General features: G+C 72.2%; 51 protein-coding genes and 7 pseudogenes. 30 read left to right on the forward strand and 28 right to left on the reverse strand.

Features of this window, described 5'->3' with window-relative positions; genetic code table 11:
- Positions 1-134 precede the first annotated feature (134 nt).
- From ACZ7JZ_RS32370 to ACZ7JZ_RS32400, 7 genes and pseudogenes are all read left to right on the forward strand, one after another.
- Positions 135-218 (forward strand): annotated as a pseudogene (locus tag ACZ7JZ_RS32370) (peroxiredoxin); the annotation flags it as partial.
- A gap of 163 nt (positions 219-381) precedes the next feature.
- The gene (locus ACZ7JZ_RS32375) at positions 382-1,641 is read left to right on the forward strand and encodes an NAD(P)/FAD-dependent oxidoreductase (protein ID WP_470945760.1); all 1,260 of its coding nucleotides are present in this window, start codon (positions 382-384) and stop codon (positions 1,639-1,641) included.
- 59 nt (positions 1,642-1,700) lie between these two features.
- Positions 1,701-2,444 (forward strand): DUF1365 domain-containing protein, encoded by a 744-nt coding sequence (locus tag ACZ7JZ_RS32380; RefSeq protein WP_470945908.1) that lies wholly within the window; start codon positions 1,701-1,703, stop codon positions 2,442-2,444.
- On the forward strand, positions 2,441-3,769 hold the full coding sequence (locus ACZ7JZ_RS32385) for a class I SAM-dependent methyltransferase (RefSeq protein ID WP_470945763.1): 1,329 nt from the start codon (positions 2,441-2,443) through the stop codon (positions 3,767-3,769). The genes ACZ7JZ_RS32380 and ACZ7JZ_RS32385 overlap by 4 nt, the downstream gene beginning before the upstream one ends.
- On the forward strand, positions 3,766-5,052 hold the full coding sequence (locus ACZ7JZ_RS32390) for a class I SAM-dependent methyltransferase (protein ID WP_470945766.1): 1,287 nt from the start codon (positions 3,766-3,768) through the stop codon (positions 5,050-5,052). The genes ACZ7JZ_RS32385 and ACZ7JZ_RS32390 overlap by 4 nt, the downstream gene beginning before the upstream one ends.
- Positions 5,049-5,879 carry a DUF1295 domain-containing protein gene (locus ACZ7JZ_RS32395; RefSeq protein WP_470945769.1) on the forward strand — a complete coding sequence of 277 codons (831 nt, stop codon included), beginning with the start codon at positions 5,049-5,051 and terminating at the stop codon, positions 5,877-5,879. The genes ACZ7JZ_RS32390 and ACZ7JZ_RS32395 overlap by 4 nt, the downstream gene beginning before the upstream one ends.
- Before the next feature lie 38 nt (positions 5,880-5,917).
- The gene (locus ACZ7JZ_RS32400) at positions 5,918-6,610 is read left to right on the forward strand and encodes an alpha/beta fold hydrolase (RefSeq protein WP_470945910.1); all 693 of its coding nucleotides are present in this window, start codon (positions 5,918-5,920) and stop codon (positions 6,608-6,610) included.
- Positions 6,611-6,687: 77 nt separating this feature from the next.
- On the opposite strand, the gene ACZ7JZ_RS32405 is transcribed toward ACZ7JZ_RS32400, so the two are convergent.
- Positions 6,688-7,101 (reverse strand): hypothetical protein, encoded by a 414-nt coding sequence (locus ACZ7JZ_RS32405; protein ID WP_470945771.1) that lies wholly within the window; start codon positions 7,099-7,101, stop codon positions 6,688-6,690.
- 96 nt (positions 7,102-7,197) lie between these two features.
- Between ACZ7JZ_RS32405 and ACZ7JZ_RS32410 the strand changes: the two are divergent.
- From ACZ7JZ_RS32410 to ACZ7JZ_RS32430, 5 genes and pseudogenes are all read left to right on the forward strand, one after another.
- A pseudogene (locus ACZ7JZ_RS32410) lies at positions 7,198-7,821 on the forward strand (alanine:cation symporter family protein); the annotation flags it as partial.
- A gap of 263 nt (positions 7,822-8,084) precedes the next feature.
- The gene (gene nhaA, locus ACZ7JZ_RS32415; RefSeq protein WP_470945774.1) at positions 8,085-9,392 is read left to right on the forward strand and encodes a Na+/H+ antiporter NhaA; all 1,308 of its coding nucleotides are present in this window, start codon (positions 8,085-8,087) and stop codon (positions 9,390-9,392) included.
- 21 nt (positions 9,393-9,413) lie between these two features.
- The gene (locus ACZ7JZ_RS32420) at positions 9,414-9,677 is read left to right on the forward strand and encodes a hypothetical protein (RefSeq protein WP_470945777.1); all 264 of its coding nucleotides are present in this window, start codon (positions 9,414-9,416) and stop codon (positions 9,675-9,677) included.
- 58 nt (positions 9,678-9,735) lie between these two features.
- Positions 9,736-10,611: a potassium channel family protein gene (locus ACZ7JZ_RS32425; protein WP_470945780.1), complete on the forward strand. Its 876-nt coding sequence runs from the start codon at positions 9,736-9,738 to the stop codon at positions 10,609-10,611.
- 10 nt (positions 10,612-10,621) lie between these two features.
- On the forward strand, positions 10,622-10,897 hold the full coding sequence (locus tag ACZ7JZ_RS32430) for a hypothetical protein (RefSeq protein WP_470945782.1): 276 nt from the start codon (positions 10,622-10,624) through the stop codon (positions 10,895-10,897).
- A 193-nt stretch (positions 10,898-11,090) separates the two neighbouring features.
- On the opposite strand, the gene ACZ7JZ_RS32435 is transcribed toward ACZ7JZ_RS32430, so the two are convergent.
- On the reverse strand, positions 11,091-12,308 hold the full coding sequence (locus tag ACZ7JZ_RS32435; RefSeq protein WP_470945784.1) for a sensor histidine kinase: 1,218 nt from the start codon (positions 12,306-12,308) through the stop codon (positions 11,091-11,093).
- Positions 12,309-12,516: 208 nt separating this feature from the next.
- Positions 12,517-13,219 (reverse strand): annotated as a pseudogene (locus ACZ7JZ_RS32440) (APC family permease); the annotation flags it as partial.
- Between the two features lie 906 nt (positions 13,220-14,125).
- On the opposite strand from ACZ7JZ_RS32440, the gene ACZ7JZ_RS32445 reads away from it, so the two are divergent.
- The gene (locus tag ACZ7JZ_RS32445) at positions 14,126-14,506 is read left to right on the forward strand and encodes a CU044_2847 family protein (RefSeq protein WP_470945786.1); all 381 of its coding nucleotides are present in this window, start codon (positions 14,126-14,128) and stop codon (positions 14,504-14,506) included.
- Between the two features lie 147 nt (positions 14,507-14,653).
- Positions 14,654-18,934, forward strand: coding sequence for a S1 family peptidase (locus tag ACZ7JZ_RS32450; RefSeq protein WP_470945788.1), 4,281 nt, complete (start codon positions 14,654-14,656; stop codon positions 18,932-18,934).
- 242 nt (positions 18,935-19,176) lie between these two features.
- Here ACZ7JZ_RS32450 and ACZ7JZ_RS32455 read toward each other — a convergent pair whose 3' ends face one another.
- On the reverse strand, positions 19,177-20,043 hold the full coding sequence (locus ACZ7JZ_RS32455; protein ID WP_470945790.1) for a GNAT family N-acetyltransferase: 867 nt from the start codon (positions 20,041-20,043) through the stop codon (positions 19,177-19,179).
- Between the two features lie 285 nt (positions 20,044-20,328).
- Positions 20,329-20,982, reverse strand: a complete 654-nt coding sequence (locus ACZ7JZ_RS32460; protein WP_470945792.1) for a hypothetical protein — start codon at positions 20,980-20,982, stop codon at positions 20,329-20,331.
- Positions 20,983-21,155: 173 nt separating this feature from the next.
- Between ACZ7JZ_RS32460 and ACZ7JZ_RS32465 the strand changes: the two genes are divergently transcribed.
- The gene (locus tag ACZ7JZ_RS32465) at positions 21,156-21,305 is read left to right on the forward strand and encodes a hypothetical protein (protein WP_470945795.1); all 150 of its coding nucleotides are present in this window, start codon (positions 21,156-21,158) and stop codon (positions 21,303-21,305) included.
- A gap of 152 nt (positions 21,306-21,457) precedes the next feature.
- Here the strand turns inward: ACZ7JZ_RS32465 and ACZ7JZ_RS32470 are convergent, their stop codons facing one another.
- The 10 genes and pseudogenes from ACZ7JZ_RS32470 to ACZ7JZ_RS32515 form a co-directional block, all read right to left on the reverse strand.
- Complete coding sequence (locus tag ACZ7JZ_RS32470) at positions 21,458-21,700, reverse strand: VOC family protein (protein WP_470945798.1); 243 nt, start codon at positions 21,698-21,700, stop codon at positions 21,458-21,460.
- A 24-nt stretch (positions 21,701-21,724) separates the two neighbouring features.
- The gene (locus ACZ7JZ_RS32475; RefSeq protein WP_470945801.1) at positions 21,725-22,939 is read right to left on the reverse strand and encodes a beta-ketoacyl-[acyl-carrier-protein] synthase family protein; all 1,215 of its coding nucleotides are present in this window, start codon (positions 22,937-22,939) and stop codon (positions 21,725-21,727) included.
- A complete protein-coding gene (locus tag ACZ7JZ_RS32480; RefSeq protein WP_470945804.1) occupies positions 22,936-23,199 on the reverse strand; it encodes an acyl carrier protein in 264 nt (87 codons plus the stop codon). Before ACZ7JZ_RS32480 ends, ACZ7JZ_RS32475 begins: the two co-directional genes overlap by 4 nt.
- Positions 23,172-24,281, reverse strand: a complete 1,110-nt coding sequence (locus ACZ7JZ_RS32485) for a beta-ketoacyl-ACP synthase III (RefSeq protein WP_470945807.1) — start codon at positions 24,279-24,281, stop codon at positions 23,172-23,174. Before ACZ7JZ_RS32485 ends, ACZ7JZ_RS32480 begins: the two co-directional genes overlap by 28 nt.
- A 20-nt stretch (positions 24,282-24,301) precedes the next feature.
- Complete coding sequence (locus ACZ7JZ_RS32490; protein ID WP_470945810.1) at positions 24,302-25,144, reverse strand: SDR family NAD(P)-dependent oxidoreductase; 843 nt, start codon at positions 25,142-25,144, stop codon at positions 24,302-24,304.
- Positions 25,144-26,199, reverse strand: coding sequence for a 3-oxoacyl-ACP synthase III family protein (locus ACZ7JZ_RS32495; RefSeq protein ID WP_470945913.1), 1,056 nt, complete (start codon positions 26,197-26,199; stop codon positions 25,144-25,146). The genes ACZ7JZ_RS32490 and ACZ7JZ_RS32495 overlap by 1 nt, the downstream gene beginning before the upstream one ends.
- Positions 26,200-26,228: 29 nt before the next feature.
- Positions 26,229-28,085, reverse strand: a complete 1,857-nt coding sequence (locus ACZ7JZ_RS32500) for an acyl-CoA dehydrogenase family protein (protein ID WP_470945812.1) — start codon at positions 28,083-28,085, stop codon at positions 26,229-26,231.
- A gap of 26 nt (positions 28,086-28,111) precedes the next feature.
- Positions 28,112-29,095 (reverse strand): acyltransferase domain-containing protein, encoded by a 984-nt coding sequence (locus ACZ7JZ_RS32505; protein WP_470945815.1) that lies wholly within the window; start codon positions 29,093-29,095, stop codon positions 28,112-28,114.
- A gap of 443 nt (positions 29,096-29,538) precedes the next feature.
- Positions 29,539-29,691 (reverse strand): annotated as a pseudogene (locus ACZ7JZ_RS32510) (class I SAM-dependent methyltransferase); the annotation flags it as partial.
- 295 nt (positions 29,692-29,986) lie between these two features.
- On the reverse strand, positions 29,987-31,030 hold the full coding sequence (locus ACZ7JZ_RS32515) for a hypothetical protein (RefSeq protein ID WP_470945818.1): 1,044 nt from the start codon (positions 31,028-31,030) through the stop codon (positions 29,987-29,989).
- 845 nt (positions 31,031-31,875) lie between these two features.
- Here ACZ7JZ_RS32515 and ACZ7JZ_RS32520 point away from each other — a divergent pair.
- Positions 31,876-32,022 (forward strand): annotated as a pseudogene (locus tag ACZ7JZ_RS32520) (IS110 family transposase); the annotation flags it as partial.
- A 19-nt stretch (positions 32,023-32,041) separates the two neighbouring features.
- Here the strand turns inward: ACZ7JZ_RS32520 and ACZ7JZ_RS32525 are convergent.
- The 5 genes and pseudogenes from ACZ7JZ_RS32525 to ACZ7JZ_RS32545 form a co-directional block, all read right to left on the reverse strand.
- A pseudogene (locus ACZ7JZ_RS32525) lies at positions 32,042-32,338 on the reverse strand (1-deoxy-D-xylulose-5-phosphate reductoisomerase); the annotation flags it as partial.
- A gap of 279 nt (positions 32,339-32,617) precedes the next feature.
- A complete protein-coding gene (gene ispG, locus ACZ7JZ_RS32530) occupies positions 32,618-33,715 on the reverse strand; it encodes a flavodoxin-dependent (E)-4-hydroxy-3-methylbut-2-enyl-diphosphate synthase (protein WP_470945820.1) in 1,098 nt (365 codons plus the stop codon).
- Between the two features lie 61 nt (positions 33,716-33,776).
- Complete coding sequence (locus ACZ7JZ_RS32535) at positions 33,777-35,600, reverse strand: 1-deoxy-D-xylulose-5-phosphate synthase (protein ID WP_470945822.1); 1,824 nt, start codon at positions 35,598-35,600, stop codon at positions 33,777-33,779.
- Positions 35,597-36,565, reverse strand: coding sequence for a 4-hydroxy-3-methylbut-2-enyl diphosphate reductase (ispH, locus tag ACZ7JZ_RS32540; RefSeq protein WP_470945825.1), 969 nt, complete (start codon positions 36,563-36,565; stop codon positions 35,597-35,599). Before ispH ends, ACZ7JZ_RS32535 begins: the two co-directional genes overlap by 4 nt.
- Positions 36,562-37,602, reverse strand: a complete 1,041-nt coding sequence (locus ACZ7JZ_RS32545; RefSeq protein WP_470945827.1) for a polyprenyl synthetase family protein — start codon at positions 37,600-37,602, stop codon at positions 36,562-36,564. The genes ispH and ACZ7JZ_RS32545 overlap by 4 nt, the downstream gene beginning before the upstream one ends.
- Before the next feature lie 188 nt (positions 37,603-37,790).
- Between ACZ7JZ_RS32545 and ACZ7JZ_RS32550 the strand changes: the two genes are divergently transcribed.
- Entirely contained in the window at positions 37,791-39,170 is a 1,380-nt protein-coding gene (locus ACZ7JZ_RS32550; protein WP_470945830.1) for a hypothetical protein, read from the forward strand.
- A 13-nt stretch (positions 39,171-39,183) separates the two neighbouring features.
- On the opposite strand, the gene ACZ7JZ_RS32555 is transcribed toward ACZ7JZ_RS32550, so the two are convergent.
- Positions 39,184-40,026 carry a geranyl diphosphate 2-C-methyltransferase gene (locus ACZ7JZ_RS32555; RefSeq protein WP_470945832.1) on the reverse strand — a complete coding sequence of 281 codons (843 nt, stop codon included), beginning with the start codon at positions 40,024-40,026 and terminating at the stop codon, positions 39,184-39,186.
- A 14-nt stretch (positions 40,027-40,040) separates the two neighbouring features.
- Positions 40,041-40,976, reverse strand: a complete 936-nt coding sequence (locus ACZ7JZ_RS32560) for a terpene synthase family protein (protein ID WP_470945835.1) — start codon at positions 40,974-40,976, stop codon at positions 40,041-40,043.
- Between the two features lie 530 nt (positions 40,977-41,506).
- On the opposite strand from ACZ7JZ_RS32560, the gene ACZ7JZ_RS32565 reads away from it, so the two are divergent.
- The 10 genes and pseudogenes from ACZ7JZ_RS32565 (at position 41,507) to ACZ7JZ_RS32610 (ending at position 49,400) form a co-directional block, all read left to right on the forward strand.
- Positions 41,507-42,055: a hypothetical protein gene (locus ACZ7JZ_RS32565; RefSeq protein ID WP_470945837.1), complete on the forward strand. Its 549-nt coding sequence runs from the start codon at positions 41,507-41,509 to the stop codon at positions 42,053-42,055.
- 570 nt (positions 42,056-42,625) lie between these two features.
- Positions 42,626-43,018 (forward strand): hypothetical protein, encoded by a 393-nt coding sequence (locus ACZ7JZ_RS32570; RefSeq protein WP_470945839.1) that lies wholly within the window; start codon positions 42,626-42,628, stop codon positions 43,016-43,018.
- A gap of 782 nt (positions 43,019-43,800) precedes the next feature.
- Positions 43,801-44,004 carry a cold-shock protein gene (locus tag ACZ7JZ_RS32575; RefSeq protein ID WP_007261735.1) on the forward strand — a complete coding sequence of 68 codons (204 nt, stop codon included), beginning with the start codon at positions 43,801-43,803 and terminating at the stop codon, positions 44,002-44,004.
- A gap of 318 nt (positions 44,005-44,322) precedes the next feature.
- On the forward strand, positions 44,323-45,825 hold the full coding sequence (locus ACZ7JZ_RS32580; protein ID WP_470945842.1) for a DEAD/DEAH box helicase: 1,503 nt from the start codon (positions 44,323-44,325) through the stop codon (positions 45,823-45,825).
- Between the two features lie 46 nt (positions 45,826-45,871).
- Entirely contained in the window at positions 45,872-46,276 is a 405-nt protein-coding gene (locus ACZ7JZ_RS32585; protein ID WP_470945844.1) for a CBS domain-containing protein, read from the forward strand.
- A 49-nt stretch (positions 46,277-46,325) separates the two neighbouring features.
- Entirely contained in the window at positions 46,326-46,637 is a 312-nt protein-coding gene (locus tag ACZ7JZ_RS32590) for an SCO5918 family protein (protein ID WP_470945846.1), read from the forward strand.
- Positions 46,638-47,113: 476 nt separating this feature from the next.
- A pseudogene (locus ACZ7JZ_RS32595) lies at positions 47,114-47,277 on the forward strand (transposase); the annotation flags it as partial.
- A gap of 140 nt (positions 47,278-47,417) precedes the next feature.
- Positions 47,418-47,633 (forward strand): hypothetical protein, encoded by a 216-nt coding sequence (locus tag ACZ7JZ_RS32600; protein WP_470945916.1) that lies wholly within the window; start codon positions 47,418-47,420, stop codon positions 47,631-47,633.
- Positions 47,634-47,861: 228 nt separating this feature from the next.
- Entirely contained in the window at positions 47,862-48,752 is an 891-nt protein-coding gene (locus tag ACZ7JZ_RS32605) for an SDR family NAD(P)-dependent oxidoreductase (RefSeq protein WP_470945849.1), read from the forward strand.
- Positions 48,753-48,821: 69 nt separating this feature from the next.
- Positions 48,822-49,400 carry a TetR/AcrR family transcriptional regulator gene (locus ACZ7JZ_RS32610; protein ID WP_470945852.1) on the forward strand — a complete coding sequence of 193 codons (579 nt, stop codon included), beginning with the start codon at positions 48,822-48,824 and terminating at the stop codon, positions 49,398-49,400.
- A gap of 517 nt (positions 49,401-49,917) precedes the next feature.
- Here ACZ7JZ_RS32610 and ACZ7JZ_RS32615 read toward each other — a convergent pair.
- Together ACZ7JZ_RS32615 and ACZ7JZ_RS32620 are read right to left on the reverse strand one after the other, a co-directional pair.
- The gene (locus tag ACZ7JZ_RS32615) at positions 49,918-50,547 is read right to left on the reverse strand and encodes a hypothetical protein (protein WP_470945855.1); all 630 of its coding nucleotides are present in this window, start codon (positions 50,545-50,547) and stop codon (positions 49,918-49,920) included.
- Between the two features lie 831 nt (positions 50,548-51,378).
- Positions 51,379-51,807, reverse strand: coding sequence for a hypothetical protein (locus ACZ7JZ_RS32620; protein WP_470945858.1), 429 nt, complete (start codon positions 51,805-51,807; stop codon positions 51,379-51,381).
- A 625-nt stretch (positions 51,808-52,432) separates the two neighbouring features.
- On the opposite strand from ACZ7JZ_RS32620, the gene ACZ7JZ_RS32625 reads away from it, so the two are divergent.
- The 3 genes from ACZ7JZ_RS32625 (at position 52,433) to ACZ7JZ_RS32635 (ending at position 53,358) form a co-directional block, all read left to right on the forward strand.
- Positions 52,433-52,624: a hypothetical protein gene (locus ACZ7JZ_RS32625; RefSeq protein ID WP_470945860.1), complete on the forward strand. Its 192-nt coding sequence runs from the start codon at positions 52,433-52,435 to the stop codon at positions 52,622-52,624.
- Positions 52,625-52,668: 44 nt separating this feature from the next.
- The gene (locus tag ACZ7JZ_RS32630; protein ID WP_470945862.1) at positions 52,669-52,992 is read left to right on the forward strand and encodes a hypothetical protein; all 324 of its coding nucleotides are present in this window, start codon (positions 52,669-52,671) and stop codon (positions 52,990-52,992) included.
- A 177-nt stretch (positions 52,993-53,169) separates the two neighbouring features.
- On the forward strand, positions 53,170-53,358 hold the full coding sequence (locus ACZ7JZ_RS32635) for a hypothetical protein (protein WP_470945865.1): 189 nt from the start codon (positions 53,170-53,172) through the stop codon (positions 53,356-53,358).
- Positions 53,359-53,494: 136 nt separating this feature from the next.
- Here ACZ7JZ_RS32635 and ACZ7JZ_RS32640 read toward each other — a convergent pair whose 3' ends face one another.
- The 4 genes from ACZ7JZ_RS32640 to ACZ7JZ_RS32655 all read right to left on the reverse strand — a co-directional run bounded on the left by ACZ7JZ_RS32640 (position 53,495) and on the right by ACZ7JZ_RS32655 (position 55,832).
- Entirely contained in the window at positions 53,495-54,058 is a 564-nt protein-coding gene (locus ACZ7JZ_RS32640; RefSeq protein ID WP_470945868.1) for a hypothetical protein, read from the reverse strand.
- Positions 54,059-54,446: 388 nt separating this feature from the next.
- On the reverse strand, positions 54,447-55,025 hold the full coding sequence (locus tag ACZ7JZ_RS32645; RefSeq protein ID WP_470945871.1) for a DUF6461 domain-containing protein: 579 nt from the start codon (positions 55,023-55,025) through the stop codon (positions 54,447-54,449).
- A gap of 175 nt (positions 55,026-55,200) precedes the next feature.
- Positions 55,201-55,497 (reverse strand): hypothetical protein, encoded by a 297-nt coding sequence (locus ACZ7JZ_RS32650; protein WP_470945873.1) that lies wholly within the window; start codon positions 55,495-55,497, stop codon positions 55,201-55,203.
- Positions 55,494-55,832: a hypothetical protein gene (locus ACZ7JZ_RS32655; protein ID WP_470945876.1), complete on the reverse strand. Its 339-nt coding sequence runs from the start codon at positions 55,830-55,832 to the stop codon at positions 55,494-55,496. The genes ACZ7JZ_RS32650 and ACZ7JZ_RS32655 overlap by 4 nt, the downstream gene beginning before the upstream one ends.
- Between the last annotated feature and the right edge of the window lie 31 nt (positions 55,833-55,863).

A 55,863-nucleotide genomic window follows, 5' to 3' on the forward strand; every position in this document is an offset into this window, starting at 1 on the left:
CCGACGCCGGCGCCGTAGGACTCACCCTCGAACCCACCGGAGGATCCCCCCAACCCACCACCGAACCCCTCCTCCTGATGACCCTCCCCGCCTGACCCCCAGCGCCCACCGCAGCCGCTGCAGGCGCGCCGTATGCCACCGTGTGGGGCATCAGCGCCCAAGGCGTCGACAGCCACGAGCAGTTCGCCCGCGGCCGCGGGCTGCGCATGCCGCTGCTCTGACCGCACAGCTCGCCGCACTGCCCGCCCGACCACGCGCACGGCCGCCGCGGCGCGGCGCGCCGCACCGCCGTAGATCTCCTCCAATCCACCCGCCCGGCCGCTGCGAAGTACGGGTGAAACGCAGCAGCCTGGCGGCGTGTCGAGTGGCGGGAGCGGTGTGGTGCACGATCGGAAAGCGGCCGTGGTCGGAGCGGGCGTGGCGGGCCTGACCGCCGCCTACATCCTGGCGTCCTCCTACGAGGTCACCCTGTACGAGGCGGACGACCGGCTCGGCGGCCACGCCCACACCCGCGACCTGCCCGCGGGCGGCGGGCGGACGGTGGCGGTGGACTCGGGGTTCATCGTGCACAACGAGCGCACGTACCCCACCCTGCTCCGGCTGTTCCGCGAGCTGGACATCGGCACGCAGGACGCCGAGATGAGCATGTCGGTCCGCTGCGACGGCTGCGGCCTGGAGTACGCGGGCGCCCGCGGACCGGCGGGGCTGTTCGCCTCGCGGGCCGCCCTGCGCGGCCGCTACCTGCGCCTGCTCGCCGAAGTGCCGGCCTTCCACCGCGGCGCCCGGCGCCTGCTGGCCCGCGGAGCCGACCCGACGCTGACGTTCGGGGACTTCCTGCGCCGCGGCGGGTTCTCCCCGTACTTCACCAGCCACTTCGCGCTGCCGCTGGTCGCCGCGGTGTGGTCCTGCCCCGCGCAGACGGCCCTGTCCTATCCGGCCGCCTACCTGTTCACCTTCCTGCACCACCACGGCCTGCTGTCCGTCACGGGCTCCCCGCAGTGGAAGACCGTCAGCGGCGGTTCCGCCACCTACGTCGACGCCGCAGCCAAGCACGTCCAGCGGATCCGTACCTCCAGTCCGGTCGCCACCGTCCGGCGCACCGCCGGGGGCGCGCTGGTCACCACCGGGGACGGCAGCACCGACGCCTTCGACGCCGTCGTGATCGCCACGCACCCCGGCCAGGCCCTGCGCATGCTCGCGGACCCCACCCCGGACGAGAAGCGCCTCCTGGGCGCGTTCACGTACTCGACCAACCCGACCGTCCTGCACACCGACACCCGCCTCCTGCCCCGCTCGCCGCGCGCCCGCGCCTCCTGGAACTACCGGATGACCGGCTGCGACCCCTCCGCGGAGCCCGTCCGCGTCAGCTACGACATGCAGCGCCTCCAGCACCTGCCCGAAGGCTCCGGCTACGTCGTCACCCTCGGCGCGGACGACGCCGTCGACCCGGACCGGGTGGTGGAGCGGATGGTGTACGAGCACCCGGTGTACACCCCCGCCTCCGTCGCCGCGCAGCGGCAGCTGCCCCGCCTGAACGACGGGGTGACCGCCTATGCCGGGGCCTGGCACGGCTGGGGCTTCCACGAGGACGGCTGCCGCTCCGGCGCTGCCGCCGCCCGGTCCCTGGGGGTGCGCTGGTGAGCGGGCCCGCGCCGACCTCCCCGTCTGCCACGACCGCTGCTCCCGCGGCCGTCCCGGCCCTGACGGCAGCCCCGGCCGCCGCAGCGCTCTACGAGTGCGTGATCACCCACGCCCGTACCGCACCGCTGCGCCACAGCCTCCGCCACCGCACCTACCTGTGGTGCGTCGACCTCGACCGGCTTCCCCTCCTGCCCCGCCCGGTGCGTCCCCTCGCCCGGTTCGACGCCCGTGACCACTTCGCGGGAGACGGCGGCACCATCCGCGCCGGCCTCGACGCCTACCTCGCCACCCGAGGCATCGACCTGGGCGGCGGGCGCGTCACCATGCTGGCGCACGCCCGCGTGTTCGGGTACGTGTTCAACCCGCTCAGCGTCTTCTGGTGCCACGACGCCTCCGGCGCCCTGGTGTGCGTCGTCGCGGAGGTCCACAACACCTACGGGCAGCGCCACAACTACCTGCTGCGCACCGACGGGGCCGGCGAGGCGGGAGTGGACAAGGAGTTCTACGTATCCCCCTTCTTCGCGGTCGAAGGCCGCTACCGCATGAGGCTGCCGGTACCCGGCGAACGGCTGACGCTGACCGTCCACCTCGACAACGCGGACGGCCGGGCGTTCACCGCCGTCGTCCGCGGCCGCCGCCGGCCCGCCACCGTGCCCGCCCTGCTCGCCGCCGCCGCCCGCAGACCCTGGTCGACCGCCGCGGTCTGGACCGGCATCCGCCGCCACGGCATCCGCCTCCTGCTGCGCGGTCTGCCCGTACACCCCCGTCCCCGCACCACCCCGCAGGAAGGCACCCCGTCGTGACCCACCCCGCCACCACGTCCCCCGGCCGCGTCGTGGGAATCGCCCCGCAAGCCGATCCCAGACAGGGCAGGCAGCCGTCCCGCGCCGCCGGCCCCGCCGCGCCCGCCGCAGGCCGCAACGGGGTCGACCCGGAGCGCTGGCCCGACGTGGCCCGGCTGCCTCCGGCCGCGCCCGCCCGTACCGCCGCGGCCCGCTACCTCGTGGACCGCGCCCTGCGGCGCCTCGGCCTCACCGCGTCCACCGCGGGCGCGACCGGGCCGCTCCTGACCCTCCACGACCCGGACGCCTTCCACCGGCGCATCGGCCGCCACGGACTGATCGGCTTCGGCGAGTCGTACATGGCCGGTGAATGGGACAGCGAGGACCTGGCCGGCGTCCTGACCGTCCTCGCCGGACACGCCGACGGGCTCGTACCCGCCCCGCTGCGCCGGCTCCGCGGGCTGTGGGCGCCCCGCCGCCCGGCCGCCGACCGCAACACCCGCGCCGGGGCCCGCCAGAACATCCACCGCCACTACGACCTGTCCAACGACCTGTTCGCGGCCTTCCTCGACCCCACCCTCACCTACTCCTCCGCGCTGTTCAGCCGCCTCCCGGCCGGCCCCGAGCCCCTGGAGTCCGCCCAGCACCGGAAGATCGACCGCCTCCTGGACCTCGCCGGGGTCGGCGCGGGCACGCGCCTGCTGGAGATCGGCACCGGATGGGGCGAGCTCGCCCTGAGGGCCGCCGCCCGCGGCGCCCGCGTCACCACGCTGACCCTCTCCGCCGAGCAGGCCGCCCTCGCCCGCGAGCGCATCGCCGCCGCCGGACTCGCCGACCGCGTCGAGGTACGGCTGTGCGACTACCGCGACGCCGAAGGCCGGTACGAAGCCGTCGTCAGCGTCGAGATGATCGAGGCGGTGGGCGCCGAGTACTGGCCCGCCTACTTCGCGGCGCTGCGCCGGGCGCTCGCCCCCGGCGGCCGCATCGCCCTCCAGTCCATCACCATGGGCCACCAGCAGATGCTGCACACCGCCGCCACCCACACCCTGATCAGCAAGTACGTGTTCCCCGGCGGCCTGATCCCCTCCCGCCGGGCCATCGCCGAGCACTCCGCCGCCGCCGGCCTGCGCACGCTCGCCGACGACGGCTTCGGCGAGCACTACGCCGAGACGCTGCGCCTGTGGCGCGACAGGTTCACCGCCAACCGCCCCGCCGTCACCGGCCTGGGCTTCGACACCGCCTTCCAGCGCATGTGGGAGTTCTACCTCGCCTACTCGGAAGCCGGATTCCGCTCCGGCTACCTCGACGTGCGCCAGCTCCTCCTCACCGAAGGGACCCACCGATGAGGCCCGCCGCCGACCGACTCGCCGAACTCCTCGGCCTCCTCCTGCCCGGCCCCCTGCCCGTGCGCCTGCGCGCCTGGGACGGCAGCGAGGCCGGACCGGCAGACGCCCCCCTCGTCGTGCTCCGCTCACCCGCCGCCCTGCGCCGCCTGCTGTGGCAGCCCGGCGAACTCGGCCTCGCCGAGGCCTACGTCACCGGCGACCTCGACGTCCAGGGCGACCTGGCCGACGCCCTCTCGCACGCCGGCACGGCCGTCCGCGACCGGCCCGCGACCCGCCCCGGGCCCGCCGCCGCGGCCGCGGCCGCCGCACTCGCCGTGGGGCTGGGCGCAGCGGGCCCGCCCCCGCGGCGCCCCGACGGCCGGGCCCGCCTGACCGGCGCCCTGCACAGCGCCTCCCGCGACCGGGCCGCGATCAGCCACCACTACGACCTGTCCAACGACTTCTACGCCCTCCTGCTCGACGAGTCGATGGCGTACTCCTGCGCCTACTGGACCCGGCGGGACGACCCCGCGTACACGCTCGCCGACGCCCAGCGCGACAAACTCGAACTGGTCTGCCGCAAACTCGGCCTGGGCCCCGGGGACCGGCTGCTCGACGTGGGCTGCGGCTGGGGCTCCCTCACCGTCCACGCGGCCCGCGCCCACAAGGCCCGCGTCACGGCCGTCACCCTCTCCCGCGCCCAGCACGAGTACGTCACCCGGCGCGCCGCCCGGGAGGGGGTCGCCGACCTGGTGGACGTCCAGCTGCGGCACTGGCGGCACATCGACGGCGGGGGCTACGACGCGGCCGCCGCCATCGAGATGGGCGAGCACGTCGGCGACGCCGAGTACCCCGCGTTCGCCCAGAAGCTGCACGGCGCGCTGCGCCCCGGCGGCCGACTGCTGGTCCAGCAGATGTCCCGGGGCGCCCGCGCCCCCGGCGGCGGCGCCTTCATCGAGGCCTACATCGCCCCCGACATGCACATGCGCCCGGTCGGCCGGACCGTCGACCTGTTCGAGGCCGCAGGCCTGGAGGTCCGCTCGACCGAATCGCTGCGCGAGCACTACACGGCCACCATCGACGCCTGGCGCGCCACCCTCGAACACCGCTGGAGCGACATCGAGGACCTCGTGGGGGAGACCACCGGCCGGGTGTGGCGCCTCTACCTGGCCGGCGCCTCGCTCGCCTTCAGCGAGCGCCGCATGGGCGTCGACCAGATCCTCGCCGTACGGCCCACCCGCGAAGGCCGCTCCGCCATGCCGGCCACCCCCACCCACTGGTACGCCCAGGAGGGCCCGGCGTGAGCACCACCGACTGGGGCGCCCTCGGCCTCAACCTCGCCGCCTGCGCAGGCGCGGCCGGAGCCGTCCTCCTCGCCACCTTCGCCCTGGCCGTGCGCCGCGGCCTGCACCGCATCGTCGACATCGCCTGGGGCCTCGCCTTCACCGCCGTCGCCCTCACCACCTTCCTGCTGTCCGCCGGGCACGGGGACGACGGGCGGCGGCTGCTCGTCGCCGCGGCCACCGCCGTCTGGGGGTTGCGGCTGTCCGTACACATCGCCCGGCGCTCCCGCGGGCACGGCGAGGACCCCCGCTACACCGCCCTCCTCGACAAGGCCCCCGGCAACCGCACCCTCTACGCGCTGCGCACCGTATACCTCGGCCAGGCGGCCCTGGTCTGGCTGGTCTCCCTGCCCGTCCAGGCCGCCTCCTACAGCTCCGCGCCCCCGGGCCCGCTCGCCTGGTGCGGGATCGCCGTGTGGGCGCTGGGGCTCGCCTTCGAGGCCGTCGGCGACCACCAGCTCGCACGCTTCAAGCAGGATCCCGCCAACCGGGGCCGGATCATGGACCGCGGCCTGTGGGCCTGGACCCGCCACCCCAACTACTTCGGGGACAGCCTCGTATGGTGGGGGATCTACCTGCTCGCCTGCACCGCCTGGCAGCCCGCCCTCGCGGTCCTCCTCTCCCCGGTGCTCATGACGCTGCTCCTGACCGTGGGAAGCGGCAAGCGCCTCCTGGAGAAGCACATGGCCGACCGCCCCGGCTACGCCGCATACGCCGCCCGCACCAGCGGCTTCCTCCCGCTGCCGCCGAAGAAGCCCGCCCGGGGCGCGGCAGGGGGCCAGAGGTGAGCGGGCACGGCTCCGGGAGCGGATTCGGACACCACGCCCTGGAACTCCCGCAGCCGCTGCTCCTGCCGACGGCTGCGGCGGTGCTCGTGCTGCACGGCGGCCGCGCCGACTCCCTCGTACCGCCGCCCCTGCTGAACCTCCCCGGCCTGCGCATGGGGCCTTTCGCCCGCGCCATGGAGCGCGACCCCCGCTTCGCGGACGTACTCGTCGCCTCCGTCCGCTACCGGCTGCGCGGCTGGAACGGACACAGGGCCGACCCGGTCCAGGACACCAGACGCGCTCTGGAGGAGCTGCGCGGCGTCGCGGGTCCCGTTCCGGTCGTGCTGACGGGCCATTCCATGGGTGCCCGGGCAGCGCTGCGCGCGGCCGACGACCCGCAGGTGCGGGGCGTCGTCGCGCTGGCCCCGTGGTGGCCGCCCGGCGAGCCGGTCGCCCACCTCGCGGGCCGCACGGTCATCGCCCTGCACGACGAAGCCGACCGGATCACCTCCGCCGCGGACACCTGGAGCTGCCTGTCCCGCGCCCGTGAGGCCGGCGCCCGGGTCCGGGGCATCCGCATGCCCCGCGGCCGCCACGCCATGCTCCGCGACGCCCGCCGCTGGCACCGGCTCGCCACCGCCTGCACGGCAGCGGTCCTGGGCACGGAGGCGCTGCCCGGCCAACCCTCCGGCGTGGGCCCGTGGGGCACTTCAGTGGTCGACGCCCGCGGGATCCACCTGCCCGGGAGGTAGCCGGCAGAAATCCCGTCCGGACCGGGTGAAGACGCTCGGGCGTGCTTTCGCGCCAGCCTGCGGCCGAGGGGGAGCCGTCATCCTCCGAGCCACTTCGGACGGCGGTGCCCCCGGGCGGGCGTGCTCCCGCTGTCGTAGCCGGCGGCGCGTTCCGCTCTGTCACGCGCCTCGTCGCGCTGCTGGATCAGGTCGTCGCGTTCGCGGTCCACTACCGCGCTTTGCCGCTTCGACACGCCGCTCCTGCTGTCTGCCGACCGGCCGAGGCGCGCGTTGCGCCGAGCCGCCGACAGGAGAAGGGACAGGCCGATGACGGCGGCCGCACCCACAGCGATCCCGTAGAGGAAGAGCGCGCCGGTTGAACTCGTGACGTGGTAGCCGAAGACCGAGAAGTCGGCCGTCAGCTCGTGGGCGCTACCCAGATTGGACATGACACCGGCCACCGCGATGATCAGCGCCGCGATCAGGATGACGAGTCCGAGTATGAGGATCATGAAGCACTCCTTTGCACCGGCCGTGCGCAGACACGGACGCGCATGGGGCCAACGCGGCCGAAGGCCGTGCAGCCCCTACCCGCAAGCGGGCACCTCAAGCGGGCCGCGTTCTCCAACGGGGCCGGCCTCGGCTCCGCCCCGATCGCCCACTCCGCGGTCAAGACCAAGCACCCCGCCAGCGAAGGCCTGGTCGCCCTGCTGGAGCCGTTCATCGACACCGTGGTCATCTGCACCATGACCGCCCTGACGATCGTGATCGCCAACCCCGCCAGCTGGGGCGAGGCCCGCAAGGGCGAGTCCATCGGCGGCGTCACCATCACCTCCGACGCCTTCGCCACCGTCCTGCCCTGGTTCCCGTACATCCTGACCATCGCCGTCATGCTGTTCGCGATCTCCACGGTGCTGACCTGGGGCTACTACTGCATGAAGGCCTGGACCCACCTCTTCGGCCGGTCCAGGGCCAGCGAGCTCACCTTCAAGGTCGTGTACACCCTGGTCGCCGTGGCCGGGTCGCTGCTGACCCTGCAGACCCTCATCGACATGGCCGACGCGGTGCTCTTCATGCTCGCCGTCATCAACATCACCGGCCTCTACCTGCTCGCCCCCGTCGTCAAGCGGGAACTGAACACCTTCCTCGACTTCGTCCGCCGCCGCGACGCCGGCCACGACACCGAAGGGGACGAGGACACCGACCAGGAGCCGGTGAAGACCACCGTCTGACCGTCCCCCGGCGGCCCGGCTCCCTGAGGGCCCGTACCCACCCCTGAGCCTTGGGCCGGTACGGGCCCTCTCCCCGTGCGTGAAACCATCACCGCACGTCAAAGCCCCCTGGCGACATCCCACCCCTCCCGATAGGGTGTAAAGAACGCGTCAATACGTCATCGCACCGAACGAAGACGGACGCGGGGTGTGCCGGGAAGTCTGGTCGGCGTCCTGGGGGCCGTGTGCCCGATTGCCGCCGACGCCCCGGAGGTTCCCCCGCCATGACCTCTGCCCCGCCGCCCGAACGCTCCCCCTTCCTGGGCCTGCTCCCCTGGCCCGAGCGCCGCGTCATCGCCGCGGCCCTGCGCACCGAGACCATCGGCGGCCTCGTACTCCTGGCCGCCGCCGTCATCGCACTGATCTGGGCCAACAGCCCCCTCGGGGACGTCTACCAGCAGATACGCGACTTCCACTTCGGCGTACCCGCCCTCGGCCTGGACCTCTCCGTCGGCCACTGGACCGCTGACGGCCTCCTCGCCGTGTTCTTCCTGGTCGCCGGCATCGAACTCAAGCGCGAACTCGTCGTCGGCGAACTCCGCACCCCGGCCACGGCCGCGCTGCCCGTCGTCGCCGCCCTGTGCGGCATGGCCGTTCCCGCCGCCCTGTACACCCTGACCACAGGCCTCGGCGGCGGCAGCCTCGACGGCTGGGCCGTGCCCATGGCCACCGACATCGCCTTCGCCCTCGCCGTCCTCGCCGTCATCTCCACCCACCTCCCCTCCGCCCTGCGCGCCTTCCTCCTCACCCTCGCCGTCGTCGACGACCTCGGCGCCATCCTCATCATCGCGGTCTTCTTCACCAGCGACCTGAACTTCTGGGCCCTCGGCGGCGCCACCGCCGGCCTCGCCGCCTTCTACGCACTCCAGCGGTTCCGCGTGCGAGGCTGGTGGTGGTACGCCCCCCTCGGCATCGCCGTCTGGGTCCTGGTGTACAACAGCGGCATCCACGCCACCGTCGCCGGCGTCGCCATGGGCCTGATCCTGCGCACCACCACCGACAAGGGTGAGGACGCCTCCCCCGGCGCCCGCACCGCACACCTCCTGCACCCCTTCTCCGCCGGCGTGGCCGTCCCCCTCTTCGCCCTCTTCGCCGCCGGGGTCACCCTCTCCGGCAGCGCCCTGGCCGAGGTCTTCACCAGCCCCGAACCCCTCGGCGTCGTCGCCGCACTGGTCGCCGGAAAGATCCTCGGCATATTCGGCGGCACCTACCTCGCCGCCCGCTACACCCGCGCCCGCCTCAACCCCGACCTCGCCTGGGCCGACGTCCTCGGACTGTCCGCACTCGCGGGCATCGGCTTCACCGTCGCCCTCCTCATCGGCGAACTCGCCTTCCCCGGCGCGGAAGCCGGGGAGCACGTCAAAGCCGCCGTCCTGATCGGCTCCCTCATCGCCGCGCTGCTCGCCGCCGTCCTGCTCAGGCGACGCAACGCGATCTACCGGCGCCTCTACGAAGAGGAGACACTCGACGCCGATGACGACGGCATCCCCGACATCTACCAGCGCGCCGCCGGGCCCGGCGCCGACCGCTGACACCGCGGGAGAGGACAAGGGGTGGGCGCAACGCTCCTGGCAGCTGCGATCGTCGTCGCAGCCCTGGTGATCAGGACCGCTGTCGCGGAGCTGCGCGATCCCGGGGCCGGGCGCCGGCAGTGGCGCTTCCTCCGGGATCCGCGCGCACTCGCAGCCGGTGCAGGCGTGACGCTCGTCCTCGTCCTGGCCGGCTGGCGCTCAGGGGAGATCCGGACGCTGCCGTGGGCCGTGCTCGCGGGAGCCCTCGTCGCCTTCACCATGGGGGGACGCGTACCACCGGACTGAGACCGCGCTGCTACCGGCGGAGACTGCGTGCGGCGGTCACACGAGAGAGGCGAGCGGCATGGCGTGGCTGTTCAACACCGGCGGGGTGGTCATGGTGCTGTACGTCCTGCGCGACGTGTTCCACACCCTGTGGCACCCGACCCGGCACGGTGGTCTGAGCCGGCTGGTCATGACCGGGTTCTGGAGGCTGTCCGGCAGGCTCGCCGCCGGCCGCCGGGCCTCGGGGCTGGCCGGTCCCCTGGCGATGGTGACCGTGGTCGCCACGTGGGCCCTGACCGTGGTGGTGGGGTGGGCGCTGGTCTACTGGCCGCACATGCCCGGCGGATTCACGTACACCGCGGGACTCCGGCCCTCCGAACACGCGACGTTCCTCGACGCGCTGTACGTGTCCCTGGTGCACGTCTCCACCCTGGGCCTGGGGGACATCGCCCCGGGAGAGGGCTGGCTGCGCGTCCTCGCCCCCTTGGAAGCCCTGGTCGGGTTCGTCCTGCTGACCGCGACGGTCTCGTGGACCCTCGGCATCTACCCGGCACTCGCCCGCCGCCGCGCGCTCGCGCTGCGCCTGTCCCACCTCGCGCGCACCCGCCCCACGACCGAACAGGTCGACACGGACGCGGGCGCGGCGATCGTCGACAGCCTGGCGGCGGGGATCTCGGTGGTCGCGGTCGACTTCATGCAGTACGCCGAGTCCTACTACTTCCACGACGGCGACGACCGTACCTCCCTCGCCCGCCACGTCACCTACGCGGGCAACCTCGCGGACCAGGCGGCCGGGGCCCGGCACGCGGACGTCCGGCTCTCGGCGGCCGTCCTGCGGGCGGCGCTGGAAGACCTCGCGCTCATCCTCGACCAGCGGTTCCTGCACACCGGCGGCACGCCGCGGCAGATCCTCGACGCCTTCGCCCACGACCACGGCCACCGCTCCGGGGCGTAGCCGACGGCAGGTGCAGCAGGGGCGCGACGGCACCCTGACGGCGTCCGCGGCAGCAGCCGTCGGCTCGGCCCAGGAGGTGGCCGTACGGGCGATGGCGGGCGGCCCGGCCCGGTACGGCGTCCTGCGTGCGCTCGCCGCCCGACAGCCGCCCCCGTCCGAGCGGGTGTACGACGGATCGGCGCCGAACGCGCCCGCAAGGGCCTGCCCCCGCACCTGCGCCGCCCGACTGGCCGGCGGGTCCGCCACCGCCCTGCACACCGGCGGACCGCTGTTCCGCAGGGGGTAGGGGCATTCCTGCCCCAGCGCACCCACGAGGGCCTGCGGCGGAGCGAGTGGCAGCGTGCTGCGGACACGGGACCCCGTCGTACCGCAACGTGGCGGGGCCTGATGGAGCGACCGAAGCGACCCAGGTCTAGAGATTCGAATGAGTGGGAGCAGGCCTGTCCGCAGCAGCCGAGCACGTCGTGTGTCCGGCGGCGTCAGCCCGTCGGCAGAACGACGTGCACGCGCCACTCGCCGCCGCGGGGCCCGATGGACGCCGTCCCGCCGAGGAGGGCGGCCCGTTCCCTCATCCCGATGACACCGGCCGAGGCGCTCGGCAGCGAAGGCCGCCTGCCGGGCTGGTAGGCACTCGTGACGGTGATCTCCATGCGGTCCGGCAGGTGCACGAGATCCAGGCCGACGGTCCCGGGCACCGCGTGCTTCAGCGCGTTGGCCAGGCCTTCCTGCATGATCCGGTACGCGGCGAACTGGACGGCTGCCACCGCCGTCCGGTGCTCGCCCCGTTCGGTCAGGGTGAAGCTCAGTCCTGCTTGGAGGCCCGCTGTCCGGGCCCGGTCGACCAGGCCCGACGGATCGGCGAAGCCCGCCGTGCACACGGGCTCGCCCTCCGCACCGGCATCGCTGCGCAGGAGGCCGATGAGGCTGCGGAGTTCGGCGAGGCCCTCGACGCTCGATCCCCGGACCGCCGCCAGCGACTCCAGGAGCATCACGGTCCGCTCGTCGCCGGAGTCCTGCGCGGCGGCGGCCGCCTGGGCTCCGGTCGCCCGTACCGCTATGGCCGTGAAGTGTCCCGCCACCGCGTCGTGGAGTTCTCTCGCCATCCGGGCCCGTTCGGCGCCGATCGCCTCGCGGCGGTCCAACTCGGAGAGCAGCACGGCCTGTTCCGCCTGGAGCAGGGCGCGCTCGGCGCGCAGCCGGGCGGACTGCGCCTGGCGCTGGTTGCGGCGCACGCGGTCGCCGGACCACAGGGGGGCGCCGAACAGCAGGCCGCAGAGCACCAGTACGGGCAGTGCTTCCGCGGGGCCCCCTTCATACCAGGCCAGTGCGGAGAGGAGCATGGTGACCGCGACCCCGACCTGCGGCAGCCGCTCGTACAGGCGGCGGGGTCCGTGGACGGAGGCGGCGTAGAGGAGGTCGGTGAAGAGCACGATGGCGACCAGCACCGAGCCCGCCAGCGCTCCCGCCGTGAAGACCGCGCACCCCGCGAGGGCCGCCACGCCCGGCCTCGTGCGCCGGAGCAGGGACAGGCTGCACATGGCGACGAGTGAGGCCAGCGGGACCCACGGGGGCACGCTGTCGCTGCGGTCGTAGGCCCCCGCGGCGATCAGGGCCGTTCCCACCAGCAGACCTGCTGCTGCGATCGAGGCGTCCTGGAGGCGGGGGGAGAGCCGTACGGACGGCCGTTGCGCTTGCACCCCGGTATCCCATCAGACCCGTGCGGCCACGCCAACGTCCCCCAGGGGGAGGCGCAGCGCCGAAAGGTGTACCCGGCCGGCCCCGGAAATCCTCCGCGCGGCCGACGATGCGCCGGTCCAGGCCGTCCGCTGCGCCCGCGGTCAGGCGTGGGGGACCGGGGAGCCGCTGCCTGCGAGGGCAGGAGCGGGCCTCAGCGGGTGGGGAGGGTCGGCGTACCGCGTAGAGGGCGATCACCGCGGCGCTGGAGACCACCGAGGAGGGCGGGCAGACAGAACGCCAGGACGCGGCAGCCTGTCAGCCCCAGGGCGGGGACGATACGGGGGGCCACCCCTCGCCCGCGGTGAGCTTCCACGCGGACGCGTTGGCAACGGCGCAGTAGACCTGGACCCCGGGGGAGGAGACCCCGATGGCTCCGCGCAGGTCCCCGGTGGCGGCGCAGCCCGGCGCGGTGCGGGACGCCGAACCGGGGGTGGACGGCGGCCGGGGCGTGCGGCAGGTGCCGGTCGCGGGCCACGGCCAGGGTGGTGCGGAGACGCCGGGGATCAGGGCGAGGAGGAACCGAGGGCAGCGCCGGCGCGGACGACGGGCACGAGCCGGTCGGCGTCCGACGCCCGCACGGCGTCCGACAGCGGCGCCGCCGACCCGGCGAGGCCGTAGGGCCCCAGCACCGTCAGAACGGAGAACGCGACGAGCGTAGACGGCGGGGGCGAGAAGCAGCAGGCCCGCAGCCTGGAGCGCCCCGCCGACTCGTGCTCGCCGCCTCCGAGTTGAGGGCGGCGACCACCACGGCGGTGAGGAAGGCCAGGACCGCTGCCCCGATGAACGCTCATCAGCGCGGACCTCTGCATCCCGGCGTAGTTCACGCGGTGAGGGCCACGACGGCGGCGACCACCGCCGCGAGGCCCAGACCCACCAGCAGACCGGAACCCCCGGCCCGGTTTGCGCAGGCCTGGAAGGCTCAGACGAGGCCGCCGTGCCGGGCTGCGTCCTCGCCGCGGGCACGGTTCCCGGGTCGTCCTGCACCACGGCAGGAGCGTGCCGCCCTGCCGCGCACGGCGCTTGCGGGCCCTGCTTGTTCCTGGGGCTCACCCAGGTCGAATGCCTGCTGCTCGGCTACAGCTTCTACTTCGAATCCGTCGTATGGCTGTTCGAGCGCGTGTGCGGCTGCCCCCGCGCCAGCGCGGCCCGCCTTGATACGTGCGCCCGCGGGGGAAGGCGTTCACCCGTCGTCGTTCCCGTACGCCGACCCTGCTGTGCCAGTGCGGGTACGGCGTTCGAAGCGCCCAGGCCGCCGGCCCGTCCCCACACGGACAAGCCGCCGCATCCGGGTCCGCCCCGGCCGCATCCGCCGAACAAGTGAGTCGGCGGCGCCCCTTCGATGACCTGCCCGACGATGTCCGGGCCGCGGTTGCCGCGCGGGTCGGGTCGGGCTTCACGAGCGAGGACACCGTGATGGGGGAGGCCGACGTGGTCGCCATGGTCCTCGTCTCGGAGCGCGGCCTGGTGTTCGTCAAAGGTGCGTCCGACGGGCACGACCGGCCCAGGAGCGTGCAGAGGCCACGCTCTCGCGAAGAGCCCCACAGCTCCGGCTGACCGGGAGGCGGCCCTGGAAACGGCGCGGCCCACGGCGCGCTGGGCCGCCACGGCGGCAGTGCCTGCTGGAGGTCCGGCGGCCACATGAGAAGAACACGCCGCCGCAGCGCCTGCATCGGGTGTCCAGCATCACAGGGAACTGCAGTCCCCGTTTTCCGGAGGCCCCCACCCCGCGCGGCTGCTCTCGATACGATCTTCAGCCCCGGAGCATTGGAGTGGCGCCATGAGTGAACGTCCCGTCCACACGGTGGAAGTGCCCTTAGGCGACGGCAGCAGTGAGACCGTCCGGGTCCAGATCCGGGAGGTGGACGAGGCCCTCGTCCGCGTCGGGCGGGGCGGCCGTACGGTGGCGCGGGCCGAGCGGACGCTCGGCCAGATGCTGGACACCGTACGTCCCGTGGCGGAGAGCTTCGTGGAGCGGTTCTCCGGCATGGCTCAGGCGCCGGACGAGATCACCCTGCAGTTCGGGGTGTCCCTGTCGGCCGCGGCGGACGTTGTCATCGCCAGCACGGCGACGGCGGCCAATTTCTCGGTGAGCCTGACCTGGAACAGGAGCGACGGCGCGGTCTCCGGCGCCGATACCGGTCCAGTGCAGAGCGGTTGATGCGGGCGGGCTCCAGTGACAGACGCAGCGCGAGGCGGGGACGGCGACTTGTACGCCGCGGACGGAGTCCACCGGGACCCTCGTGGGGCGGCTCCGGACGGCGCGGCTCCGCGCCGCGACCCCCCGTACGGCCCCGAAGCCGCCCTCGTGAGCGCCGTCGTCCGCGTCAAGGGCCGGGACGGCGTCATAGCAGGCGCCGGCTTCCTGGTGGCCGACGATCTCGTGCTCACCTGCGCCCACGTGGTCTCCGACGCCCTGGGCCGGCCTCGGGAGGACGCCGTCGAGACCGGAGCCGAGGTCGCCGTCGATCTGCCGCTGGCAGCGTACGGCGGCCCTGACCGTGCCGTCGACGTTCAGCGCTGGATTCCCGTACAGCCGGACCGGACCGGCGACATGGCCCTCCTGCGACTGCGGGAACCGATACCCGGCGCCCGGCCCCTGCCCCTGGTCGACCCCCCGCAGGGCGTCTGGCACCACTCCGCCCGGAGCGTCGGCTTCACGGACGAGTACCCCGGCGGCATCTGGCACAGCGGTACGTTCCGGGGGCCGACCCGGGAAGGCTGGATCCAGCTGTCCCGGGGCGACGGCGAGGGCGTGCACGTCAAGCAGGGCTTCAGCGGCAGCCCCGTCTGGGACGACGACCTCGGCGCGGTCGTCGGCCTGATGGTGGCCGCCGAACCGGGCCGCGGCGCCCAGCAGGCGTTCGCCCTGCGGACCGGCGCACTCCTGGCAGCCCTTCCCGAACTCCTTCCCCTGGTCGCCCCGCGCACGCCATTCCGCGGGCTGACCACCTTCCGGGAAGCCGACGCCGGGATCTTCTTCGGGCGTGCCGGCGACATCGCCCGCGTTGCCGCCGCCGCGGCCGTTGACAGCCCGGTCACCGTGTACGGCCCCTCCGGCTGCGGGAAGTCCTCGCTGGTGCTCGCGGGAGTGGTACCGAAGATGCGGCAGGAAGGGTATGCGGTCCTGGTGGTCAACGCCGGGCACATCGCCTCCCTGCGCCACGCGCTCGCCGGCGAGCTGTACAGCCTGCACGTGGCGGAGCGGGCAGCGAACGGGGGCACGCCTGCGCCGGTCGCGAGTCCGGAGTCCGTAGCGTCCCTGCTGACCGGGCAGGGGCTGGCCGGCACCCTCCACCGCACCCTCGGCCCCCGGGCCGCCCGGGTCCTCGTCGTCGTGGACCAGGCCGAGGCCCTCCTGGACCGCTCCGAGGCCGAGGTGGCGGAGGCCGCCGACCTGCTCTTCCGCAAGCAGCAACCGCAGGGCGTCCGCGTCCTTCTCACCCTCCGCTCGGACTTCGTGGACGCAGCGCTCAGCCACCCGGTCCTGGGTCCGGCGTTGGACGGTGGAGCCACCATCCCTCTCACCCCCATGTCCCGGCACCAGCTGGAGGAGGTGATCCGCGAGCCGGTCAGACCCCTGCCGACCGTGGCGTACGACCCCGGTCTGGCGGAACGGATACTCGACGACGCCGGCGGCGCTCCCGGCATCCTGCCCCTGCTCGGCTTCGTCCTGTCCGAGCTGTGGGACCGGCGGGCCGGGGGACGGCTGCGCCTGGAGACGTACAACGAGATCGGCGGGGTCTCCGGCGCCCTGGCGCGCTACGCCGAGCAGGCCTGGCGGGAGTGCGTGGGCCCGGCGGACGAGGCCGACGCCCTGCGGCTGCTGACCGGACTCGTCCGGGTGGTGCCCGGGGGAGACTCCCCGCTGCGCCGGATGATCACCCGCGGGGAGGCGGGCGAGGCGCGGTGGCGGATAGCCCAGGCGCTGGCTGGACGCCGCCTGCTCGTATTGCACGGCGACCGCAACGGAACGCAGACGGCCGAGCTGGCCCACGAAACCCTGATGACCACCTGGCCGACGCTCGCCGCGCAGGTGAGGGCCGACAGCGAGCTTTTGGCGGCCCGCGCGGAGCTGCGCTACGACCTCGACCGCTGGGAGACGTCCGAACGTTCCCCCGACCTGCTGCCCGGACCGCTTCAACTGGACGCTCTGGAATCCCGGCTGTCGGTTCGGCAAGACGAACTGACAGCCGAGGAGGAGGAGTTCATCAACCTCGCCCGCCGGCGCCACCGGCTCCGGCGCGGCCGCGCCCGGGTCGCGTGGGGCGCCGCGGCCCTCGTCCTCGCCCTCGTCGCCGGGCTCGGCACCTTCCTGGTGCAGGAATCCCGGGTCAGCGCGGCACGGGAGGCGGAGGGCCGGTCCCGGTCGCTGGCGGTCCTCTCGGACGAACTGGCGCGGCGGGACCCGGGCGGGGCCGCCCTGCTCGCCATGGCGGCCCACGACCTCGCCCCCACCCAGGAGGCCCGCAACGCGCTGCTGCGGCGCTACGACCGCTTCGTACACGACAGATGGGTCATGTCCGGCACCGAAGCCCTGATCGACCAGATGGCGACGAGTACGGACGGCCGGGTAGTCCTCGTGACGACCAAGGTCGGCGGGGTGACGAGCTCGAAGGGCGGCGTTGTGCTCTTCGTTCGGGGCGCGGGTGAGCGGATCGTACGAGTCCGGCTCCCGCTCGCCGAACAGGCCTTCCTCCCGATGGTGAGCAGGGACGGCCGCAGGATCGGCTACCTGTCGACCAAGGACGGCGGCACCCTGGTCTGGCATGACGTGCACCGCGCGATGACCGACGCGACGGCGGTGCTGGGCCGGGAGAACAAGCTCCGCGGCGCGGAGTTCGGACAGCCGGGAACAGTATTCGACCAGCGCCTCGGCCTCGCGGACTTCTCCCCGGCGTCACGAGAGGTCGTCACCGCGACAGACGGGAAGGTACGGATCCGGGACCTGGCGACCGGGCACTCGCGGGAGCTGCCCGGACACCCGGTCGACCGGGTGTGGTACGGGCCGGACAGCGACACGCTCGTGGCCCATCTGCGGCCCGGGGCCGAAGACAAGAGGGCCGGAACCGGCTCCCTGGTGCGGGTCGACACCGGCACGGGCGGCATGCGGAAGCTGGCGACGGGCGTCCGTGCGTCGCAGGTGCCCGTTCTCGCCCTGTCGGGTAACGGTGCGGTGCTGACCGTCTGCCGGGAAGGGCGCTCGGGCGCCGACCCCACGTACGAGGCCGTCCGTGTGGCGGACGGCCGGGTGCTCGCCCGTCACACAACCGGAAAGTTCACCAGCTCGTGCACGAGCATCGCCGCCGACGGTACGGGGGACCACTTCGCGGTCCGCACGGTGGGAGCCACCTGGCGCGTCGTCGGGACCCGGCCCGGAAGCAAGGCACGGGATGCCCTGGGGCCCGCGAGTCTGCCCCAGCCCCAGGACGAGGACCTGTCCCTCGTGGGCGATCCGGAAGAGCCCGTACTGATCCTCCGGCACGAGAGCGCAGTGACCGGCCGCACCTTGTCCTGGAACACCGTCGTAGCCGACAGTCTCCCGGTGCTGCTCAGCGGTGCGACCTGGGGCGAGGGCGGCGAGACGGTGGTCCGGCTCGGAGAGGACGGGGACAGCCTGGGCATCGTACGCATGGACGCGCAGGGGTCGACCGTCGTCAAAGAGGTGAAACGGCCTGCGAGGACGGCGTGGCCCGAGTTCTCGCGAGACCGGCCGGAGGTGAAGAGCAACCGGACCGCCACGCTGGCCGCCGACCTCGTCAGCCCGAACAAGGTCCGCGTCTGGGAGCTCCCCTCCCTGCGGACGGCCACCGACATCGTCACCGCGCCGCCACCCCGGGGCACGATGGTGTGGATCTCCTTCGGCCCGGGCGATCAGTTGCTGACCGTCTCCGGCTTCGTCGTCGAACATTGGAACGCCCGGGACGGCCGACGTCTCTCGAGGCCCTTGGACGTCCGCCGGCTGCCGATCGCCGGCAAGGATCCGGCTCAGTTCACCGCCACCTTCCACCCCGAGCCCGGACACGCACAGCTCCTGGTTGCCGGAGACCCCGTCGTCCGTGCCGTATCGCTGCGGACGGGCAGAGAGAACAAGGCGCTCGCGGTCGAGTTGCGGCCTGACGTCAGTAACGCCGTGCTCGACCGGAGCGGAGATTTCGCCGTCGTGCAGACCAAGGGGGCGATGGTGGAGGTGTGGTCGGCGGGGCGGGAGGGGCGGGCCCCGCGCAGGGTGCTGGGCCCGGTCGGACCGCTGCACCAGTACGGCGGGTTCCAGCACGGCTTCCGGGCTGACACCTCGGTGTACTTCCTGGCCAACGGGAACTCCATACGGTTCCAGGACCTGGCGGACCCCGATGACCGCGGCGAGTCCTATGTGTTCGCGGAGGAACAGGAGTTCCTCGCGGCTTCCCACGACGGCAGGACGCTTCTCCGACGTGTCGACAGAGAGGTGGTGAACCTCCTCCGCCTCGACCCGGAGCTCTGGAAGACACAACTCTGCGACATCCTCGGCCGCGACCTCTCCCAGGACGAACGCCGAGGCTTCCCCGCCTGGCTGCCGCACCGGATCTGCCCGCCCGGAGGGCGCTAGCCTGCGCGCCGGAGCCCGGGGTGCTCGCGAGCAGCAGCGCGACGGGCTCGCGGGGCAGGGGGCCGCTGCCCCGGCCGCGTGGTCCGGAGGGGACAGGCCATGAGGAGGAACGGACCGGAGGTTGCCGGCGCGAGCGCCGGGCAGGTTCGAGAGTCAGCCCGATCGCGCTGGCGGCGGCGAGGTCAATCCGGGACCGCCAAGCGCAGGTGCTGCGCCCGCACCGAACGAGCGCCACACCACCGCTATGCGGCGCGGACGAGGTCCAACCGCGCGGGCGACGGATCGTAGCCGGCTGCCTTGTACGTGGCGACGGCGGCGGTGTTCGCGCTCTCGGCGGCGACGAGCGCACTGGACGCACCCATCTCGCGCAGCGCCGCCGCAGCGGCGACACAGATCGCCGACCCGTGGCCGCGCCCGCGGAACTCGGCGTGGACACCCATCGGCTCCAGCAGGCCCGGTCTGCCGGGACCGGCGGACCAGACCGTCACCGCCGCCACCGCGTTGTCCTGGTCGTCGTAGCCGATGAGGCAGCGGGCGTCGGCGTAGACCGGACCGGCCGCCAGGACGTGCCAGAGCTCCTCAGTGAACCTCGGGCTCCCGAAGGCCGAGCGGTGCACCGCAGTCCGAGTGCCCGCCGTCTGCGGACCGGCCACCTCGATGCGCAGCCCGCAGTCCTCCACCGGCTCGCGGAGTGCGCGGCGCAGCGGCGTCCACGGCTCGCCCAGGTGCCAGCCGGCCTCCACGAGCCTCCCGCGGAGCAGCGCACCGTCCGGGATTTCGAGGCTGACCGGCCCGGACGGAAGGACCCCGCTCCCCGGGTCGTTGAGGTCCGCCAGCAGCCGACGCGCCAGTGCATCGTCCTGCCGCAGATCCGGTGCCGTCGCCAGGCGCAGCACGTCGGGGCCGTCCAGATATCCGACGGCCACGATCCGACCGTCCATGATCCAGGTACGGACGGCCGGAGCCAGCCTCTCCACGCCCAGCGCCCAGGCCCAGCCGAGGTCTCCCGGATGGAGCTGGAGCGGTGCCCGGTCGTCCTGCCATGCGCGGAGCGCGTCAACGGCCCCGAGGAGTCCGTCGGGACCGGGCTCGTTCAATACGATCGCCATATCCCGCATCCCACACCATCACGCGGACCCGCCGCACCCGGATTCCGGCGCAGCTAAGTGGTGCAGATCGGGCGGTGTGCGCCCTGAGGAGATGTGGGACGCCGCGGGTGAGGCCGAGCGGGAGGGCCGGCCGTACCCGGGTGTGTAAAGCCCGCAGTGAGTTCCGTCATATCGTACGAGAAGGTGAAGCTGCGAGGGTCGCGGCACCGAGCAGCAGCTTCAGCGCGCCGTCCTCGCGGACGGTGTTCGGGATCCGGCCCGTCATGGCCGTGAAGACGATGTCTTTCAGGACCAGCGGACGCATTCGGCGTCGAGGCGGGGGTCGGTGCGCACCCAGACTTCGCCCTCGGCGGCGTCGGCGGGGGCGTCGACCCGTGCGATGCCGAGGAACGCGAGCAGCGCGAGCAGCTCGGCTCGTTCGGCCCGGTCGTCGTCGGCGCCGTGGGAGTCGAAGAAGACGTAGTACTGGTCGCTCGGGTCGACGGTGCCCGAGTCTCCCCAGATCCGGCCGACTTCCTCGATCGCGGCCGCTTCCGTCGTGAACGCGGCGGCGCGGGCGGCACCGCGGGACTCCGGCGCGGCGTCGAGGTCGGAGGGGTCGGAGAACCACTGGCCGAAGCGGTCGAGTCCGGCGTAGCCGTTCTCGAAGAACAGCATCGCGCTCGGGAGGTAGCGGTTGGGCCTGTCGACCCGGAGGTATTCCGACCTGGGCCGGTCCGCGGAGCGGGTCCGGCAGATCACGCCTTGTGCGGGCATGAGGACCAGGCTCTGCCCCGCCGGTTCGTCGGTGATGGTGCAGGTGGTGGAGTTGCGGTCGCGGAAGAACGCGGAGAAGGCCACGTACGCTTCCTGGGCGTCGCCCACGGAGACCTGTTGGTCGTTGCCGTCACCGGTGGCGAAGACGAACTGTTTCGGTCCGGGGCGGTAGGGGCGGGCCATGGGCGTCCTTCGTTCACGGGTGAGACCCCTCAGCGTAGCCGCCCCTCGCCGGCCACCTCTGGCTGCCGGTGTTGCCTTGATCTGGGCCGACGGCGGTTACACGGGCAGCCTCATCGTGTACTGCCTGGCCACGCTCGCCCTGGTGGGCTGGCGACCGTGAGCGCAGCGAAGGCATGAGAGGCTTCGCTGCGCTGCCCGACTGCTGGATCGTCGAGCGCCTCTTCGCAGATCTGATGTGCCCCCGCCGCCTGGCATGCGACGGCCGGTGCCGCACCACCGATGCCGAGGAGGGCGTCCCGTTCGTACGGGCCGCTCGCGCCTGACCCCCACTGTGAGGGACGGCCACGACAACGCGGCCGGGCCGACAGCCCGGGTCCGTGCCCCGGGACGGCTGCTGCGCGGCCCGCCTCCGGTGTGCGTCTCCCGGAGTAACCGCTCCTGGTTGCGTAGTCGCGGAACGGCGCATGGGATCGCGTCAGGAAGACATCGCTGCACGCTCGGCCGCGCTGCGCAGTACGCAGAACTCGTTGCCCTCGGGATCAGCGAGGACGGCCCAGCCCGCCCCGTCGGGTTCCCGCCGGTCGGCGCCGCGGGTGGCTCCGAGGTCCAGCAGCCGTGGACCTCCTCTTCGCGCGAGGTCGCTGGCGGCGGAGAGCGGCACGGTGGAGGGGCAATCCAGGTGGCCGCTGACAGACTCCGGTGAACGTCTGACCAGCACCGAACACGAGGACTGAGGAGGCGTTCAAGGTGCTACGAAGGCCAGGATGGTGTTGTGCCCGCCGAAGCCGAGGGAGTGGCTGAGGGCCAGACGGACCTGCTGGGGGCGGCTGGCCATCGCGACGATGTCGATGCCGGTGGTGGCCTGGTCCGGTGCCGTGAAGTTGGCGGTGGGCGGCACGACGCCATGGGCGATGGTCAGTACGGTGATGGCGGCCTCGATGGCTCCGGCGGCCCCCATGGTGTGGCCCAGAACTCCCTTGGTGGACGTGACGGATGGAGGTCGGCCGGGATAGAGCTCCCGGATCACGGCGGCTTCCACGCTGTCGTTGAGGGGCGTGCTGGTGCCGTGGGCGTTGATGTGGTCGACATCCTCCCGTCCTGCTCCTGCCTGTCCCAGGGCTGCCAGGGTCGCGGCACGGAGTCCGGCCCCGTCGGGGTGTGGTGCCGTGGGGTGGTGGGCGTCGCTGGTGGTGCCGTGGCCGGCGAACAGGGCTAAGGGGCGGGCCGCTCGAGCGTGCGCGTGCGGGCCGCGCTCCAGGACGAGCATCCCGCACCCTTCCCCGAGCACGAAGCCGTCGCGATCCTTGTCGAAGGGGCGTGAGGCGTTGCCGGGATCGTGGTTCCGGAGGGACAACGCGCCCATCTTGGCGAAGGCCGCGGCGCACAGGGGGGTGATCATGGCGTCGGTGCCGCCCGCGATGGCGATGTCGCAGGCTCCGGACTCCAGGAGCAGTCGGGCGGTGATGAGGGCGGTGGCACCCGAGGCGCAGGCGGTGGAGGTCTGCAGGGAGGGGCCGGTGACGCCGAGTTCGAGAGCGAGCTGGCCGGCCGCCATGTTGGGGAGGAAGGCGGGTAGCGTCATCGGGGAGACGGTCCCGTATCCGCCGGTGATGAGCTTTCGGTGCTGGGTTTCGAGGGTGCCGATTCCGCCCGCCGCGGTGCCGACGACGACGGCCACGCGCGCGGGGTCCCAGGTGGCGGGGTCCAACTGGGCCGCGGCGAGCGCTTCACGCGCGGCGGTGAGCAGGAAGCGGGTGCCGGGGTCGAAGCGCCAGAGGCGTCCCGGGCTGGGCGGCAGGGGCGGCACGCGGCAGGACATGGTCACCGGGCCGCCGCTGAGCGAGGGGTCGGTCCGAGCGGTGGCGCTGCCCGCCTGCACGGCCTTCCAAGTGGGTTCGGCTCCGGCGCCGGCAGGTGTCACCAGACCGATTCCGGTGACGGCGATCGTGTCGCTCACGGCGCGGCCTCGGGTCCGGGTGCCGGGTCGTCGAGCAGCGCACTCACGGAGCGGGCCACGTCTGCAACGGTGAGTTCGGCGCTCGCGGCGGAGTCGTCGAGCGGGATCTGCCACTCCTCCTGCAGGGTGACGTACAGCTCCACCACGGCGAGGGAGTCCAGGTCCAGTTCACCGAGGGTGGCGTCGGAGGCGATGCGGTTGCTGTCGACCTCGAACTTGTCGGCGAGGAGGGTCACGAGGTGGTCGTAGGCGCGGTCCATGGATGGCTCCTTGAGAGGTCGGACGTGCAGAGGGGGGAGGTGTCCAGGCCGGAGGGGGGGTCTTCCGACCTGGGGACGGCTGCGGGCCAGTTCAGCGTGGCGGAGGCCCAGGTGAGTCCACCTCCGAAGGTGGTGAGCAGTGACCGTGCGCCGGGGGCGACGGCCTGGTGAACGGCGGGGTCGGCAAGAACCAGAGGGATGGAGGCCGCCGCGGTGTTGCCGAGTTCACCGATGTTGCCGAACCGGTGGGTGCGTGCGATACCCAGACGGTCGCCGACGGAGTCCAGAATGCGCTGGTTGGCCTGGTGGCCGACGAACGCCCGTATGCTGTTTGGCGGCCAGCCGGCCCGGTCCAGGACGGTGCTCGCCGACTGCGTCATCCGTCGGACCGCGTGGGCGTAGACCGCGCGGCCCTGCATGTGGAAGTACCGGGCGCCCGGGTCGGGCGGCGGCAGGTGGTGCGGGTGCCGGGACCCGCCGTACGGGACGGTGATGAGAGGGCTGCCGCTCCCGTCGGCTCCGAGGTCGACGGCTGTGACGGCTCCGGGTTCGTCCGGGGTGCCCGGAGCCAGGAGCACGGCTGCGGCCCCGTCACCGAAGATCGGCGCGGTTTCCCGGTCAGCGGGGTCGACGATGCTCGTGTATGTCTCGGCGGCGATCACGAGGACGGTGGAGTACACGGCGCTGCGGATCAGGGCGGTCGCCGTGGCCAGGGCGTAGAGGAAGCCGGAGCAGACGGCCGAGATGTCGAAGGCGGGGATCGTGCCCAGGCCGAGCCGGTGGGCGACCGCGGGAGCGGTGGCGGGGCAGGGGTGGTCGGGTGTGCTGGTGGCCAGGAGAAGCGTCTCGGGGCGGAGTCCGCCTGCTGAGAGGAGGGCGGCCCGTCCTGCTCCGACGGCGAGATCGCCGGTGCTGGTGCCCGGATCCGCGTGCCGCCGCCGGACGATGCCGGTGCGGTCGCGGATCCAGGTGTCGTCCGTGCGCAGGCGTCCGCGCGCAATGACGGTGTCGTTGTCGACGATGCGCGACGGAAGGCAGGCTCCGATCCCGGTGATGACCGCGGTGGGGGGAGCAGGGGGCATGGTGGGCTTCTCGTCGGGGTTCATGCCGCGGTGAAGGGGGAGGGGGGCTTGGGGTGGCCGGCCAGGCCGCCGTCGGGTACGGCGAGGCCGCCGTCGATGACGAGCGCGTGACCGGTCACGAACGACGAGGCCGGGGACGCGAGGAAGAGGGCGCCTCCGACCACCTCGTCCACCGTGGCCCACCGGCCGAGCGGGACGTGGCTGGTCAGCCAGTCGGACAGGGGGCCGGTACCGCTGGCGAAGGCGGTCATGTCGGTGCGGGTCCAGCCAGGGCACAGGGCGTTGACGCGGATGCCCTGACGCGCCCAGCCGACCGCGAGACTGCGGGCGAGGGAGACCTGAGCGGCCTTGGTAGCGGCGTAGGCCTCCATCATCGGGGTGCCGACGAGCCCGGCGACCGAGGACATCAGGATCAGGCTGGCTCGGTCGGAGCCGACCAGGTGGGGGTGGGCGGCCCGGCACAGAGCGGCCGTGGCGTTGAGGTTGACGGTGACGACCCTGTCCCAGTCCTGCTGGCGGGCGTGCTGCAGCGGTGCCATAAGGGGGCTGCCGTCCTCCGCGGTGGGGAGGGTGCCGGCGTTGTGGACGACGATGTCCAGGCCGCCCAGTGCGGTGCACGCCCCGTCGACCAGGTCCGCCGCGACGCCCGCCTCGGCGAGGTCTCCGGCAAGGGCCACGGCCTTGCGGCCCCGGTCCTCCACCGCCCGCACGGTGTCGTCGAGGGCGGCCTGCGTCCGGGCGGTCACCACCAGGTCGCAGCCCGCGTCGGCCAGAGCCTCCGCGACGGCCTTTCCGATGCCGCGAGACGCGCCCGTCACCAGCGCGCGTGCGCCGTCCAGACGGAACAGGTTCATGGCGTTCATCAAGGGGCTCCTTCGGTTTCGGACGCTCCCGCGGCGGAGGCTCCGGTCGCGGTGGGGGTACGGATGGACTCGTAGGCCGCAGTGAGGGCATGCGCCCCGCTCCAGGTGAGGAGGGCGCTGCCCCAGGTCATGCCGGCGCCGAAGACGGCGAGCAGAACTCGGTCGCCGGGCCTCAGCTGTCCGCGGGCCGCGGCGCTGGCCAGTGCGTACGGCGTGCTGGCCGCACCGATGTTGCCGACCTCGTCGCCGACGACAACCAGGCGGTCGGCGGGGATGCCCAGGTCGGCGCCGATACGCCTGAGCAGGACGGGGTTGGGCTGGTGGGCGACGACGCAGTCCACGTCCAGGATGCCGAGGCCGCTGCTGTCGAGGGCATCGGTGATCAGCCGGGGGAACACGTCCGTGATGAACCGGCCGATGGTGCGACCGTCCATGCGGATGCAGTGCGCGCGATCGGCGAGTGTGGTCTCGCTGGCGGGGAACCGGCTGCCGCCGGCGGGGATGAGGACGCGGTCGGCGAGGGTGCCGTCGGAGCCGAGGCTGAAGTGCATGAAGCCCTGGCCGGCGGGCACCGGGCCCAGAACGGCCGCGGCGGCCCCGTCGGCGAACAGGACGGCGGTGCCCCGGTCGGCCGGGTCGAGGAACTTCGAGTAGACCTCGACGCCCACCACCGCCGCGTACCGGATCTCGCCGCCCCGCAGCCAGTCGTGCGCCACCTTGGCCGCGAACAGCCACCCGGAGCAGGCGGCGCTGACGTCGAGTGCCACCGCGCCGAAGGCGCCCACCAGGGTCTGGATCCGACAGGCGGTCGAGGGCCCCAGCTCGTCGGGGGTGGACGTGCCACAGATCAGCAGGCCGATGTCGGCGACGTCGATGCCGGCCGCCTCGGCCGCCGAGCGCACCGCGTGCGCCGCCAGGTCGGAGGCCGCCTCGCCCGCGCCGGCCACGTGGCGCTTGAGGACCCCGGTGCGTTCCCTGATCCATTCAGCCGTTACTCCGGCGCCCTCGGCGACCTCGGTGTTCGTGCGTACGGTGGGGGGCAGGTGGGTGCCCATGCCGAGCACGCCGATGCGGCGTTCGCCCGTCACCGCACACCTCCTCGGGTCCAGGTGAGGGTGGTCCCCAGCGCCGTGTCGTAGTCCTTGGCGGCCAGGGGGGCGGCCACTATGTCTTCGGGATGGGCGAATACCTGCGTCAGCAGGGGCAGATGGGGCACGATCGCGTCGCAGAGTGCGTCGGCGACGTCCGTCAGTCCCTGGATGTCCGCCGGTCGCAGCGTTCCGTGGGCGAGCAGGGAGCCGGACCAGCGGCGGGCGGCCATGACGCCGTGCAGGGCCCCCAACGGCTGGAGAGACCGTGCCAGGTCCAGGTCGCGTATCCCGTCCAGCGTCCGCGCCACGTCTTCCGCCACGAGCGCGTTCGCGTAGAACTCACCGAGGATGCCAGCGTCTTCCAACAGCGGGTTCCAGGCGTCGAACGGGTCGCTCGGCTCCGTGGCGCACAGGCGCGCCGACAGGTGCCTGGTCAGGCCGTCCTGGTGCCGGCGTGCCGTCGCGAGCCACCATTCCGGCGACGTCACCGGGGGTGCCGGGGTGTCCGTCGCGGTCGTCGCGGCCTCTGCGGTGAGGGAGCGGCCGATGTCGTAGAAGATGAGCTGACCGTCCCCGCCGGCGGCGTCGAAGGCGTGGTGGAAACCGTGGTAGGCGGCCAGACGGTTCACGTCCAGGTGCCCGGAGAAGCCGCAGCGGCTCTGGCAGTCGGCTGCGACCCGCGCGGCCAGGCGGACCGCGACGGCCTTGTAGGCCGCCAGCGGGCGGCTGACGGCCGCCCACGGCGTGAACCCCATCGCCCCGGATCCCTCCCCGGCCGGTGCCATCGGGGCGGCGAGGGACTCCGTCCACACGGCGCGCGCTCCGCCAGCGGCGCATGTCAAGGCGAAGGCGTCCGCCAGCGCTCCCAGCACGGCCCGCTGCTGCGTCCGATAGGTGAGGAGAGGGACCCCGGGGGCCAGGGTGCTCTGGGTCCGGCGCTGTCGCGCGTAGTTGACGGCCTGTACGGCCGACTGGCGTGCGGTCGCGGCCGCGACCGCGGGCATGGTCGCCCACAGTCCCTGCCCCACCCGCAGGGTGCGCTGCAGGCGACGGTCGCTCGACCCGGCCGGGTCGTGGAATCTGCCGTCGCTCCCGATGCCCGCACCGTCGGCGAGCCAGTCGGCGTACGGCACCCGGACATGGTGGAAGCGCACCAGGACGTAGTCGAGGGGCAACGCGCCCAGCCCGAGCGGCGAGGACACCTCGACACCGGGCAGCAGTCCGTCGTCACCGGTCAGGTCGACCACGAACGCGAAGACCCCGCGATCCTCGCCGTCGACGACCAGACGCGCGAGTACCACCGCCGTCTGCGGCACGTCCAGGGTCCCCGCGCTGCCGAACTTGGCGGCCTGCGGGTCCGGCGTGTGCAGGACGAACTCGCCGGTGCCCCGGTCGAACTCCGCGCGCGTCCGGGTCGCGAGGTGACTGTTGGCCTGCCCCGCCTCGGTTATCAGATAGACCCCCTTGGCCCGCCCGGCCCGCAGCAGTTCCATCCGCCGCACCAGATGCTCGCCCGGCTCGTGCGAGAGGCGGACCATGGATCCCAGGCAGAGCGTGTGGTGGACGAGGGCCGTCAGGCAGAGGGAGGGGTCGGTCACCGCGGCCCAGGCGTGGACCGTGGAGAGCCGGGCAAGGTCGTCGAAGAGACGGTCCGACGCCGGGAGGGTCTCGCCCAGCAGCCCCAGGCGGCGGAGCAGTCGTTCGCCTGGATTGTCGGCTCTCCCCGCGTCGGAGCAGGAGTCGGCAGCCAGGGCCTTGTGCAGCGCGGAGAGGAAGAAGGGCTCGCAGGGGCCGTGGAGGAGTCGTCGGATCTCGTCTCGGGTGGCCGGGGGCAGGGACGCGAGGGGCATCGCTGGTTCTCCAAGTCGGGGCGGGGTCACCAGGGGAAGTCGGATTCGGCGATCGGTGCGTGGACGGGCGGCGCGGTGCACGCGGCCAGCACCCTGCGGGCACTGGAAGCCAGCGCTTCTCCCGTGCCCGCCTCGAAGAGGACGGCCGGATTGTGGAGGGCCACCTGGCGCAGAACGCGGGGTATGTCGGCGGGCCGGACCAGGCAGTCCGCCAGGCGCCGCGCCAGATCGTCGTCCGGACGGTAGAGACGACCCGCCACGGCGGAGTAGACCGGAAAGCTCGGCTCGGACCAGGTACAGGCGCGCAGCGCCACGGCGAACGCATGGGCCTCGGCGGTGAGCAACGGATGATGGGAGGAGAACGGCAGGCGCAGGCGGGCGGCGGCCACGTCCGAGTCCGCAGCAGTCTTCTCGACCCTGACCAGGTCCGGCAAGGGCCCCGAGACCACTACGGACCGGTCGTCGTTGACCACGGCCACCACCGTCTCCTCCGCCCCTGACCGCTCCAGAAGCCGGCGAGCGGCCGACTCGGAGCAGGAGAGCAGGCTCAGCCCGCCCGGACACGAGGAGAGCACGCGTGCGAGGTCATAGGCCGCGCGGGCGCCGTCGGGAATGGTGAGGGCTCCGGCGGCGGTCAGCGCGGCGATCTCACCGAAGCTCACGCCGACGGCACCCGACGGCGCTCCGTACGCGTCGCACAGCGCTCGGTGCACCGCCACCGAGGCGCCGAACAGGGCGAGCTGGGACGTGCCCGTGGGCTCACAGGCGAGGTCCTTGCCGCTCGGCGGATTCGGGCCGAGCAGCCACGGACCGAGCGCCGGGAGGCCGCGCTCCGCCGCGACGCCGTCGATCTCGAGGAACACCTGGCGGACAGCCGAGAACACCCGCCTCTCGGCGCGGGCAGCGCGAACCAGGGAGCCGACGGAGAAGTCCCCTTGCCCGGGGAACAGGTGGACGGAGCGCCATCGGTCAGACGGACCGTCCGGCCCGTCCGCAGGGTTGGTGTGCATTTTTCCCTTCCATGAGGACTGGCCGACCGTGTACTTGGGGCGCACGGCTTCAACGGGTGCTGGACTCGTGCGCGCTGGTGCACGGTTCCAAGTGGTCCGTAATCTGAGCCTGCCTGACCGCAGGCGCGTCCAGAACGGCTGCGGCATGTGAACCCGTTGAATACATGAGGATGTTGAAGGTCCGCGCTGACCAGCGGCTGAGCGGCGCAGAAGGAGGAACGTGCGATCCCCCGTCGTCCGAACCAGGCTCTGCGTATCCTCCTGGCCGAGGCCGGATGGAACGGTGCGGCCTCATCGAGAGTCCAGCCCTCGGCGAGCTCGTCAGCGAGGCTGCGCGGGGACGAAGTGGACGGCGAGGCCGCCCTGCTCCCAGATGCCGTCTCCGCGCCCGATTCCGGCCTGGTAGTGGGGTTCCCGGTGTGGCGGACGGTGCAGACGAAGGCTCCGCCCGGCCGCAGCACCCGTCGTACCTCGGCGACCAGGGCCTGGATCTGCTGGGTGCTCAGCGCCGTGCAGAGCAGCATGTACGCGAACACGGCATCCACGGAGACGTCCGCGTAGGACAGGGGTTTGGCGGACGTCGTGAACCGCGGCAGTTCCCCGTCCGGCCACGCCTGGGGCCGCGCCGGCCTCGCGCGGCTGCTGCAGACCGACCCGGCTGAAGTCGGTGGCCATCACGGAGAAGCTTCTACGGGCGAAGCGGAGCGCGCACGGCCGTGACCACTACCCAGCTCCGGCACTTCGTGGGCATCGGCGGCCCGGAAGACGGCGGCGTCTCGCTCAGGTCGCCCCCGGTGGTAGCCGGCTCCGCGATGGCGTGCCTCTTCGTGCGCGGAGTGCTCCTACTGGCGCGGGGCCAGTCGGCTCGCGCGGGCCGAATTCCCGGTGGTGTCAGTGGTGCGCGGGGAGGTGGAGACCGGTCGTGATGTGGGTGCGGACCTCGCGGGTGACCACGCTGAGCGGGCCGGTGCCGGAAAGTGCGGTGAGTAGCTCCCGGCGGCGCCGGTCGCCGGGATCGGACAGGTCGCTGGTGAGCAGGGCGACGGTCCTGAGCCGCGGCGTTAACCAATGGGCGTCGATGTCCGTCGAGTCACCGAGCTCCCGGATGGTGACATGGCTGTGTGACAGGGCGGTGTCCAGCAGCGGGTGGCGCGCGGATCCGGAGGCGGTCAGCAGCCAGACCTCGTCCGCGCCGTCCAGAGCGAGGCGCAGGGAGTTGAGCTGGTCGGAGGTCTGGTACGGCCAGTGGTCCGGGTGCTGTCCCCGGAGGTGGGGGAAGCGTTGCCTGGCCGTGTGCAGAAGGTCGGCCGCCTCCTCGGCCACTGCCTCGGGCGACAGCACGAAGGACAGCCGGTCCCCCTCCACTTCGTAAGGGATCGATTCTGCGAGGGACTGTGCGCGATCGGCGTACAGTACGTGCTGGTCGGCGGCGGCGCTCAGGTCCCGCAGGGCGGGGTTCGGTACTCCGAGGACCAGGACGGAGTCCCCCTCGTCGAGGAAGCACTGGGCCGCCACTGCCGGGTCCGCAGGAGAGGCGGACGTGCTCCGCTGGGACGGGAATCCGGCGGCGGGCAGGTGCGGGAGCAGGATTCTGCGTGTGCCGAGAGTCCGCTGCCATGTCAGAAGGGCGGTCCGGGCGGCATTCTGACGGTGTGGGCAGTGTGCGGGGGCGGCTACGGCGAGCCCGATCGCGCCGAGGCGCGGATCGATGTAGGCCAGGCTGAACCAGCGCAGCCGCTCCTCGGCTCCCCAGCGCCTGCCGTCGGCTGGCGCGGCCTGCACACCAGCCTGGGCCAGCCAGCAGATGACCAGCTCGGCCGCAGGCGAAGACGTCTGTCCGTATTGCGGATGGACGAACTCCCGCGCTACGAGCACATGGTTGCCGGGCGTGCCGGTGCTCCACCATGACGCGAATCGTTTTGTCCGCTTCAACATTCCTCCTGCATAATCAGCGTCGGATATTTCCTGACTGAAAACGACATCAGAAGAGAGAAGCTTCGTCCTATTTCAGCCATTTTCTTGGTGATCGCTCGGGCGGTCGGCCGACGGGTTCGCAAGGGGGATGGCTGCGGGGCCGGGCACCGGTGCCGCGACCACCGAGGGTGGTGTCCCGCGGGGGCTGATGGCGGCGGCTTGGCGGTCGTGGGGGCAACTGCCCCAGCCGGTTGGCCGATCCGCCGCCGAGGGCGGTCAGGATCCCGCGTCGGGGCGCTGCCGCGGCGAAGGGCGGGTGGGGGTGGGAGCAGGACGTCCCATGCGCGGTACACGTCCAGGGCGCACAGGGGGACGGGACCGGGACCAGGACGCGGTGGAAGGCGTTGCGGACGGGAAGGGCGGTGAGTCGGTGGACGCGGCGGTGCCGATGGCGGCCTGCCGTCGCAAGGGCTCCGGCGGGACGTGGACCCGCCGCAGCCGGGCACAGGCGGTGAGGGTGCTGTTGTTCGTCAGGGCTGCCGAGTTGACGGTGATGACCGGCCCCATGGTCCAGGTCGGATGGGGTCAGGGCCTGAGCGGGCGTCACCGGCCGGCGCTGGTCGCGCCTGCGGCCGCGGAACGGGCCGCCAAAGGCCGTGAGCGCCAGATGCCTAACGGGACCTACAGAGCCGGGGAATGATCGGTTCCGTAGCCGCCAGCAGGTGAGCGCTTACGACGCCGGAAGCATCGACTTCTGAGGTCAGACCGTCCCCCGGCTGGTCGGCCGGGAGGCCAGACCGCTGCTGGGGTGGCGTGCCCGCCCCACTGAGCGTGAGCACTGGAGCCATCAGGCCGCGTGCCGTGCCGAACGAGCCCGCGAAGCCGGCTACAACCCCGCCCTCCGCCAGCTCGGCAACCGACTCGTCGGTATCCTCCACGGCTGCCTCGAAACCCGCACCACCTACGACGAAACAACCGCCTGGTCACACCACCCCCAACCCCGTGCCGCTTGACACCAAACGACACGGGGTGTCTGACCCGACCGGGTACGGCACCGGCCAGGCACTGGGAGACGGCGGAGTGCTCGGAGTCGACGGGGATGATCTGCCCCGGTTCGGCGAGCCGCGCCACGAGCGGGCTGCCGGCCATCGGGGACTCGCTGTTCGCCAGCGCGACTGTGCGGCCGGCCGCGAGGGCCGCCAGGGTGGGGCCGAGGCCGACGGAGCCGGTGACCGCGTTGAGGACCCGGTCGCACGGGGATGCCTCGAGCGCTGACGCAGCGTCAGTCTTGGCGAGTATCTCCGGCAACCGCCCGCTTGGGCCGAACCGGGCGGCGAGGGAGGAGCGGAGGGCGGGGACGGCAGTTGGTGCGGCGACCGCCACGGCCCCGCACCGAGCAGGTGGGCCTGCTCGGCGAGGATGCCGGGGCTGCGTCCGGTGGCCGGCCCAGGCCGGTGACCTGGAGCCGGTCCGGGTGCAGTGCCGCGACCTCGACCGCCGGGGCGCCGGCCGAACCGGTCGATCACAACGGTGCGGACGGCGGTGTCGGCCGGGGTGCCGTGGCTCGCGTGCGGATCGCACAGTGCGGGCGGCCGTGGTGGACGGCGTTCACTCGGGCGCCCCGGTCTGGTCGGCGAGCCGCAGTGCCTCCTCCAGCAGAGCCTCGACGATGCGCGACTCCGGTACGGTGCGCACGATCTGGCCCTTGACGAAGATCTGCCCCTTGCCGTTGCCGGAGGAGACGCCGAGGTCGGCCTCGCGGGATTCGCCGGGCCCGTTGACCACGCACCCCATGACGGCGACCCTCAGCGGGATGGGGAAGCCTTCGAAGGCGGCCTCCACTTCGCGGCTGAGGCGGTGGATGTCGACTTGGAGGCGACCGCACCCGGGGCAGGAGACGATCTCCAGCTTCCGCGGGCGGAGGCCCAGGGACTGCAGGATGTGGTTGCCGGCCTTGACCTGTTCCACCGGCGGGGCGGAGGTGGAGACCCGGATGGTGTCGCCGATGCCCTGGTGGAGCAGGATGCCGAAGGCGACGGCGGACTTGATGGCGCCCTGCAGTTCGGGGCCAGCCTCGGTCACGCCCAGGTGGAACGGGTAGTCGCAGCTCTCGGCGAGCAGCCGGTAGGCGGTGACCATGGTGAGCGGGTCGTGGTGCTTGACGGCGATCTTGAGGTCCTGGAAGCCGTGCTCCTCGAAGAGCGAGCACTCCCACAGGGCGGACTCGACCAGTGCCTCGGGGGTGGCCCTGCCGTACTTGCTGAGCAGGCGGTGGTCGAGCGAGCCGGCGTTGACTCCGATCCGGATCGGCACGCCCGCGGCCGCCGCCGCCTGGGCGATCTCCCGGACCTTGTCGTCGAAGGCCCTGATGTTGCCGGGGTTGACCCGGACCGCCGCGCAGCCCGCATCGATGGCGGCGAAGACGTAGCGCGGCTGGAAGTGGATGTCTGCGATGACCGGGATCGGGGATTTGCGGACGATCTCTGGCAGGGCCCGGGCATCGTCCTGCGACGGGACGGCGACCCGGACGATGTCGCAGCCCGCTGCGGTGACCTCGGCGATCTGCTGGAGGGTGGAGTCCACGTCGGCGGTGAGAGTGGTGGTCATGGTCTGCACCGAAATCGGCGCGTCGCCACCGACGGGCACGGAGCCGACCTGGATCTGCCGGGAGGCGCGCCGGGGCAGCGGTATGCGGGGCCTGTGCATCGTCACTCCATCGGTCGGTCGGAACGGGGAGGGGACAGGGCGGGCGGGTCGCACGACGGACTCACGGGTGGGGGTGGGGCCGGTCGGCCCTCGCGCCGTGGACGGTGTGGACGATCGCCTTGGCGGTCAGGCCGGTCTCGGTCAGGAGGCCGTGGCGGGGGCCGTGGGGTAGGAACCGGGCGGGCAGTCCCATGGTGACGACCGGGATCCGGGCGCCGGTGTCGGTCAGGGCACGGCTGAGTGCGTCGCCGACACCTCCGTTGCGGATGCTGTCCTCGACCGTGACGACGAGTCGGTGCCGAGCGGCCAGGGTCAGGAGCTCGCGGGGGACGGGCAGCACCCACCGCGGGTCGGCCACGGTCGCGCCGATGCCGCTGGCGGCGAGGTAGCGGCCGGCTTCCACGCATTCGGCGGCGAGCGGGCCGACGGCGACCATCAGGACCTCGTGGACGGCTGAGCGGAAGAGCAGGTCGACCGGGCCGGTCTGTTCGACGGCCGGGATGTCGGCACCGGCTGCGGCCTTCGGGAAGCGCAGCGCGGTGGGGTGTTCCTGGTCGTCCAGTGCTTCGGTGAGCAGGGAGCGCAGCTGGGCGGGGTCGCGGGGGACCGCCACTCGCATACCGGGGACGGAGGCCAGCAGCGGGACGTCCCACATGCCGTGGTGGCTGGCCCCGTCGGGGCCGGTGATCCCGGCCCGGTCCAGGACGAAGGTCACCGGGAGCCGGTGCAGGCCGACATCCATCAGCACCTGGTCGTAGGCCCGGTTGAGGAAGGTGGAGTAGACCGCGACCAGGGCCCGCGCACCGGCGGTGGCCAGGCCGGCCGCGCTGGCCACCGCGTGCTGCTCGGCGATGCCGACGTCGTGGAAGCGCCCGGGGAAGCGTTCGGCGAAGCGGGACAGGCCGGTGGGGCCGGGCATCGCGGCTGTGACGGCTACCAGGTCGCTGTAGTGGGCGCCCAGCTCGGTCACGTGCTCGGAGAATACGTCGGTCCAGGTCGGTTGGCCGGCGGCCGATCTGGGCAGGCCGGTGGCCGGGTCGAGGACGCCGACAGCGTGCATCTTCTCGTCCTGGTCGGCCAGGGCGGGCGGGTAGCCGTGCCCCTTGCGGGTGAGGGTGTGGACGACGACGGGCCGTGCCAGGGAACGGGCCTCACGCAGCGCCTGCTCCAGGGCGGGCACGTCGTGCCCGTCGACGGGGCCGAGGTAGGCCAGCCCCAGCTGCTCGAACAGGTTTCCCTTCGCCTCGCCCCTGCGGAGCGCGGCCAGGTGCTGGGCGAGGGCCCCGGCGGTCGGGGCGTACGAGCGTTCGTTGTCGTTGAGGACGACGACCACGGGCCGGTGCGGGGCGGCGCCGAGGTTGTTGAGGGCCTCCAGCGCCAGGCCTCCGGTGAGGGCGCCGTCGCCGACCACGGCGACCACCGCCCGGCCGTTCTCACCGCTCAGGGCCCGGGCCTTGGCGATGCCGTCGGCGTAGGACAGGGCGGTGGAGGCATGGCTGTTCTCGATGACATCGTGCGCCGACTCGGCCCGGCTCGGATAGCCCGAGAGCCCGCCGGACTGGCGCAGGGTGTCGAACTCGTGCTGGCGCCCGGTCAGGAGCTTGTGCACGTAGGCCTGGTGGCCGGTGTCGAAGAGCAGGGTGTCGTGCGGTGAGGTGAAGACCCGGTGCAGGGCGATGGTCAGCTCCACCACGCCGAGGTTGGGGCCGAGGTGGCCTCCGACGGCGCTGACCTTCTCGATGAGCAGGGCGCGTATCTGCTCGGCGAGTACGGGCAGGGTGTCCGGGGGGAGGTTCTTGAGGTCCTCGGGTCCGTCCAGCTCGGCGAGCAGGTCCGGCGGCCGCGGGTCGGCGGCGGTGTCGACGACGGTGGTGGGTGCGGTCATGGCTGGTCCCTTACGGGCGCGGGTGGTTGGAAGGTGATGTCCTCCACCGTCGTGGTGATCTCCTCGACGGTGAGCGGACCGAGCAGTCGCAGTGCCTCGATCACCTCGGTGACCAGGGCGGGCGGGGCGGATGCGCCGGCGGACAGACCGATCACCCGCACGTCCTCGAGCCAGGCCGCATCGAGGGCCGAGGCGTCGTCGATCAGCTGGGCCGGGGTGCCGCCGCGGCGGACCAGCTCCACCATCCGGGCCGAGTTGGAGGAGTTCGCGGACCCGACCACCAGGACGAGGTCCGCCCTGCGCGCCACCGCCTCGACGGCGAGTTGGCGGTTGGTGGTGGCGTAGCAGATGTCGTCCCCGGGCGGTGCCTGGATCAGCGGGAAGCGGTCCCTCAGCGCCTCGATGACCTCGGCGGTCTCGTCCAGGGCCAGTGTGGTCTGGGTCAGGTAGGACACTCTCGACTCGTCGGGGACTTCCAGCGTCCGTGCCTGCTCGGCCGTTTCGATCAGGATGGTGGCCTGCGGTGCCTCGCCGAGGGTGCCTTCGACCTCCTCGTGACCGGCGTGTCCGATCAGGACCACGGTGTTGCCGCGGCCGGCGAAGCGGCGGGCCTCGGAGTGCACCTTGGTGACCAGCGGGCAGGTCGCGTCGACGACCGTGAGCCGCCGCAGCCGGGCTTGTTCGCGGACCTGCGGGGAGACGCCGTGGGCGGAGAAGACCACGGTGGAGCCGGGCGGGACGGCGTCCAGTTCCTCGACGAAGACCGCCCCGCGTGCAGCCAGGTCGGCCACCACGTGGGTGTTGTGCACGATCTGCTTGCGGACGTAGACGGGGGTGTCCCGACCGGGTGCGTCCAGCAGCCGTTCGACCGCGTCGATGGCTCGCTCGACACCGGCGCAGAAGGAGCGGGGTGCCGCGAGCAGGACGGTCCGCGTGACCGAAGCGGCCGGTACGTCGGTGGTCATGTGTTCCTCCGGATGATCAGGGCCGCCAGGGAGCGCAGTTCGGTGCTGTCCCCACCGGGCGGCAGGCACTGGCCCAGGACGTCCAGAGCTTCCAGGACGTGGCGGCGGGCCTGGTCCCGGGCCCAGGCCCGGCCGCCGGCCTGCTCGATCAGCCCGGTCGCCCGGGCTACCTCGGCGGTGGTGAGGGGGCGGTCCATCGAGTAGAGCGCGCGCAGTCGGCGAGCGGGTTCGGTCCGCTCGGCCAGGACGGCGACCACCGGCAGGGACTTCTTGCGTGCTTGCAGGTCGGCGCCCACGGGCTTGCCGGTGACGGCGGGGTCTCCCCAGATGCCGAGCTGGTCGTCGACCAGCTGGAAGGCCAGTCCCAGCCGGCGGCCGAAGACGTCCATCGCTCCCACGACCTGGGGCGGGGCGCCGGCTGCCAGGGCGCCGAGCGCGCAGGACGCTCCTAGGAGGGCTCCGGTCTTGGCCTCGGCCATCCGCAGGCACTCCCCGAGGGTGACGCTCTTCTGCCGTTCGAAGGCACAGTCCATGTGCTGCCCCTCGCAGAGTTCGGCCACCGCCGTCCCGAGGCGGTTGACCGACTGGGCCAATGACGGGTGGTCATGCCGGGCGAGCACCAGGGGGGTCGCGGCGATCATGGCGTCCCCGGCCATGATCGCGTCGGCGGTTCCGAAAGCCTTCCAGGCGGTGGGGCGGTGGCGGCGCAGCTCGTCCCGGTCCACCACGTCGTCGTGCACCAGAGAGAAGTTGTGGCCGAGTTCGACGGCCGCCGCGGCCGGCACGGCGTCGACCGGGTCCCCGCCGACGGCTCTGGCGGCGCCTAGTGCGAGGGCCGGCCTGAGCGCCTTCCCTGCGCCGCCCGGCTGCTCCGCCCCGCTCGCGTCCCACCAGCCCAGCTGGTAGCCGCAGATGAGCAGCATCCTCGGCGGGAGGACCTGGAGCGCGGAACGCAGCAGGGCGTCGACGAGGCTGCGTGCCTGCTCCAGCAGAAGTCCGGTCCGGTGCTCGTCGTGGTCGGTCGGGACGGTGTCCATCGTCTGCCCCTTTCCCGGTGGCTGTTTCCGGTGGCTGTTGACGTCGGATTACCGGGATCGCTTGCACTCTCCCCGGTGGGCGTTCACAGTGATTCCATTGCGCTCGCGTCCGCGGCGGAGCGGAACCAGCAGGTGTGCTAAAGGTGGTTGAAATCCGAGAGCGGTTGAATTCGATCAGGTGGTGTGTCATGGCCAATCGCCGCGTACCGAATCTGAAACTCCGGGCGCTGCTTGAAGAAGCCGGGTGGAACGGCCCGGAATTCGCGCGGGCGGTCAATGCCGAAGCCCTCAGGTGTGCCCTCGTCCTGGACTACGACCGCACGACCGTGGCGCACTGGCTGGCCGGCACCCGACCGCGCGGCCGAGCGTGCCAACTGATCTGCCGGGTGCTGTCGGACAGGATCGGACGCGACATCACGCCCGAACAGGCCGGGTTGGAGCAGACGGTGCCGGCCACCGGTACCGGGCAGGCCGCCCCAGGTATCCATGAACGACTCCGCGACCTCGCCCAGGAGGGGCTGGTCGCGCAGCGGGTGCTGCGCCGCCTGCCGTACGTACCGGCACCCGGCCTGCCGCAGGCGTCCGCCGGCACACGTCCGGCGCGGCCGACCGGTCGCATCGGTGCCGCCCACGCGCGGTCGGCCGAGCTGATGGTGGCCCTCTTCGCCGATGCCGACGAAACATTCGGAGGAGTGAGAATTCGGCCCGCTCTGACGTCCTACCTCTCGCTCAACATCGCAGAAGGACTCGGCTGCTCGGCCTCACCGAACGTCAGCCGGCGTTTCCGGCAAACCAGTGCGGATCTTGCCTACCTCGCGGGGTTCATGGCTTTCGACGAGAACCTGCACGGCGTCGCACAGGCCTATTTCCAAATCGCCGTACAACTCTCTGCGGAAGCGAGCGACCCGCTCCGCCACGCCATCGCCGTACGTCAGATGAGTGTCCAGGCACACCAGCTGGGGAACGTCCTGCTGGCCCTGCAGTTCGCCGAGGCGGCGTCCCGTGACATCGGCCGCCTGCCCGCCGAGACGGGCGCCTTCATCATCGGCCAGGAGGCCCTCGCGCTCGCCGGAGTGGGGGAGCGGCACCGCGCGCTGGAGGCCCTCGGCCGCGCCCAGCGGCTGCTGGATCGTGCCGAGGGCCGAGGCGCCTTGCTCGGCGGCTACCACCTGGCCGCGTTTGCCCATCAGCAGGCGGAGGTGCTGGCAGCCGCCGGCGACGTCCCGGCCGCCTGCGGTGCGTTGGCGGCCTCCCTCCGCCTCCGGCCCACCCGGGAGCGCCGGGCCCGGATGCTCACCACCGCGCGGCTCGGAAGCCTCCAACTGGAGCAGGGTCACCTTGAGCTGGCGTGCTCCACCTGGGAGGGTTTCCTGGACGACTATCCGTTGGTCTTCTCGGCCCGTGGCGACGCCGCGTTCCGGGAACTGCGCAGGCGGCTGCGCTCTTACCAGCGCGATCCCGCCGCCCGCCGGCTACTTGCCCGGGCCGGCCGTATCGCCGGAGCCGGGGGTGGCTGGCCGACGGCGGGCCGCAAGGTGCCGTCAGCCCGTTCCGCACCACCGGAATGACCCGCCAGGGCCGTCAGATGCGGTCGGCGGCGATCAGCAGGTACTGGAAGCTGCCGTCCTTGTAGCTGCTGAGGAAGGCCTCCTCGATACCGGTGGTGACCGAGGAGTGTGTGCGCAGCTCCCAGTAGGGGATGGTGGCCGGGGTCAGGTTCTCCACATGCACCGGGACCAGCCGGTTGGCCGCCAAGGCGGCGAAGTACTCCGAACGGGCGTGGATGTTGCACTCGTAGTGCGCGTTGATGGTGGAGACCGCCTTGGACGGCTGCCCGTAGACGTCGTTGTAGCAGCCGGTGATGGTCACGTACCGGCCGCCCCGGGCAAGCAGCTTGGAGTGTGCGGCGAACAGGTCCTTGAGGTCCACGTACATGGTGGACTCGTTGTTCCAGATCGCCTGGTAGGCGCCCGGGGTGAAGCCGGTCTCCAGCATGTTGCCGACGTGGTAGGTGACCTTGTCGTCGATGCCGAGCTCACGGGCACGGCGGTTGGCGAAGTCCACCTGCTTGGAGGACAGGGAGATCCCGTCGGCGTAGCAGCCGAAGGCCTGGTGGGCGAGGACGGAGGTGCCGCCCCGGCCGCAGCCCGCGTCGAGGATCCGCTGATCCGGCTTGACCTCGCCGAGGTGTTTGATGAGCAGGTGGGCTTGTGCGGTCTCCAGGCGGTGCATCTCGTTGATGATCGCCTGGTCCCGGTCTGCCTCCGGTGTCTCCAGGACCGACCAGTCGACCCCGCCGACACCGTAGTGGTGGTGGTAGAGGCCGTCGACGTCGCCCAGGCGCAGGTTGACGGGCCGTTCCTCGGCGTTCCAGTAGTCGGCGATGTCCTGCTGGTAGCGGCTGTGCGGCACGACAGTGCTCATGTGTGCTGTTCCCTTCAGCTCCAGAAGTCGGGGAGGGTGTAACGGCTGGTGTTGGTGTGGTGCCAGCGGTGGTTGCCCAGCACCCAGGCGGTGAGGCCCTGCAGGTACCGGTCGAGGGACGGGTGCTGACCGTGCAGGCGGCCCGCCGCGTCCTCGAAGGCGTGCATGAGGTCGTTGTGCACCTCGACGGCCCGGAGGTACCCCAACCGGTGGTCGCCGGTTTCGGCAGCGAGCACGAGCGGCAGGTTCAGGTGGGGGTGCTGCATGCGGAGCTCTTTGCTGTAGGAGTAGAGGTCGTTGACGATGGTCGTGGCGTTGCAGGCCAGCGCCACCGCCTCCTGAACCTCGGAGAGGGCGTAGAGCTCGGGCGCAAGCTCGTACCCGGCGACGGCATCGGTGATGGTCAGGCACGGCCGGAAGTTGTTGAACTGGCGCATGGTCAGGTACTCCCATACCGCGGGAACCCGGCCGTCGAGCTTCCAGGTCGCCTCAGCCAAGTAACCCAGGTGCAGACGGGCCATGTCGTGCCGGAAGCGGTCCGCCTGGACAGGAGACGCGATGGCCTCGAAGTCCCGCATCGCCGTCCGGTAGCTGCGCAGGGCTTCGTCCCCCTGGACGCCGCGGTCCCAGTCCTGCCCGTACCCGCTCGTGAGCCGGGCGGGGTCGAGTGCACTCTGGGCGATCACCAGTCTGGCGCCCAGGCCATCCGGGGAGCCCCCGAAGTCCTCGACGTAGCAGTCGTCGACGACGTTCTCCGCGGCCAGCAGTTCCGCCGCGGCCATCAGGTGGCCGATGCTCGCGAAGTCGGGGTACTGCAGGACCACCGCCCGCCCGACCGCGAACCCGATCAGGCCCTCGCGCCACTGAGGGGGGCAGACGTCCTCCTTCTTGACCCAGGCGGCGATGCGCTCGTCCACCTCGGCGACCAGGGCGGCATCCGGTTCGGCCACCTGTGGACAGTACAGACCGGGGATCGGCTCCCCAGGGCGTGGCGGTGCCACCATGCCTCCTCGGATCGGCTGCGCGCCGTGGTTGCGCCCGCCCACGGAAGCCTGACCGGTTCGGCCGGACGCAGGCCCGTGGCAGGTGGACGGCAGAAGGTCCGGCAGCCGGCCCCCGGGTCGGGCTCCCATACGGACCGCCGGATCCCGCGGTCAGCAAGGGTGCCGCCGTGGTGAACCCAGTTACCCACGCCGCTCACTGGGCTGCCAAGACATGGAAAGAACGACCGGGTTGAAACCGCGCCGGAGTTGAAACCTCTCCGTTCCCCCACCCGTGTCGGCAACAGAACGAGCGGCTCGTGGCCGAGCACCTGACCGCCACGGCGAAGCACGGCGACACGAGATGCCCGGCTGCAACGCACCCGTAGAGCCGGAGGGAGGAAGGGCCGTGCATGCCGCTACGTGCATACAAGTCGGCCTCCGATGCCTGCCGTATGCGCACTGGGCGCATACAACGGCGGCATCTCCGCAGTTCACAGATGCGCCGCGCCCTCACCCCCGACCGCTCCGCCGTCATGCAGTGGAACGGCAGCGGCACCGGCTGGACCCGGATCGGCGGCGCCGCCACCACCATCCACGCCGCAGCCTCCGGCCTCTTCGCGACCCACCCCGGCGACGGCAGCATCCACCGCTACAACGGCACCCCCGACTCCTGGACCCGCATCGGCAACGCCGGCGCCGCCTTCGCCGCCAACAACAACGCCCTCTACGGACTGACCCCCGACCGCTCCGCCGTCATGCGCTGGACCGGCAGCGGCGACCGCTGGGAGCAGGTCGGAGGCCCCGCCGCAGCCCTCTACGCCGGCGGAACCTCCATGGTCGCCACCGACCCGAACGACGGCTCCGTCTTCCGCTTCAACGGAACGCCCGGCTCCTGGACCCAGATAGGCGGCCCCGGCGCGCACTTCGCCCTGAGCGGCACCCACATCTACGGCCTCACCCCGACCCGCTCCGCGGTCACCGTCTGGACGGGATCAGGCTGGAACGGCATCGGCGGCGCCGCCGCCCAGATCGCAGCCGGCCGCTGACCCACACCACGTGCCCCCGTACCGGGAAGCGGTACGGGGGCACGACGGCGTCAGCGCAGTCGCCGTCCGGAGCAGTCGTGGCGGGTCCGGGGGCATGTGCGGGAGGGTGCGGTTCACGGTGCCGTGGCCCAGCCGCGACGTCCTTGACGAGGTGCGCTGGATCCCGTCCCGGTAGCGCAGGTGTGTGCGGGCCGTGCGGGTGGACCGGGACGGGGTCTACCGGCCGCCGCCGAGGTTCACGCGGCCCCGGGCCTGATACGACGGTGACGGAGCTGCCGCTGTTCGGCGGGGACCTTCGTATCCGACCAGCAGCGCCGGCGCCAGGGCGAGTATCCGGCTCGTCACACCGCCCGCGGGAGCGCTGTGGGTCGGCTCGACCACGAGGACGGCCTTCTGGCCGCAGCTGCCGGTCGGGTTCTTGGTCTCGGAGTCAAGTCAGCCCCACCGCCCGGTGTACCGGCGCCTCCACCCGGACCCGGACCGGTCGTCGCCGGCCGCCTCCCGCTTCGGATACCGTGAGCCTCTTACGGGGTGCCATCACGGATGCCCCCCACCGGAGGTAGTCAGCGTATGAGTTCAAAGCGCAGCAAGAGTCCAGCCCTGCCCGTACTTGACGACGCGTTCCGACTCGCGTCGGTCAAGGATGCTGAAGAGTCCACCCGTGACTTGGCCGCACGGCTGGCCACCACCGAGCTGCGCCGCGGTTCCCACCCGGGCCGGGTCACCTGGGAGCCCGTCGATCAGGCCGAGCCCGTTCCGGTCCCGCCGACCGTGGTCGACGGTGACGGGGACCTGTGGCTGCGGGACCGGGGCACTGGCACCTGGACCATGCCCGAGTTCAACGCGAAGGAGTTCCCGGCCCGCTGTGGCGAGGTTCTCACGTGGAGCCAGCTTGCCTGTGAGTTCGGCCCGCTTACCGCTCTGGCCGACGACCGCCGCATCGGCGGCGGCCGGCGTCGCTGACCGCGCAGCCTTGTGGCGTGTGACGGCCTGGAGAAGCGTGGTGCGGGGCCTGGCGCCACCTGATGTCCTCGGTGCAGTCGGCGTCCTCGGGGCAGCCGGGTAGTGGTCCGCCTTCAGTTGCCGTGGTGAGCGCGCTGTCCAGCTCACCGATGGACTGCTGCCGGTCGGCCCACTGCCCGGCGGCCGTGCACCAGCGCGTCGACGCCGATCCACGTGGCGCGTTCCACCGGCTCGGCGAACCCCCTGAGCAGGGACAGCGGGCATGGTGGCGAGTCGGCCGCCGGGCAAACCGTTCAGCAGAGCGTGCTCAATTCTGCGGGAGCATCGACAACGCCGTCGTAGCGGACCCGTCGCCACCCCTGTTCGCCGGGGGCGGGTAGACGATCAGCTGGTCCGCAGTGGCCGCCCAGCAGGCGGTGGCGGGCCATCGGGGCTACCCGCCCCGGCAGCGCCACGCGAGGAAGCCCGAGCGGAGCATGGGCAGGCAGCAGGGATCGGCGGCCGGTATCTGTCACCGCGGCCTGAGAATTTGGCAGATCTCGCGGAGAGAATTTCTGGCACAACGCAGTCGGCGGGAAAATATGACGTACTCGAACCGCTGCAGCGTGCTACTGTCGTTTCAGTTGCAGTTTTGGTACCCAAGAACTCTACGCCGCCAGCGCGGATTCATTTCGCTGAAAGCGCTTTGTATTTCCCGGTCGTCTGCCGGGCGGGGCATCATCGCAGCGACACGGCGTCCGCACAGTGCAGACGCCGATGTATTGCCCCAGAGGAGATATGACATGGCTGCTGGTACCGTCAAGTGGTTCAACGCGGAAAAGGGTTTCGGATTCATCGAGCAGGACGGTGGCGGCCCTGACGTGTTCGCCCACTACTCGAACATCGCCGCCCAGGGCTTCCGTGAGCTGAACGAGGGCCAGAAGGTCAATTTCGACATCGCGCAGGGCCAGAAGGGCCCGACGGCCGAGAACATCGTTCCCGCCTGACGCTGACACGCGTTCCGCAGCTGGGGCCCGCATCCCTTGGGGTGCGGGCCCCAGCTGAATGTATTTTCCGCGGTGCGTTCCCCCGCGGTAGTGGGCGTGGAGACACTCGGCCGACAGGACCTCTCGGAGGCGCGCCCGAGTGGACTGCTTTTGCCTGCCACACCTCTGCGGTGCCCCCGTTTTCAGCGTCTGAGCCTGTGCAGACCTCCTGTCCGCCAGTTCCGCTCCGCATCCTATTCGGCCCGTTCTCGCAATTCCCTACGCCGCTCCTGTGCTGCGGGAATTCCTGGATACGTGCCGTATCGAGGAAGGTTCCGCATGAAACCCGCACGTACGAATGAGCGCTCCTCCCGTACCCGCAGCCGGACGGGGGGCCCGGCTTTCGGCAGTGGCGCCGCCGCCGGTTCGGGTCGGGGCAGCCGTTTCGGCTCGTCGGCCTCGAGCCGTTCGGGAGGCTACGGCCGTCGGCCCGCCGGTGTCCAGGGTGAGTTCGCACCGCCGAAGACGATCACTCCCGCGCTCCCCGCCGTCGAGGCGTTCGCCGAACTCGACATGCCGGCCCAGCTGCTGGCCACCCTCGGCACGCAGGGCATGACCGTGCCCTTCCCGATCCAGGGCGCCACCCTCCCCAACACTCTCGCGGGCCGCGACGTCCTCGGCCGCGGCCGTACCGGCTCCGGAAAGACCCTCGCCTTCGGCCTGGCCCTGCTGGCCCGCACCGCCGGGCAGCGCGCCGAGCCCCGCCAGCCGCTCGCGCTCGTCCTCGTCCCCACCCGCGAGCTGGCCCAGCAGGTGACCGATGCACTCACCCCGTACGCCCGCTCCGTGGAGCTGCGTCTGGCCGCGGCCGTCGGCGGCATGTCGATCGGCAGGCAGGCCGGCGCACTGCGCGCAGGCGCGGAGGTCGTAGTGGCCACGCCCGGCCGGCTGAAGGACCTCATCGACCGTGGCGACTGCCGGTTGAACCAGGTCGCGATCACCGTCCTGGACGAGGCCGACCAGATGGCCGACATGGGGTTCATGCCCCAGGTCACCGCGCTGCTCGACCAGGTTCGCCCCGAGGGCCAGCGGATGCTGTTCTCCGCGACCCTCGACCGCAACGTCGACCTTCTCGTGCGCCGGTACCTCACGGACCCGGTCGTGCACTCGGTGGACCCCTCGCAGGGCGCGGTGACCACGATGGAGCACCACGTCCTGCACGTCCACAGTGCCGACAAGCAGCGCATGACGACGGAGATCGCCGCCCGTGACAGCCGAGTGATCATGTTCCTCGACACCAAGCACGCCGTGGACCGGCTGACGCAGGACCTCCTCGACAGCGGGGTCCGCGCCGCCGCCCTGCACGGGGGCAGGTCCCAGCCGCAGCGCACCCGGACCCTGGCCCAGTTCAAGACCGGCCATGTCACCGTCCTGGTCGCCACGAACGTGGCCGCTCGCGGCATCCACGTCGACAACCTCGACCTCGTCGTGAACGTGGACCCGCCGACCGACCACAAGGACTACCTCCACCGCGGTGGGCGTACCGCCCGCGCCGGTCAGTCCGGCCGTGTCGTCACCCTGGTCACCCCCGACCAGCGCCGCGAGGTGGCCCGCCTGATGACGGCCGCGGGTGTCACCGCGCAGACCACCCGGGTCCGCTCCGGCGACGAGGCCCTGACCCGGATCACCGGCGCCCAGGCGCCCTCCGGCATCCCGGTCACCATCACCGCACCGGTGTCCGAGCGCTCCAAGCGCACCACGGCCTCCCGTGGCCGCCGCGGCCATGCTTCGGCCGCCCGGCGGGCGGGTGCGCGGCAGTCCGCCTTCGACGCGGCAGCCTGAGACCCACGTGATCCGGAAACTGACCCATCTCTGCAGGAGGCACCTTTTGACGCTGGTCCAGATGCAGCCCCGCCCGGTGGGCGCCGACCCCGCGCAGCGGACGGTGCACGACGCCATGACAGCCGCCGGCCCGCAGGTCTGGGACGACATGACGGTCGAAGTAGCCCTGTCCGTCATGAACAGCGCCCCTACAGGACATCTGCTCGTCTGCGACAACGACGGCGTGTGCACCGGGCTGGTCACCCGGGCCCAGCTGACCGCCCTCCGTGACAGCGACGCGTACACGGACCGGGTCCGGCTGCGCGAGATCCTGGACGGCAGCGGGCCGTTCGCCTCACCCACGACCACAGTGGCCGAAGCCGAACACGCGATGCGCTACCGCCGGCTCGACGCCCTGCCCGTCATCGACGAGCAGGGCAGCGCCCTGGGCGTCCTCGCCCTCGCCCGCTGATCCACCTGACCGTGGTCGGACCGCTCCCCTCTTCTCCCTGTGAGGCACCATGCGCTGCGTCATCGCCCGCTTCCCGTTCGACCTCACCAAGGCGGGCGTCCTGGAATCCATGAAGGGCGTCAAGCCCGAGCAGGTCACCGGCGAGTCCGTGATCATCGGCCGCCGCATCTACCCCGTCAAGCAGGTCGGCCAGGTCATCACCCGTCAGGACCGCCGCGACTTCAGCGCCGGCGAAGTCCTGCGGGCCATGGCCAAGCTCGGCTTCACCTGCCGCGACCTGTCCCGGGCCGCCGCGCCCGCGCACGCCCTCACCCCCCTGCAGCAGGCCTCCGCCATGCTCGGCACCGCCGCGGCCGCCTGACAGGTGAGCCCGGCGCATGCCGCCACCCGAACAACGAAGAGGGCCCGAACGGCACGCGCCGTTCGGGCCCTTCCGCGTGCCCGCAGCCGTCGAGGACACACCCGGGTGATCGGGGGAGCATGCCGGCCCACCCGGCCGGTGCCGCGCGATTGCGCGGGCCCTCAACCGGGCCCACTTTCCGCGGCCGTTCTGGTGTCGCCCACCTCGCCTGTAGCACCTGGTCTTCTCAGTCGGGAATTCTGTTCAGATACGAGGCGGTGCGTTCGAGAACTCCTCGGCGCGGCGGTGGAGTGAGCCGATCACCTTGCCGGTGGCGACCTCAAGGGCCGGTCCCGGCACGGAGGTAGTCGTGCGTGACCCTTTGCGGGACGCCGGGCACCACGGCAGCACGCGCTGCGCGCGGGTGGGTGTCAGCTGAAGATGACGGAGTGGAGCCGCAGGCTGTTGCCGGGCCTCTGGCCCGGGGACAGTGCGCGGTAGACGTCGCCACCTGCGAGGACGGCGCCGGCTGGCCGGCGTTCCTGCGTTTGCTGACCGCCCGCGGCATGTCCGGTGTCCAGCTGCTCGCCTCCGACGCCCCCGTCGGCCCCGTCGGCGTGTCCTGCCCGGCGCGTCCTGGCAGCGCTGCCGCACCCACTGGACCTGTTCGGAATCAACATGCCGTTTTCACCGGCAGGTCGACGACGAGGTCGTGGAGGCGAGGAGCTCTGCGGCTGTGCGGTGCTTGATGGGTGCCATGGGCAGAGGGAAGCCGTCTTCTCCGAGGCGGGGGCGGACCTCATGGACGGCGTTGCCGATGGTGGGGCGGCTGACCTGGAAGAGTTCGGTGGGGGCCTCACCGGTGCAGATCTGGCGGTGGGGCAGGGCGGCCGCCAGGACCCGTTCCGTATCGGTGGTCTCCTGGGAGAACAGGCCACCGCGGGCTCCTGGCCGGCGGGGGCCGCCGCATCGCTGGTGACGTCGGCGTTCGACCAGAGTGTCCGCGTGCTCATGTGAGTTCACGTGTACGCCGACACCGGGAGCCCGGGGTAGCCGGCGTGCGACACGTTGCCGCTGGTCCGCCCTTGTCGACCGTCATGTGATTCCGCAGGGCAGACGTCACCCGATTCCCCGGTGTCCGCCGGGGGGCGCCCCCTGCCATCACAAGCGGATGGATCATCCGCTTGTGATATCGTCACCCACTAAGCGGATGAACTATCCGAATCACCGGACTGGAGGAACGCAATGGGGAAGACAGCCGTGGTCACAGCCGGGACGGCCGGCATCGGCCTGGAGACGGCCCTGGGGCTGGCCGCCGCCGGATTCTCGGTCACCGTGGTCGGGCGCAGTGCGGACCGAGGCGCCCGGGCGGTAGAGCGGATCGACGCGGTGAACCCGGCTCGTCCTGGCAGGTTCCTGCCCGCCGACCTCGGCTCGCTCGACTGCGTGCGCGCGCTCGCCGGCCGGATAGCCGACGACCACGCCGCCTCGGGCGAACCGCTGACCGTGCTGGTGAACAACATCGGGGCGATGTACGCGGATCGACAAGAGCTGGCCGGCTTGGAGGCGTCGTTCGTCGTCAACCACCTTTCGCCGTACCTGCTCACGGAACTGCTGCTGCCCGTGCTCACGGCAGGTGCGCCCAGCAGGATCGTGAACGTGACCTCGGGTGCGGTTGGTGTCGCCAAGCGGGTGTTCGACGCCGTCGAGCCGCCCGGCGGCTACTACGGCTTCCACTGGTACGGCCGCGCCAAGCTCGCCAACCTCGCCTACACGCTCGACCTGGCGTCGCGGCTCGACGGCACGGGCGTCTCGGTCTTCGCCGCCGACCCCGGAGGCGCCGCGACCGACATGACCAACGGCACCATGACCGACCCGAAGATCGTCTCACCGGCCCTGCGGCTGCTGTGGCCGTTGGTGCGCCGCAAGTTCGAACGTTCCACCGCGGGCCCGGCATCCGAGGCCGCAAAGTCCTCCGTCATCGCCGCCACCGACGAGTCCCTGGCGGGCCGGACCGGCATCGTCATCGCTGCCACGGGACGCCCGGCGGCGCCGTTCCGTACGGCCACCGACCCCCGCGTCGCCGATGCCGTGCGCCGACTCAGTCGGCAGCACGCGCCCCTGTTGGCGCCCTGACCCGCCGGGACTGGCCCGGCGCGCGGGGGCGGGGCAATCCGGATGAGTCATCCGGTTAACATGTTCCCCATGACGACACCACTACGCAAGGACGCGGCCCGCAACTGGGACCGGATCGTTGCCGTCGCCCGCGAGCTGGTCGACCAGGGAACGCCGTTGCAGCTCAACGACGTCGCCCGACGCGCCGGACTCGGAGTCGGCACCGTCTACCGCCACTTCGCCACGCCCGAAGCGCTCCTGGAGGCCGTCGCCATTCCCCGCCTGGAGGCCCTGACCGCCCACGGCAGGCAGGCGCTGGCCGACACCGACGCCTGGCGGGCACTCGAGGGCTTCCTGACCCGCACCGTCGAAGCACAGGTCACAGACGCCTCCCTGGCGCCGGTCGCCGCCGCTTCCGTCAACGCCCTGCCGCGCACCGCGGAACTCAAGGAGTCCTTGTGGTCGACAGGCACCACACTCCTCGACCGGGCCCGCGCGGCCGGGGCGGTCCGTCCCGACCTGGCCGCAGCCGATCTGGTCCCGCTCATGTGCGGCATCGCCTACGCCGTGGACGTACACGGTTGCGCTCCACCGGACCGGATCGACACCGCGCACCGTTACCTGGCCGCATTGCTCGGTGGCCTGCGAGCCAGACCAACGACGGGGTGAGACCCCCCTCTGCCGCAGTCCGGGGCACTTCTCGCGCTCAGCGGCGACGCCGGGCACCTCTGGCGCACGTTCACGACCGTCTCCCCCTGGGGAATCGTGACCGCAGGGGTGGGGAATTCCGTGACGCGGAAGCGACTGAAGGTGGGTAACTACGTGACCGCTCACACGCCTCGTGCAGGCCGGCCACGCTCCGGACCGTCACCGATCGTCCGTCCCGAATGATCGCCACCCGTTCGCAGGTGCGCTGCACCTCCGGCAGGATGTGGATGGAGAGCACGACGGTGCGTCCGGCGGCGGCCGCCTCGCCCAGCAGCGCAGAGAACGTCTCCCGGACCGACGGGTCGAGTCCCTCGGTCGGTTCGTCGAGCACCATCAGGTGTGGATCGTGCTGCATCGCCTGCAGCGCGCCTGAGCCTGTGGTGCCGGTTCCCGCGGGGCGGCCCGCCGTCCAAGGCAGCCCCTCCCCGCACGACTTCCCCGGCGGTCGCACGGCCAGGCACCGTGGCCGCGCTCCCGGTCAGTGCGAGCGGCTGAACGCAGACACGCCCGAGCCCGTAGCCGCAGCCAGCTCCAGCACGGCCAACGGCGCGTCGAGGAGCGCGGCGGCGTCGAAGCCGGGGGCGTCGCCGACCCCCGTCATCCACTCGGTGATCCGCGCGAGGGCCTCCGCGCGGCGGGTACCGGGCAGGGCGAGGGCCTCCCTGGCGCCGGGCAGTGCGGACCGCACCTCTGCGGCAGTCAACAGGAAGTCCCCGAACCAGCCCGGATACAGCTCGGACCCCACGTGGCCCAGGCCGTAGAACAGCGCGGCAACCGGACTGGCCCCCCGCGCCGTCGCCACGTACAGACCCGGCCCCTGCGCCTGCGGCATGAGCTCGGCGCCGGCGTCCTGGATCTGCCGAACGGTGTCGCCGACGGTGGTGGCTTCTGCGATGAAGTCCGCGAAGCGGTGAGCGGCCGCGGTGGGTGCCGGGGGGCCGCCGGGCACGGACCCGGACCGCTCGAAGAAGGCCTCCCGCTCGGCGGCGCCGCTCGACCACCACTCCATCGACGCCCGGTACGCGGGCGAACGGGGCGGCGATTCCAGGGGCAGGTGGGCGAACCGCCTCGGGATCGCCTCTGCCTCCTCGTCGGGAACGACACCCACCGACCACACACCCGTGAAACCCACTGCTCCGTGCCTCTCGCTTCATTTCGTTCTGCTTCGCGACCTGATGGCCTGCCCGGCTGCTCTGCCGCCCTACCGCCCCGTTCGCGTCTCGTATCCTCCCATGGTCCTGACCAGCTCCTTTGAAGGCGGCCGACCCGATTGGCGCCGGGAGCGGTCCGGCGTCCGGTCGCGGCGAGATCCACCACCTCGGTCATGCGGGGGCCGGACACCGCAGCAGGGCCACCGCGTCGCGCTCGCCGGCCGCCACCTGCCTGTCCATGAGGCGTAAGTACGGATCGAGCAGCTCGGATCCGACCCCCTGTTCGGCGGCGGTGTCACCGCCCGGATGTCCGCCGCCTGCACGTCGGCCGCCCGGACGATGGCCGACGTCAACGCCATCGGCTACGACCCGAGCCAGACCCGCACCATCCCTCACGGTCCTTTGCCGCCATCGGGACGGCCCCCGCCGACGGCACCCTGATCGCCGCCCCGGGCGACGCCACCGTGTGGCGTCGAGGGCGGCCGCAAGTACGCCCTGTCCGGCTGGGAGTGGGAGACCGGTGGCTACGGGGACGCCGACATCGTCCGCGTCCCCGCCGCCTTCCTGACCGGCCTCCCCACGCGTGACCGCCTGAGCACTCGTGCACCAGGACGTCGCCCCCACACGGGCGAGCGGCCCCGGCCGGATCCCGCAGCAGCGGCCTCCGACCGGGGTCGCTCGCCGATCCGTCCCGGGTCTCAACCGGCAGTCCCCGTCATTGCGGTACGACGACTGCCCGTACGGCTCCCGCCCCTGCCTGAGGAGAGGGGCCGCGCCGCCCTCGAACCTCAGGCGCGCGGATTGCGGCCCGACTTGGAGCCTTCGGAGCAGGGGTCGGTGCCCCACTCCTCGTTGCATATGATGAGCGAGACGTGGGCGATGTTGAAACCGTCCGAGAGGCTCAGGTTGTTGTGTGCCGTCCCGGTTCCGTTGCAGCCGTTGTAGTCGTAGCGGAGCGTCGAGGTCGTCCAGTACTGGCCGTTCGTGCGGTAGACCTTGAACTTGGCGTACACCGGGTTGGAGTTGCAGTTGGTGTCGCGGACGGTCAGGTTGATACCGGACAGGCTCCCCGGGCCGGCCCAGGTCCACGAGGCGCTCGCGTTGCCGTAGCTGCTGGCCACCGACGCGGATCCGGTGGCGGCGTGGGCGGTGCCGGGTAGCGCGAGGACGACTGCGACGGCGGCTGCGGCGGTCGGCAGGGCATGGCGGATGCGCATTGATTCCCCCTGGTCGGTCGGTGATGACGGGCCGAACCTAGCCACCCGCCCGGACTGCGCGACAGGGGCATGACAATAACTCCCTCCGGGAATGACGGATCGTTAGATTGCATATCCGCGGCTGCACATGCCAACGGCCCGTGGGGCCCGCCGAACCGACCGACGGCGGCGGTCGGCGGATCCCGAGGTAGCCGGGCCGGGGAAGTGAGTCCGCCCATCGTGCGGGCCGTACCCCCGCAGCTCCTCCCCGTCGTCCCCCGCCTACTGCCAGAAGACAGTTTTGATGGGATCTGGGGTTCGGCGGTGCGGTGGACGAAGGTGTACCGGAGCCAGCCGCGGTTGTGGTCGAAGTTGAGGATGCGGGCGCCGCGGGGCTGGGTGGAGCGGGCGGGTTCGATGCTGATCCTGGTGGTGTCCAGACCCTGGTCGCGGTAGGGGGGCCGGGACGACAGCCGTTCGACGACCGCCTCGATGATCACATCCCTGACCATGCGGGGGAGGCTGTCGCGGTACTCGGAGGACGTCTTGGTCCAGTCGACCTCTGGTCGGCCGGACCGTCACCGTCTGGGTCAGCCACCGCACCGTCCACGTCGTCCTCGACGGGCAACTGATCAGGACACGTTCGATGATCTTCACCGACGCCGACCTGCCAGGGCTGTTCATGCGGGGCGGGTGCCTCGGCGGACCCGAACCCCAGGGCGGCGTCAGCGCGGACAAGCCCCTGGCGCCTGCGGCCGTCGTCGAGGTCGATCGCAAGGCAACCAAGGACGGCGTGGTCTCGCTCGGGCAGACGCCGTCGCCCTTGGCGCCGAGCTGATCGGCAAGCACATCCCCCTGCGTTTCGACGGCAGCCTGACGTATGTGATCCATGCCGGGCTCCTGGTCAAGACCCTCGCCGCCCCGATCCCGCACCAGCGCCGCGCGAAACTCACCGGCGCCCGGGTCGCCGCCACACCGCTGCCACCGCCCCCGTCGCAACCGCGGCGGGCGGTTCGGCAGGTCGGGGCCGACGGCACCTTCGTCGTCGCCAGGCACAAGCTCCGCCCCGGCGTCGCGCACGCCGGCAAGACTGTCACCGTGGTCATCGAGGAGACCTGCTTCCGCGTCCTCGACGGCGAGGTCGAGATCTCCACCCACCCGCTCAAGGGCGGCCCCGTCACCCGCTACATCGCGGATCCCCGCTGACCGTCAACCCACCAGCTGGGACCGTCAAACATCACGCGGGACACCGTCAAGCAAGTCCCGAGACCGACCTGTCAAGCATCTCCCCGGACCTCACATCCGGGGAGAACTCAGTGGCCGTCGACACCTCCGTACTGCGCACGGTCGGACGCGGACCAGCAGGGTCCGTCACCTGCGACCGTGCCGTCGGGCCACTACGCCATCGAGACCGAGCCCTACGGCGCCCCGCTGGTCGACGACGCCTTCGGCGTGACCTTGCAGCACGTCTCGCCGGCGTGGTGCGGTGCGCCCCCGGACGGCGGAAGGAACCAGCTGTGCGCCTGCGGGACGCCCGTCGCGACCCTCTGCTCCGACTGCTGCCTGGAGTAACGAACTCGATCTCTCAGCCGACCACGTCCGCGCCGTCCGCCCCTGAAACAGATCTGGACTGCAGCTACTCCCCACTGAGAATCCACCCCTCCGCCGCTCATCTGTGTGCGCGTGCGGTGCAGGCGCGGGTGCGCCGTCACCGGTCGCGGAGGTGGCGCAGGAGCCGGGCTCGCTCGGGTGAGTCGGGGTGTGCAGTGCGTGGTGCGGGTTGGCCGTGGGGCTCGTGGGCGTTGTCGGTGAGGGCTTGTTCGATGCGGGGGCTGGTTTGGGGGATGTGCTGTTCGGTCCAGGGCTGGGGCCAGGCCTGGACGAGGTAGGTCTCGGTGGGCTGGACGGCGGTGCCGTCGGGGTTGTGGCCGCGTCCGCGGGCATGGACGCGGAGGCGGTACCAGCCAGGTCCGCTGGCGGTGAGGTAGGCGCCTGCCTCGTTGGTGGCGCCGGTGAGGGCCATGGCGCCGCTGGGGGAGTGGACGCTGGCTTCGACGATCTCCTCCCAGGACTGCCCGTCGACGGGGGGCTCCTGGTGGAGGACCTCGGTAAGGAGGGTGACGTTGCCGGTGTGGATGCCGGTCCTGATCCAGGCGCCGTGGTCCATGGGGGCGAGGAGGCCGTTGGACCAACGGGTGGTCTCGACGTTGATGTCCTCGCCGTCGCTGATGCTGATGAGCCCGCCGTCCACGAACACTGCGAGAGAGTCCATGTGGCGAGCCTAACGAGGTCGGGCGCCGCCAGGCGGTGCGATCGCGGGCTTGCCGGCCCCGTGCGGCCCGGGGTCCGTAGGTGCCGCCCAGGCAGCGGCCACGGCTCCAGCACGTGCCCTACCACCGCCCGCGTGACCGCATGGTGGTCGCGTCGACCGCTACCGGCGACGACGTCGGATGCGGTGGAACACCCGGCACCTCCCGCCCGGGACCGCCGCCCGGCTCCTGGCCGCGCAGGAAGCGGGCGTTACCGAGGTCGAGCTCGGCAGATTGCCGCCGGGGTTTGCAGGACGTGTACTTCCGTGACGGCGGCGCCCGCGCGGCCAGCTTGTGGCGCTTACTGGGCGCCTCAGTTCCGGGCGTGCTGCGGCCCGTACCGCGGGCGGCCTACGTGAAGGCGGCGGTGGGGAGCGGAGCCTGGAAGTCCTCCCACAAGATGTGGATGTCGTGCTCGTGCTCGAGGAAGCGGAGGAAGGCGGTGTCGGGGAGTTCCCCGCCGGAGTAGTCGAAGCCCGGCACCCCCTGCTCGATGCCGACGCCCCCCAGATGGTGCGCGCGGGGATTGAAGTAGGCCAGTACCCGGCCGTCGACGGCGTAGCCGACCTCGTGTTCCCCGTTCACACCGCGGTAGACGGTGTAGGCGCGGGTGCCCTGCGACAGCGCCGCCAGGTGGGCGGGGGCACGGCTGGACATGTTCTCGACCGCGTAGGCCCAGCCCGGAACGGCGCCCGCGCGCACGAGAACCCCCGGATGCGAGAGGAACCCCGCCTCCGTCAGCCGCGACACCAGGCCCTCGTCCTCCCAGTCGAGAAAATCAAGGTCGCTCAGGTGGCCGTCCTCCGGTCGCATCTGGAGCTCGGCCACCGCGTCATCGGACAGCTCGTGGACGTGGTGCGGCTCCGCACCCATCCGCACCAGCAGGTCCCGCGGCCCGACGCCCTCGCACAGCGTGAAGGTGTAGCCCAAGTCGTATCCGCCCGATACCCACCGCAGCCCGTTCGACACTTCCACGCCCCTCGCAGCCGGCAACCCACACGGCAACGTAGCCCAGCACGGCTCACACGGGAAACGACCACCCACGGGCAGGCACAGAAGCGCGGGAGTCATGACCATCGTGCAGTGCGAAAGCACCGCACAGCAGTCATGCGTCGCCCGCACCGACCGCGCCGGGCCGCACCTGACCCCCGAGGACCGCACCCAGCTGCGCACTCTCGTCCTCGCTGCACCGGCCGCGGACATCCCGCCCGATGGTGACGGTGTACACGCGGCCGCGGAAGCGCCGACGTACCCGGGGATGTGCGCCGACGTACGCGGCGAGGGTCGTCTTGCCGAAGCCTCCCGCGCCCTCGAGGGAGGTGGTGATGCCCACGGCCCCGCCGCCCCGGCCCCGAGGCCTGCACGCGGCGGAGACCGCCAGCCGGCCCTCCTCGCGGCTCACCACCCAGACCGGTACGGAGGCCGGCGGGGGCGGCGGGTCCTCGGGCAAACCCGCCGGCCCGGCAGCAGCAGGGCGAGTACGGCGAGCACGGCAGTCGCGGCCCCCAGCCCGTACACCCACGGCCACGGGTCCAGGCGCACCGCGTCCAGCACCCCGGGCCAGCGGTCCTGCGACGTGGCCGCGTTGGCGGCGAGCGGGAACAGGGCGACGACCACGGCGGCCAGCGCGGCGAAGGCCCGCCCGGCCGCAGCCCTGGCCCGGCCGGAGCACGCCGGACTGCCGTGGCCGACAAGCCCGCCAAACCAGCCCGAGTTGCCCGAACCGCCCCACCGCATCAGGCCGCCCCCGCCTTTCCCGTACCCCAGG

The sequence above is a fragment of the Streptomyces sp. NPDC038213 genome (genome assembly GCF_055600495.1).

Bases quoted from the DNA above. Each gene is read 5' to 3' on its own strand.
- ACZ7JZ_RS32390 (WP_470945766.1), top strand. From the start codon at position 3,766: ATGAGGCCCGCCGCCGACCGACTCGCCGAACTCCTCGGCCTCCTCCTG.
- ACZ7JZ_RS32640 (WP_470945868.1), bottom strand. From the start codon at position 54,058: ATGGACTCTCTCGCAGTGTTCGTGGACGGCGGGCTCATCAGCATCAGC.
- ispG (WP_470945820.1), bottom strand. From the start codon at position 33,715: ATGCACAGGCCCCGCATACCGCTGCCCCGGCGCGCCTCCCGGCAGATC.
- ACZ7JZ_RS32625 (WP_470945860.1), top strand. From the start codon at position 52,433: ATGATCTTCACCGACGCCGACCTGCCAGGGCTGTTCATGCGGGGCGGG.
- ACZ7JZ_RS32445 (WP_470945786.1), top strand. From the start codon at position 14,126: ATGAGTGAACGTCCCGTCCACACGGTGGAAGTGCCCTTAGGCGACGGC.
- ACZ7JZ_RS32515 (WP_470945818.1), bottom strand. From the start codon at position 31,030: ATGTTGAAGCGGACAAAACGATTCGCGTCATGGTGGAGCACCGGCACG.
- ACZ7JZ_RS32455 (WP_470945790.1), bottom strand. From the start codon at position 20,043: ATGGCGATCGTATTGAACGAGCCCGGTCCCGACGGACTCCTCGGGGCC.
- ACZ7JZ_RS32405 (WP_470945771.1), bottom strand. From the start codon at position 7,101: ATGATCCTCATACTCGGACTCGTCATCCTGATCGCGGCGCTGATCATC.
- ispH (WP_470945825.1), bottom strand. From the start codon at position 36,565: ATGACCACCGACGTACCGGCCGCTTCGGTCACGCGGACCGTCCTGCTC.
- ACZ7JZ_RS32590 (WP_470945846.1), top strand. From the start codon at position 46,326: ATGCGCTGCGTCATCGCCCGCTTCCCGTTCGACCTCACCAAGGCGGGC.
- ACZ7JZ_RS32490 (WP_470945810.1), bottom strand. From the start codon at position 25,144: ATGAACGCCATGAACCTGTTCCGTCTGGACGGCGCACGCGCGCTGGTG.
- ACZ7JZ_RS32580 (WP_470945842.1), top strand. From the start codon at position 44,323: ATGAAACCCGCACGTACGAATGAGCGCTCCTCCCGTACCCGCAGCCGG.
- ACZ7JZ_RS32425 (WP_470945780.1), top strand. From the start codon at position 9,736: ATGGCGTGGCTGTTCAACACCGGCGGGGTGGTCATGGTGCTGTACGTC.
- ACZ7JZ_RS32465 (WP_470945795.1), top strand. From the start codon at position 21,156: ATGAGAGGCTTCGCTGCGCTGCCCGACTGCTGGATCGTCGAGCGCCTC.
- ACZ7JZ_RS32570 (WP_470945839.1), top strand. From the start codon at position 42,626: ATGAGTTCAAAGCGCAGCAAGAGTCCAGCCCTGCCCGTACTTGACGAC.
- ACZ7JZ_RS32655 (WP_470945876.1), bottom strand. From the start codon at position 55,832: ATGCGGTGGGGCGGTTCGGGCAACTCGGGCTGGTTTGGCGGGCTTGTC.
- nhaA (WP_470945774.1), top strand. From the start codon at position 8,085: ATGACCTCTGCCCCGCCGCCCGAACGCTCCCCCTTCCTGGGCCTGCTC.
- ACZ7JZ_RS32555 (WP_470945832.1), bottom strand. From the start codon at position 40,026: ATGAGCACTGTCGTGCCGCACAGCCGCTACCAGCAGGACATCGCCGAC.
- ACZ7JZ_RS32480 (WP_470945804.1), bottom strand. From the start codon at position 23,199: ATGGACCGCGCCTACGACCACCTCGTGACCCTCCTCGCCGACAAGTTC.
- ACZ7JZ_RS32600 (WP_470945916.1), top strand. From the start codon at position 47,418: ATGGACGGCGTTGCCGATGGTGGGGCGGCTGACCTGGAAGAGTTCGGT.
- ACZ7JZ_RS32485 (WP_470945807.1), bottom strand. From the start codon at position 24,281: ATGCCCCCTGCTCCCCCCACCGCGGTCATCACCGGGATCGGAGCCTGC.
- ACZ7JZ_RS32535 (WP_470945822.1), bottom strand. From the start codon at position 35,600: ATGACCGCACCCACCACCGTCGTCGACACCGCCGCCGACCCGCGGCCG.
- ACZ7JZ_RS32460 (WP_470945792.1), bottom strand. From the start codon at position 20,982: ATGGCCCGCCCCTACCGCCCCGGACCGAAACAGTTCGTCTTCGCCACC.
- ACZ7JZ_RS32605 (WP_470945849.1), top strand. From the start codon at position 47,862: ATGGGGAAGACAGCCGTGGTCACAGCCGGGACGGCCGGCATCGGCCTG.
- ACZ7JZ_RS32500 (WP_470945812.1), bottom strand. From the start codon at position 28,085: ATGCCCCTCGCGTCCCTGCCCCCGGCCACCCGAGACGAGATCCGACGA.
- ACZ7JZ_RS32550 (WP_470945830.1), top strand. From the start codon at position 37,791: ATGGCCAATCGCCGCGTACCGAATCTGAAACTCCGGGCGCTGCTTGAA.
- ACZ7JZ_RS32545 (WP_470945827.1), bottom strand. From the start codon at position 37,602: ATGGACACCGTCCCGACCGACCACGACGAGCACCGGACCGGACTTCTG.
- ACZ7JZ_RS32495 (WP_470945913.1), bottom strand. From the start codon at position 26,199: ATGGGCACCCACCTGCCCCCCACCGTACGCACGAACACCGAGGTCGCC.
- ACZ7JZ_RS32565 (WP_470945837.1), top strand. From the start codon at position 41,507: ATGCGCCGCGCCCTCACCCCCGACCGCTCCGCCGTCATGCAGTGGAAC.
- ACZ7JZ_RS32610 (WP_470945852.1), top strand. From the start codon at position 48,822: ATGACGACACCACTACGCAAGGACGCGGCCCGCAACTGGGACCGGATC.
- ACZ7JZ_RS32505 (WP_470945815.1), bottom strand. From the start codon at position 29,095: ATGCACACCAACCCTGCGGACGGGCCGGACGGTCCGTCTGACCGATGG.
- ACZ7JZ_RS32575 (WP_007261735.1), top strand. From the start codon at position 43,801: ATGGCTGCTGGTACCGTCAAGTGGTTCAACGCGGAAAAGGGTTTCGGA.
- ACZ7JZ_RS32620 (WP_470945858.1), bottom strand. From the start codon at position 51,807: ATGCGCATCCGCCATGCCCTGCCGACCGCCGCAGCCGCCGTCGCAGTC.